This is a genomic window from Methylobacterium sp. Leaf399 (assembly GCF_001424525.1).
Lineage (GTDB): Bacteria > Pseudomonadota > Alphaproteobacteria > Rhizobiales > Beijerinckiaceae > Methylobacterium.
This window is the reverse complement of the sequence record NZ_LMQK01000034.1, coordinates 112858-168501: the sequence shown is the minus strand read 5'-3', so window position 1 is coordinate 168501 and position 55644 is coordinate 112858. Positions and strand designations below refer to the sequence as shown.

At 69.6% G+C, this 55644-nt stretch carries 51 protein-coding genes and 1 tRNA gene (1 of these 52 only partly in view); 14 read left to right on the top strand and 38 right to left on the bottom strand.

Annotated elements, in window-relative coordinates:
• Nucleotides 1-119: 119 nt before the first annotated feature.
• The 18 genes from ASG40_RS19235 to ASG40_RS19150 all read right to left on the bottom strand — a co-directional run bounded on the left by ASG40_RS19235 (nucleotide 120) and on the right by ASG40_RS19150 (nucleotide 18739).
• Nucleotides 120-542, bottom strand: a complete 423-nt coding sequence (locus tag ASG40_RS19235; RefSeq protein WP_055889398.1) for an acyl-CoA thioesterase — start codon at nucleotides 540-542, stop codon at nucleotides 120-122.
• A gap of 268 nt (nucleotides 543-810) precedes the next feature.
• On the bottom strand, nucleotides 811-1107 hold the full coding sequence (locus tag ASG40_RS19230) for a hypothetical protein (protein ID WP_055889395.1): 297 nt from the start codon (nucleotides 1105-1107) through the stop codon (nucleotides 811-813).
• Between the two features lie 165 nt (nucleotides 1108-1272).
• A complete protein-coding gene (locus ASG40_RS19225; protein ID WP_055889391.1) occupies nucleotides 1273-1458 on the bottom strand; it encodes a YegP family protein in 186 nt (61 codons plus the stop codon).
• A 189-nt stretch (nucleotides 1459-1647) separates the two neighbouring features.
• Complete coding sequence (locus ASG40_RS19220; RefSeq protein WP_055889388.1) at nucleotides 1648-3159, bottom strand: DEAD/DEAH box helicase; 1512 nt, start codon at nucleotides 3157-3159, stop codon at nucleotides 1648-1650.
• Nucleotides 3160-3858: 699 nt separating this feature from the next.
• Entirely contained in the window at nucleotides 3859-5661 is a 1803-nt protein-coding gene (locus ASG40_RS19215) for a hybrid sensor histidine kinase/response regulator (protein WP_055889386.1), read from the bottom strand.
• 629 nt (nucleotides 5662-6290) lie between these two features.
• Entirely contained in the window at nucleotides 6291-7496 is a 1206-nt protein-coding gene (locus ASG40_RS19210; RefSeq protein ID WP_244480660.1) for a lytic murein transglycosylase, read from the bottom strand.
• Between the two features lie 105 nt (nucleotides 7497-7601).
• Entirely contained in the window at nucleotides 7602-7799 is a 198-nt protein-coding gene (locus ASG40_RS19205; protein WP_055889380.1) for a hypothetical protein, read from the bottom strand.
• 63 nt (nucleotides 7800-7862) lie between these two features.
• A complete protein-coding gene (locus tag ASG40_RS19200; RefSeq protein WP_055889377.1) occupies nucleotides 7863-8849 on the bottom strand; it encodes an aliphatic sulfonate ABC transporter substrate-binding protein in 987 nt (328 codons plus the stop codon).
• Nucleotides 8850-8890: 41 nt separating this feature from the next.
• Nucleotides 8891-10156: a hypothetical protein gene (locus ASG40_RS19195; RefSeq protein ID WP_055889373.1), complete on the bottom strand. Its 1266-nt coding sequence runs from the start codon at nucleotides 10154-10156 to the stop codon at nucleotides 8891-8893.
• A gap of 640 nt (nucleotides 10157-10796) precedes the next feature.
• Nucleotides 10797-10873 (bottom strand) — tRNA-Met (locus ASG40_RS19190).
• A 169-nt stretch (nucleotides 10874-11042) separates the two neighbouring features.
• Nucleotides 11043-12284: a tryptophan synthase subunit beta gene (gene trpB, locus ASG40_RS19185; RefSeq protein ID WP_055889371.1), complete on the bottom strand. Its 1242-nt coding sequence runs from the start codon at nucleotides 12282-12284 to the stop codon at nucleotides 11043-11045.
• Between the two features lie 189 nt (nucleotides 12285-12473).
• Entirely contained in the window at nucleotides 12474-13124 is a 651-nt protein-coding gene (locus ASG40_RS19180) for a phosphoribosylanthranilate isomerase (RefSeq protein WP_055889369.1), read from the bottom strand.
• A 7-nt stretch (nucleotides 13125-13131) separates the two neighbouring features.
• Nucleotides 13132-13494, bottom strand: a complete 363-nt coding sequence (locus tag ASG40_RS19175) for a lipopolysaccharide assembly protein LapA domain-containing protein (RefSeq protein WP_055889366.1) — start codon at nucleotides 13492-13494, stop codon at nucleotides 13132-13134.
• 28 nt (nucleotides 13495-13522) lie between these two features.
• The gene (ihfB, locus tag ASG40_RS19170) at nucleotides 13523-13837 is read right to left on the bottom strand and encodes an integration host factor subunit beta (RefSeq protein ID WP_055889363.1); all 315 of its coding nucleotides are present in this window, start codon (nucleotides 13835-13837) and stop codon (nucleotides 13523-13525) included.
• 67 nt (nucleotides 13838-13904) lie between these two features.
• The gene (gene sppA, locus ASG40_RS19165; RefSeq protein WP_055889361.1) at nucleotides 13905-14867 is read right to left on the bottom strand and encodes a signal peptide peptidase SppA; all 963 of its coding nucleotides are present in this window, start codon (nucleotides 14865-14867) and stop codon (nucleotides 13905-13907) included.
• Between the two features lie 375 nt (nucleotides 14868-15242).
• Nucleotides 15243-16964, bottom strand: a complete 1722-nt coding sequence (rpsA, locus tag ASG40_RS19160) for a 30S ribosomal protein S1 (RefSeq protein ID WP_055889359.1) — start codon at nucleotides 16962-16964, stop codon at nucleotides 15243-15245.
• A 295-nt stretch (nucleotides 16965-17259) separates the two neighbouring features.
• Complete coding sequence (locus ASG40_RS19155; protein ID WP_082524157.1) at nucleotides 17260-17823, bottom strand: hypothetical protein; 564 nt, start codon at nucleotides 17821-17823, stop codon at nucleotides 17260-17262.
• 205 nt (nucleotides 17824-18028) lie between these two features.
• A complete protein-coding gene (locus ASG40_RS19150) occupies nucleotides 18029-18739 on the bottom strand; it encodes a DUF1013 domain-containing protein (protein ID WP_055889356.1) in 711 nt (236 codons plus the stop codon).
• A gap of 321 nt (nucleotides 18740-19060) precedes the next feature.
• On the opposite strand from ASG40_RS19150, the gene ASG40_RS19145 reads away from it, so the two are divergent.
• Entirely contained in the window at nucleotides 19061-19633 is a 573-nt protein-coding gene (locus ASG40_RS19145; RefSeq protein WP_055889506.1) for a fasciclin domain-containing protein, read from the top strand.
• A gap of 129 nt (nucleotides 19634-19762) precedes the next feature.
• On the opposite strand, the gene hflX is transcribed toward ASG40_RS19145, so the two are convergent.
• The 4 genes from hflX to ASG40_RS19125 form a co-directional block, all read right to left on the bottom strand.
• Nucleotides 19763-21121, bottom strand: coding sequence for a GTPase HflX (gene hflX / locus ASG40_RS19140; protein WP_055889504.1), 1359 nt, complete (start codon nucleotides 21119-21121; stop codon nucleotides 19763-19765).
• A 381-nt stretch (nucleotides 21122-21502) separates the two neighbouring features.
• Nucleotides 21503-21757, bottom strand: coding sequence for an RNA chaperone Hfq (gene hfq / locus ASG40_RS19135; protein ID WP_055889353.1), 255 nt, complete (start codon nucleotides 21755-21757; stop codon nucleotides 21503-21505).
• A gap of 162 nt (nucleotides 21758-21919) precedes the next feature.
• A complete protein-coding gene (gene ntrX / locus ASG40_RS19130; protein ID WP_055889351.1) occupies nucleotides 21920-23290 on the bottom strand; it encodes a nitrogen assimilation response regulator NtrX in 1371 nt (456 codons plus the stop codon).
• Nucleotides 23287-25668 carry a sensor histidine kinase NtrY-like gene (locus ASG40_RS19125; protein ID WP_055889501.1) on the bottom strand — a complete coding sequence of 794 codons (2382 nt, stop codon included), beginning with the start codon at nucleotides 25666-25668 and terminating at the stop codon, nucleotides 23287-23289. The genes ntrX and ASG40_RS19125 overlap by 4 nt, the downstream gene beginning before the upstream one ends.
• A 473-nt stretch (nucleotides 25669-26141) precedes the next feature.
• On the opposite strand from ASG40_RS19125, the gene ASG40_RS19120 reads away from it, so the two are divergent.
• Both ASG40_RS19120 and ASG40_RS19115 read left to right on the top strand, forming a co-directional pair.
• The gene (locus ASG40_RS19120) at nucleotides 26142-27740 is read left to right on the top strand and encodes a gamma-glutamyltransferase family protein (RefSeq protein WP_055889348.1); all 1599 of its coding nucleotides are present in this window, start codon (nucleotides 26142-26144) and stop codon (nucleotides 27738-27740) included.
• Nucleotides 27741-27764: 24 nt separating this feature from the next.
• Nucleotides 27765-28634 (top strand): class I SAM-dependent methyltransferase, encoded by an 870-nt coding sequence (locus tag ASG40_RS19115; protein WP_055889339.1) that lies wholly within the window; start codon nucleotides 27765-27767, stop codon nucleotides 28632-28634.
• Between the two features lie 145 nt (nucleotides 28635-28779).
• On the opposite strand, the gene ASG40_RS19110 is transcribed toward ASG40_RS19115, so the two are convergent.
• The 5 genes from ASG40_RS19110 to dusB form a co-directional block, all read right to left on the bottom strand.
• On the bottom strand, nucleotides 28780-29271 hold the full coding sequence (locus tag ASG40_RS19110; RefSeq protein ID WP_055889336.1) for a GNAT family N-acetyltransferase: 492 nt from the start codon (nucleotides 29269-29271) through the stop codon (nucleotides 28780-28782).
• A complete protein-coding gene (locus ASG40_RS20880) occupies nucleotides 29268-29549 on the bottom strand; it encodes a type II toxin-antitoxin system TacA family antitoxin (protein ID WP_082524156.1) in 282 nt (93 codons plus the stop codon). The genes ASG40_RS19110 and ASG40_RS20880 overlap by 4 nt, the downstream gene beginning before the upstream one ends.
• A gap of 89 nt (nucleotides 29550-29638) precedes the next feature.
• Nucleotides 29639-31102 (bottom strand): nitrogen regulation protein NR(I), encoded by a 1464-nt coding sequence (ntrC, locus tag ASG40_RS19100; RefSeq protein ID WP_055889331.1) that lies wholly within the window; start codon nucleotides 31100-31102, stop codon nucleotides 29639-29641.
• 9 nt (nucleotides 31103-31111) lie between these two features.
• Nucleotides 31112-32347, bottom strand: a complete 1236-nt coding sequence (locus tag ASG40_RS19095; protein WP_443136635.1) for a two-component system sensor histidine kinase NtrB — start codon at nucleotides 32345-32347, stop codon at nucleotides 31112-31114.
• Between the two features lie 5 nt (nucleotides 32348-32352).
• Nucleotides 32353-33414 (bottom strand): tRNA dihydrouridine synthase DusB, encoded by a 1062-nt coding sequence (dusB, locus tag ASG40_RS19090; RefSeq protein ID WP_055889328.1) that lies wholly within the window; start codon nucleotides 33412-33414, stop codon nucleotides 32353-32355.
• 198 nt (nucleotides 33415-33612) lie between these two features.
• Between dusB and ASG40_RS19085 the strand changes: the two genes are divergently transcribed.
• The 5 genes from ASG40_RS19085 to ASG40_RS19065 all read left to right on the top strand — a co-directional run bounded on the left by ASG40_RS19085 (nucleotide 33613) and on the right by ASG40_RS19065 (nucleotide 38752).
• Nucleotides 33613-34866, top strand: coding sequence for a bifunctional 2-C-methyl-D-erythritol 4-phosphate cytidylyltransferase/2-C-methyl-D-erythritol 2,4-cyclodiphosphate synthase (locus ASG40_RS19085; RefSeq protein WP_055889325.1), 1254 nt, complete (start codon nucleotides 33613-33615; stop codon nucleotides 34864-34866).
• Nucleotides 34863-35369 (top strand): CinA family protein, encoded by a 507-nt coding sequence (locus ASG40_RS19080; RefSeq protein WP_055889322.1) that lies wholly within the window; start codon nucleotides 34863-34865, stop codon nucleotides 35367-35369. Before ASG40_RS19085 ends, ASG40_RS19080 begins: the two co-directional genes overlap by 4 nt.
• A 114-nt stretch (nucleotides 35370-35483) precedes the next feature.
• A complete protein-coding gene (locus ASG40_RS19075) occupies nucleotides 35484-37676 on the top strand; it encodes a TadE/TadG family type IV pilus assembly protein (protein WP_162243330.1) in 2193 nt (730 codons plus the stop codon).
• Nucleotides 37673-38206 carry a TadE/TadG family type IV pilus assembly protein gene (locus tag ASG40_RS21555; protein ID WP_055889317.1) on the top strand — a complete coding sequence of 178 codons (534 nt, stop codon included), beginning with the start codon at nucleotides 37673-37675 and terminating at the stop codon, nucleotides 38204-38206. Before ASG40_RS19075 ends, ASG40_RS21555 begins: the two co-directional genes overlap by 4 nt.
• Before the next feature lie 3 nt (nucleotides 38207-38209).
• Complete coding sequence (locus ASG40_RS19065) at nucleotides 38210-38752, top strand: TadE/TadG family type IV pilus assembly protein (protein WP_055889314.1); 543 nt, start codon at nucleotides 38210-38212, stop codon at nucleotides 38750-38752.
• Nucleotides 38753-38767: 15 nt separating this feature from the next.
• Here the strand turns inward: ASG40_RS19065 and ASG40_RS19060 are convergent, their stop codons facing one another.
• Complete coding sequence (locus ASG40_RS19060) at nucleotides 38768-39229, bottom strand: type II toxin-antitoxin system RatA family toxin (protein WP_055889312.1); 462 nt, start codon at nucleotides 39227-39229, stop codon at nucleotides 38768-38770.
• A gap of 6 nt (nucleotides 39230-39235) precedes the next feature.
• The gene (gene lipA / locus ASG40_RS19055) at nucleotides 39236-40204 is read right to left on the bottom strand and encodes a lipoyl synthase (RefSeq protein ID WP_055889492.1); all 969 of its coding nucleotides are present in this window, start codon (nucleotides 40202-40204) and stop codon (nucleotides 39236-39238) included.
• 491 nt (nucleotides 40205-40695) lie between these two features.
• On the opposite strand from lipA, the gene ASG40_RS19050 reads away from it, so the two are divergent.
• The 4 genes from ASG40_RS19050 (at nucleotide 40696) to ASG40_RS19045 (ending at nucleotide 44711) form a co-directional block, all read left to right on the top strand.
• A complete protein-coding gene (locus ASG40_RS19050) occupies nucleotides 40696-41886 on the top strand; it encodes an SDR family oxidoreductase (RefSeq protein WP_055889309.1) in 1191 nt (396 codons plus the stop codon).
• Nucleotides 41887-42533: 647 nt separating this feature from the next.
• Nucleotides 42534-43343 carry an ORC-CDC6 family AAA ATPase gene (locus ASG40_RS21430; protein WP_156387816.1) on the top strand — a complete coding sequence of 270 codons (810 nt, stop codon included), beginning with the start codon at nucleotides 42534-42536 and terminating at the stop codon, nucleotides 43341-43343.
• Nucleotides 43344-43358: 15 nt separating this feature from the next.
• Nucleotides 43359-44138: a hypothetical protein gene (locus tag ASG40_RS21425; protein ID WP_156387814.1), complete on the top strand. Its 780-nt coding sequence runs from the start codon at nucleotides 43359-43361 to the stop codon at nucleotides 44136-44138.
• 297 nt (nucleotides 44139-44435) lie between these two features.
• Nucleotides 44436-44711 carry a hypothetical protein gene (locus ASG40_RS19045; protein WP_055889307.1) on the top strand — a complete coding sequence of 92 codons (276 nt, stop codon included), beginning with the start codon at nucleotides 44436-44438 and terminating at the stop codon, nucleotides 44709-44711.
• A gap of 56 nt (nucleotides 44712-44767) precedes the next feature.
• Here ASG40_RS19045 and lpdA read toward each other — a convergent pair whose 3' ends face one another.
• From lpdA to ASG40_RS19010, 7 genes are all read right to left on the bottom strand, one after another.
• Nucleotides 44768-46207 carry a dihydrolipoyl dehydrogenase gene (gene lpdA, locus ASG40_RS19040; RefSeq protein WP_055889306.1) on the bottom strand — a complete coding sequence of 480 codons (1440 nt, stop codon included), beginning with the start codon at nucleotides 46205-46207 and terminating at the stop codon, nucleotides 44768-44770.
• A gap of 146 nt (nucleotides 46208-46353) precedes the next feature.
• Complete coding sequence (locus ASG40_RS19035) at nucleotides 46354-47766, bottom strand: pyruvate dehydrogenase complex dihydrolipoamide acetyltransferase (protein WP_055889304.1); 1413 nt, start codon at nucleotides 47764-47766, stop codon at nucleotides 46354-46356.
• A gap of 4 nt (nucleotides 47767-47770) precedes the next feature.
• Nucleotides 47771-48376, bottom strand: coding sequence for a Uma2 family endonuclease (locus ASG40_RS19030; protein WP_055889302.1), 606 nt, complete (start codon nucleotides 48374-48376; stop codon nucleotides 47771-47773).
• Between the two features lie 12 nt (nucleotides 48377-48388).
• Nucleotides 48389-48664 carry a DUF5076 domain-containing protein gene (locus ASG40_RS19025; protein ID WP_055889300.1) on the bottom strand — a complete coding sequence of 92 codons (276 nt, stop codon included), beginning with the start codon at nucleotides 48662-48664 and terminating at the stop codon, nucleotides 48389-48391.
• Nucleotides 48665-48674: 10 nt separating this feature from the next.
• Nucleotides 48675-50123 (bottom strand): pyruvate dehydrogenase complex E1 component subunit beta, encoded by a 1449-nt coding sequence (locus ASG40_RS19020; RefSeq protein ID WP_055889297.1) that lies wholly within the window; start codon nucleotides 50121-50123, stop codon nucleotides 48675-48677.
• 55 nt (nucleotides 50124-50178) lie between these two features.
• Nucleotides 50179-51246: a pyruvate dehydrogenase (acetyl-transferring) E1 component subunit alpha gene (gene pdhA, locus ASG40_RS19015; RefSeq protein ID WP_055889294.1), complete on the bottom strand. Its 1068-nt coding sequence runs from the start codon at nucleotides 51244-51246 to the stop codon at nucleotides 50179-50181.
• Nucleotides 51247-51465: 219 nt separating this feature from the next.
• Entirely contained in the window at nucleotides 51466-51777 is a 312-nt protein-coding gene (locus tag ASG40_RS19010) for an FtsB family cell division protein (RefSeq protein WP_055889490.1), read from the bottom strand.
• Between the two features lie 103 nt (nucleotides 51778-51880).
• On the opposite strand from ASG40_RS19010, the gene ASG40_RS19005 reads away from it, so the two are divergent.
• Together ASG40_RS19005 and mntR are read left to right on the top strand one after the other, a co-directional pair.
• On the top strand, nucleotides 51881-52828 hold the full coding sequence (locus ASG40_RS19005) for a LysR family transcriptional regulator (protein ID WP_055889488.1): 948 nt from the start codon (nucleotides 51881-51883) through the stop codon (nucleotides 52826-52828).
• Nucleotides 52829-52890: 62 nt separating this feature from the next.
• Nucleotides 52891-53343 carry a manganese-binding transcriptional regulator MntR gene (gene mntR, locus ASG40_RS19000; RefSeq protein WP_055889292.1) on the top strand — a complete coding sequence of 151 codons (453 nt, stop codon included), beginning with the start codon at nucleotides 52891-52893 and terminating at the stop codon, nucleotides 53341-53343.
• A 9-nt stretch (nucleotides 53344-53352) separates the two neighbouring features.
• On the opposite strand, the gene ASG40_RS18995 is transcribed toward mntR, so the two are convergent.
• Together ASG40_RS18995 and ASG40_RS18990 are read right to left on the bottom strand one after the other, a co-directional pair.
• On the bottom strand, nucleotides 53353-54639 hold the full coding sequence (locus ASG40_RS18995; RefSeq protein ID WP_055889289.1) for a type III PLP-dependent enzyme: 1287 nt from the start codon (nucleotides 54637-54639) through the stop codon (nucleotides 53353-53355).
• Nucleotides 54632-55644 carry the 3' portion of an AMP-binding protein gene (locus tag ASG40_RS18990; RefSeq protein WP_055889287.1) on the bottom strand. It continues 496 nt past the right edge of the window, so 1013 of the gene's 1509 nt are visible here — the last part of the coding sequence; its start codon lies beyond the right edge, outside the window; the stop codon is at nucleotides 54632-54634. Before ASG40_RS18990 ends, ASG40_RS18995 begins: the two co-directional genes overlap by 8 nt.

Here is a 55644-nt window from a genome sequence, read left to right as displayed (position 1 = left end):
GCTTGCGAGGAAGTCCGGCGCCAGGGCTTCGCCTTGGTGGCCTAGCCCTCGCGCGCCGCCGCCGCGGCACCGGCCCGATGGCCTCGGGCCGACGCTTGCGATGCCGCGCAAGGGCCGCTTCAGCCCGCCGGTCCTGCGGGCGGGAGCGGGCGGGGCCGGCCCTCGTCGTCCACGGCCACGAAGGTGAAGGTCGCCTCCGTCACCTTCTCGCGGGTCTGTGTGCGGAAGCGGCGAGCCCAGGCCTCGACCTCGATCTTCATGGAGGTGCGGCCCACGCTCGGAATGCGTGTGTAGACACACAGGACGTCGCCGACCCTCACCGGACGGATGAAGGTCATGGCGTCCACCGCCACGGTCACCACCCGGCCCTGGGCGCGGTCGACCCCGGCGATGCCGCCGGCCTGGTCCATCTGCGACATCACCCACCCGCCGAAGATGTCGCCGTTAGCGTTAGTGTCGGCCGGCATGGCGCTGGTGCGGACCGTGAGGTCGCCGCGCGGCTCGACCGCCTGATCCGTGGACGAGCCCTTGTCGCGCTCCATCGATCCCTCCCGTGCCCGCCGGCGAGCCCGGCTTGTCCCGTTCGGCGATGGGGTGCCGACCGTACCGGGCCGCCCCGGCCGCCGTGGCCGGGATCATGGGCCGCAACCGGCGGGAAGGCCAGTGCGGCGACGGCCCGGGGCGACGGCTCGCGCGAGCGCGCAGAACGACGAAGGCCCGGCAGCGGATGTCGCTGCCGGGCCTTCGTTCAGGCATGTCGCCGGCGGGGTCCCTTCCCGGAAGGAAGGTCCCCGCCCGGTGACGGGAGCGTCAGTAGAAGCGGCGCGGGCCGTAGAAGCGCGGGCCGCCGTAGAAGCGACGCGGGCCATAGAAGCGACGCGGCCCGTAGAACCGGCGCGGGCCGTAGAAGCGGGGGCCGCCGTAGAAGCGGCGCGGCCCGTAGAACCGGCGGCGATAGCCGTAGTACTGCGCCTGCTCGACGACGGCCGGAGCGGCCTGCGCCTGAAGGGCGAGCGCGGGACCGATCGGGGCCGCCGAGGCGCCCTGGGGCGCCGTCGCAGCGAATCCAAGAGCCAGCAGGGCTGCCAGCAGCATCTTCCTCAGCACGTTCAGAACTCCTCGGATAAGGGCCACCGGCCCGGTGAACGATCGGGCGGCCGACCGTCACCCTGGCCTTGCCGCCCGCTCGAAGTCTTCAAACGCACGATGCGCCCAAAGCGTTTCAGGCTCGACCGCCCCTTCGGTTCGGGAGGCCCCGGCCTGTCAGAGACATCAGGCGATCTTAAGCGTCATGTCGACGACCGGTGCGTCTCCGACACGGCGAACCAGGCCGATACCGTGCTCGCAATCCTCGCGGCGGAGGTAGCCCTCGGCGCAATCGGCGATCACGTTTCCGTTCTGCGCCCGGAGCCGCCAGCGCCATTCGCCGCCGGCATCCCGATAGAGTTCGAACCGCATCCCGATGCCTCGCCTGCGACAAACCGACCGGACATGAGATGGGGTATCGCGCGGCGGCGGCAATGCCGGTGGCACCGATGGCCCACGAAAAAACCGCCTCGGACGAACCGAAGCGGCTTTTTCGTTCCTGGCGTGTCGCGTCGGGAGGTCGACGCGACACGCGATGGCGGTGCGGTCCGCGGTGTCGGATCAGGAACGCGGGGCGCGGTCGAGCCAGCCGATCGCGCGGCCGCCTTCGCCGCTCGTGGTCCGCTGCGGGCGGCCGGCACCCTGGGGGCGACCGTCGCCGCGCGGCTCGCCGCGGGGAGCCTGGGTGCGGGCCTCGGCCTGGCGCTCGCCGCCGCGGTTGTCCGGGCCGCGATTGCCGTCGGGGCGACCGGACCGGGCCGGGGCGCCGCGGTTCTCGGTTCCACGCGCTTCGGGACGGCCGCCGTTGCCGGACCGGCCGTTGCCCGGACGGCCGCCGCCGGGGCGCTGGCCCTGGCGCTGGCCGGGACGCTGGCCCTGCGGCAGCGGGCGACGCTCCTCGGCCTGGGCCGCGTCCATCGCCTCCTGGCGGCTCGGGGGCGCGAAGCCCTCGGGGAAGCCGGCGACGGGGATCTTCTGGCGGGTGGTGCGCTCGATGTCGCGCAGGTACGCCTTTTCCTCGTCGTTGCAGAACGAGATCGCGAGGCCGTCGGCCCCGGCCCGCGCCGTGCGGCCGATGCGGTGGACGTAGCTCTCCGGCACGTTGGGCAGGTCGTAGTTGATGACGTGGCTGACCGCGTCGACGTCGATGCCGCGGGCCGCGATGTCGGTGGCCACCAAGACCCGGCAGGAGCCGTCCTTGAAGGCGGCGAGCGCCCGCTCGCGCTGGGGCTGCGACTTGTTGCCGTGGATGGCGGACGCCGCGATGCTGACCTTCTCGAGGCCACGCACGACGCGGTCGGCGCCGTGCTTGGTCCGTGTGAAGACGAGCACCCGCTCGATCTTGGGATCGCGCAGGATGTGGTTGAGCAGCGCCTGCTTGGCACCGGTGTGGGCGAAGATGACCTCCTGGGTCACCCGCTCGGCGGTGGTCGCCACGGGCGTGACGGCGACCTGGACGGGGTCGCGAAGATACTGGTCGGCGAGGCCGGCGATGTTCTTGGGCATGGTGGCCGAGAAGAACAGGCTCTGGCGCTCACGCGGCAGCATCTTCACGATGCGCTTCAGGGCGTGGATGAAGCCGAGGTCGAGCATCTGGTCGGCCTCGTCGAGGACGAGGATCTCGACGGCCTCGAGGGTGAGCGAGCGGCGCTCGATCAGGTCCATCAGGCGGCCGGGGGTGGCGACCAGGATGTCGACGCCGTTGGCGAGCGCCTTCTCCTGGCGGGAGATGGTGACGCCGCCGAACACCACGGTGTTGGTGAACGACAGGTGTCGGCCGTAGTCCGAGAAGCTCTCGGCGATCTGGTTGGCGAGCTCGCGGGTGGGCGAGAGCACCAGGACGCGGCAGCCGCGGCGGATCGGCCGGCGCGGCGTCAGGGCGAGGCGATGCAGGATCGGCAGCGCGAAGGCCGCGGTCTTGCCGGTGCCGGTCTGGGCGATGCCGCAGAGGTCGCGGCCCTGCATGGCGGGCGCGATGGCCTGGGCCTGGATCGGTGTCGGCGTGGTGTAGCCGGCTTCCTCCAGCGCACGCAGCACGGGCTGGGCGAGGCCGAAATCAGTGAATTGGGTCAAGGGTGGTCTTTCAAGGCAGCGGGACCGGCCGCACGCCATCGATCGCGATGGTCGTCGTACGCAGGCTGGTCCGTTGGGCTGGAGGCTGCCCGCGTGATGGGGCAGTCCGGGTGCATGCACGTTGAAGAGAGGGGCTCAGGTCGCTGGGGCCGCGCTGATGCGCAATCGGCGATCCGTCACGCAGCCCTCTCAAGCGGAACCATGACGGCCGCTGACGCTGCAGGGCGACATTTGCGCCTTCGCACTTGCGAAGTCAATCCCCGGACCGAACCTGCCCCGGATCGGACCCGTGCGGGCGATCCGTCGCGGAAATCCGAGGCCCGAAACGATGACGGCCACGGAGCCGGTGTCCTGTGCGCGTACATCCGGCGTCACAGGTCACCGGCTCCGTGGCCGTGTCCGACGGTGCGACTGGGTCGCGATCGGCATGGGTCGACGATGACCCGAGATGGTTAACGCCCCGTCAACGCCGGGGCGATTCCCTCCGGGTCGGTCGCGGGATCAATAGGTCCGGCGCTGCCCGCGGCCGCCGAAGCGACGGCTGACGAACTGGATCAGCCGGGGCAGGAGGAAGGCGACGAGAAGCTTACGGATCATCGAAGGTCTCCGAGAAAGGCGGCGTAACTGCCGGTATGGAGACGTAAAGGCGCGATGCCGCGATGCGTTCCATGCCGTCGGCATCCGCGTGCAGCGGATCGGTCAGGCGGCCATCCGGCTGGATTCCGGCGCGGACACCGGAAAGACGAGCTGGACGGTCGTGCCCTCGCCCGGGCGGCTCTCGATCGACGCGCTCCCGCCGGCCTGCTGGGCGAACCGCAGGACCTGGTTGAGGCCGAGCCCGGTGCCCTTGCCCACGGGCTTGGTCGTGAAGAACGGGTCGAAGGCGCGGGCGATCACCTCGTCGCTCATGCCGGGCCCCGTGTCGCTCACCGCGATGGTCACCTGGACCGTCTGCGTGGCCGTGGCGACGGCGCGTGTGGCGATGGTGAGCGAGCCCCCCGCGGGCATCGCGTCGCGGGCGTTGACGGCGAGGTTGAGGAGCGCATTCTCGAGCTGGTTGGCGTCGAGGGTCAGGTTCGGAACGTCCGGCGACAGCTCCAGCTCCATCCTGATCTGTCCGCCCAGCGTGCTGCGCAAGAGCTTGGCGAAGCGCAGGATCAGGTCGTTGACGTCGGTCGGCGCGACCGACAGCGGTTCGTTGCGGGCGAAGGACAGCAGCAGGTGCGTGGTCTCGGCCGCCCGTTCGGCGCCCCCGAGGGCGTCCTTCACCCGTGCGAGCAGGGCCGGCTCGTGTGCGAGATGACGTTCGAGCCAGTCGAGGTTGGCGATCACCACGTTCAGGAGGTTGTTGAAGTCGTGGGCGATGCCGCCCGCGAGCTGGCCCACCGCCTCCATCTTCTGGGATTGGCGCAGCTGCGCTTCCGCCGCCTCGCGTGCGCGCACCGCGTCCTCGCGCGCCAGCACCGCCTGTGCCCGCGCGATGTTGGCGCGCGCCTGGCGCGCCAGGGTCCAGAGGATGCCTAGGATGGCGGCGATGCACAGGACGGTGGCGCCGGCGCCCAGGATCGCCTGGTTGCGCCAGTCGTGCAGGATGTCGTCGCGGGCACGACTGACGTTCACCACCATCGGGTAGCCGGTGACGGCGCGGGTGGCGACGAACCGATGGACGCCGTCCATCGCATCCGAGACCTCGTAGTAGCCGCCCTGGCTGGCCACGAGGTCCGGGGTGAACGCCTTGATCCTGAACTGCCGCCCGACCCCGGCGATGGCCGGCTCGCGGGTCAGCAGGGTGCCGTCCTGGCGCCACAGGCTGATCGCCGACCGGCCGCCGAGCTTGAGCGAGCGGTAGAAGCTGTCGAAGTACCGGAGGTCGATCGCCCCGAGCACCAGGCCGACGAACCGTCCGTCCGGCCCCACGAGCCGGCGCGCCAGATAGATCGTCCAGGTGCCGGTGCCCCTGTTCTGCACCGGCTCGGTGACGTAGGAACCGGTCACCTCGGTATCGCGCAGGTGCGCGAAGTAGTCCCGGTCCGACAGGTCGATGGCCGGAATCGGAAGGAAGCGGGAGAAGGTGACGAGCCGGCCGTCGGCTCCCACCACCGACACGGCATCGAGCTGCGGGATGCCGGCGATCTTCGCCTTCAAGCCCTCGTGGAAGCCGCGGTCGCCCGCGAGGCTGGCGAGCCCCTCCCCCGTGGGCGGGCCGTCCTTCGAGAGGGAGGCGACGATGGTGTCGACGACGAGGTCGACGCTCTGCATCGCCCGTGCGGTCTCCTCCGCGAGCACCGTGTTGAGGGTCATCAACTCGCGCTTGGCGTCGAGCAGCTGCTTGGTGCGCAATTCCAGGATGACGAAGGCCGCCATGGCCACGAGGCCGACGCTCAGGACCAGCCCGACCAGGGCCAGCCTGCGCGAGAGCATGCCGATCGTCTGCCGGAGCTTGACGATCGAGCGGGCCTCCCCCTCCGGTAGCCGGGCTCCCGCCTCGGTGTCGGGTCTCATGCCGCCGGCCTACCCTCGCGCCCGGCCGGCGGTCGAACGGCGGGCCCGTCGACGGCGGCCACCGCTGGTCTCAGATCCGCCATTCCGTACCCGTCCGCCTAATTTATGAGGAGCGCCGCCACGCTGACATCCAAGACCGTCACGGGTGATGACACCGAGGATCGGACAATCGGACGATCCGCCTAGTCTGGTCGATGGAGCCCGTGGCGTAAATGGAGGCCGAACGTCGTATCCTCCACGTCCGGCGGCCCCGCCGCACGAGGAGGACGTCGTGGTGTGTCGGGACGGCCCTCGATCCAGGAGCGCGAACGGCACCGACATATCCGAGTCTGTCATCGGCTTCGATGCGGAAGTCGCAGGATTTATTCTGGATAAAATCTGCCGAACGGCATATCGACAATGAAAAATCAGGTTCTAATTTCTGGCGCAAGCTTCGATATTGAATAACGAGACACAAGTTCCCGATTCATTGTGGCGACCGCCGTTCCGTCAGGGGCGTTGCTCGGGCCACTCATAGATAGAATGCGCGTCGCGACAAGTCGATTGGCGGGGGATGGTTTACAACCGAGAGGCGCGGGACGCCCGCCGGATCGCCGGGCCGGGAGGGTGGCCGTTCGAGGCCGGTTCGGCTAACGCTCCGGTCCGAGCCGGTCGAGGAGGACGCCGTCGGCATAGCCGTCCGGCGTGAGCCCGACCGAGGCCTGGTAGGCGCGGATGGCGGCCCGGGTCCGGGGGCCGATCTTACCGTCGATGCCGCCGGCCGCATGGCCGCGTTCCGTCAGCCGGGTCTGCAGCGTCCGGATCTCCTCAGGCGTCGGGATGCGGTCGCCCCGCGGCCAGTCCCGGGCGAAGGCCGGTCCTCCCCGCAGGCGGTCGGACAGGTGGCCGACCGTGAGGGCGTAGGCGAGCGCGGTGTTGTAGCGCAGGATCACGGAAAAGTTCGGCAGCAGCAGGAAGGCGGGCCCGCGGGCGCCCGCGGGCAGGATCAGCGTCGCCCGCGTCGTCGCGTCGGGTGGCACGAAGCCCGGCACGGGGCGCACGCTCAAGGCCGCCCATTCGGCGAGGCTGCGCGGCGTGGTCTCGTCGGCCAGGGCGTAGTCGAAGCCCTCCGGCAGGGTGGCCTCGGTGCCCCAGCCCTCGCCCGGCCGCCATCCCATCGCCGAGAGATAGGCGGCGGTGGAGGCGAGCGCGTCGGGCACGTTCCAGAGGTCGCGCCGGCCGTCGCCGTCGCCGTCCACCGCATGGGCCTGGTAGACCGTCGGCATGAACTGGGTGTGGCCCATGGCGCCGGCCCAGGAGCCGGTGAACCGCTCCGGCGCCACCTCGCCGCGGGCCAGGAGCTGCAAGGCCGCGATCGTTTCGCCGCGCCAGTAACCGGCCCGGCCGGTGTCCCCACAGGCCAATGTCGCCAGCGAGCGGACCACCGGCCGCACCACGGCCGCGTTGTCGAGGACGGCGCCATAGCTGGATTCGACGCCCCAGAACGCCGCCAGGGTGAAGCGGTCGACGCCGAACCGCCGTTCGATCTCCTCGAAGACGGTCGCCCACTCCTGAAGCTTGCGCTTCCCCTCGTCGATGCGCGACGGCGAGGCGCCGCCGTCGAGATAGGTCCAGATCGGGGTGACGAACTCCGACTGGTTGCGGGTGGCGGCCAGCACCTCCGGGTCCGGCGTCAGGGCCAGCAGGCGCTCGGCGATCACCGCCTGCGGCACCTCGCGGGCCGCCGCCCCGGCGCCGATCCCGGCGATGCATTCCGCGAACGGGGGCGCTGGCGCCGCCTCCTGGCCCGCCGCCGCTCCTGCCTGGAGGCCGAGCACGACCGAGGCCGCCGCCATACCACGCGGGATCGGGGACCGGCGATTTGCCGTGCGATCGCGCATCCTGATTCTCCCGGCAGGCCATGCTGCGCCCGTGCCGGCGGGGTACCACCGCCCGCCGCCCTATGAAACCGTCCCGGCCCGCCCGGCGAGGAGGACGGGGTCCACCGAGACCTCGATGATGCGCGGCTTTGGGTCGTCGAGGTTCTTTTCCGGCCACTCGGTGGTGACGAGGGGACCGTCGGCCGCGGTCGGCGCGGCGGGGATCGCGGCTCCGGTGAAGGCGATCGCAACGTCCGGCCGGCAGGTTCGCAGTCTCATGACAGGTCCCTCGCTCATGACGGGTCTCTCGGCGAAGATGCGGGGACGACGGGTCGAGAGGGGTCAGCGTCCCGGCTTGCGCACCGCATCCGCGATCGAGACGGGCTTGGGCAGGAGGCCGAGCGCGTGGAAGGCGTCGGCGACCCGCTGCTGGTCGGCGACGGTCGCCGCATCGAGGGGCGTCACGCCGTAGGTCTGGCGTTTGAGCGCGACCGAGAGGACCGCGGCCGGGATGCCGATGGAGGGCGCGAGTTCGGCCGCGACCGCATCGGTGTTGTCCTTGGCCCAGGCGTCGATCTCGCCGATCGCCGCCACCACCGCGTCGATGGCGGCTCCGTTCGCCTCGGCGAAGCTGCGCCGCGACAGGTAGAACTGGCGGTTGGGTACGAGGTCGCTGCCGTTCACGAGGGTGCGCGCGCCGGTGGAGCGTTCGCCGGAGGCGAGGAAGGGGTCCCAGATCGCCCAGGCATCCACCGCCCCGCGCGCGAAGGCGGCCGCCGCGTCCGCGGGCGAGAGGTGGACCGGGGTGATCGCCTCGTAGGGGACGCCGGCCCGCTCCAGGGCCCGCACCAGCAGGTACTGGACGTTCGAGCCCTTGTTGAACGCGACCTTCTTGCCGCGCAGGTCCGCCACGGAGCGGATCGGGCTGTCCTTGGCCACCAGGATCGCCTCGCCCGAGGGGGCCGGCGGCTCGTGGGCGACGTAGAGGAACTCGCCCGGGTTGGCGGCCTGCGCGAAGACCGGCGGGGCCTCGCCGGCCGACCCGACGTCGACCGCGGCGGCGTTGAGCGCCTCCAGCAGCGGCGGCCCGGACGGGAACTCGGCCCAGACGACCCTGTAGCCGAGCGGCTTCAGTTTCTGTTCGAGGAGGCCCTTGCCCTTGAGCAGGACCAGGGTGCCGTACTTCTGGTAGCCGACGCGGATCGTCCGCTCGTCGGCACGCGCGATCAGCGTGCCGGACACGACGATGGCCAGCACCAGGAGGGCGGTCCACAGCCGCCGGGCGATGTCCGGGCGGAGGGTGGCGAGAGGCAGGGCGGATCGGGACATCGGGACGGGTGTTCCTTCGGTGAACGTGAGACGGGTGGGGATCATTTCGCGGCGACCAGGGTCGCCGGCTCGGCGAGAAGCAGGGCGCGCAGGGCCGAGGCCGCCTGATGGAGGGGCCGGGCCAGGGCTCGGCGCAGGGCCTGGGTCCCGGCCCGGCAAGCCCCGGTCGAGGGCCGGGCGGGAGGCCGCATTCGGTCTTCGGACGCGGCGACCGCGGTCCGGCCCCCGCCCTGCCCGCGCGCCCGCGCGATCAGGGCGGCCACGCCCGCTCCCGATGGCCGGAGGGTGCCGAGCGTGTCCGCGATCACGACGGCGTCGCCGCCCGCGATCGCCTCGCACGCGCTCCCGTCCGTGGTCTGCCGCAGGGCGGCGAGGGCGGCCTGCCCGAACGCCAGCACCGTCGCCTCGTCGGCCCCGCGCAGCACCGCGCGCAGATGGGCGGCCGCCTGCCGGTGCAGCCCGTCGAGGGCGTCCGCCTCGGTGCGCCCCGTGGCGTAGCCGTCGCGGTACCAGGCGGCGATCCGGTCGACGGCGGCGGGGTCGGCCCCGGCGAGGACCGGCAGGTTGCGCAGGACCTGGGCGCGGGCCGCCTGCGGGCTGTCGTCGTCGTCGAGGGTCGAATCGGGGAAGCGGTCGGTCCCGACCACGTCGGTGACCACGCCGGCCCGGACGAGCCGCTCCGGCTCGGGCGTCCACATGTCGTCGGAGGCCACCGCCAGCGCCTCGGCGACGAAGTCCGCCGCGATGCCGGCGTCGCGGTAGGCGGCGCGCTCGGGCGCGGGGTCCAGCACCGGGCTCCGCCCGGACGGCCCGGTCTCGTAGGGGGCGTGGAATCCGAGCCGTCCACCCGTCCCGAGGTAGCGCCGAGTGCCGCGGACGAAGACGAGGGTGCAGGCCGAGGCGCAATCGTCCGGGACGTAGGTGGCCAGGCCGTGCGCCGCGACGAGGCTCCCGAGGCTCATGCCCTCCGAGACGAGGCCGCCGCCGCTGGTGAGGTGGATGCGCCGCACGCCCGGGTTTTCCGCGAGCAGGGCGGCGACCCGCGCCGACACCCCCTCCATGAGATCGCCGGCCAGACGCAGGTCGCGGCCGCCCGGGCCGAGGGTCACCCGCGCCGCCGGTTCCGCGTCGTCGGTCTCGACCTCGTCCGGAAGGTCGGTGGCGAGCGAGGCCGGGACGAGGCGCGGCGTCGAACCGCCGTCCGATCCATCGGACGCGACCGCGGCAAGGCAGGCGGCGCCGAGCAGGGTCGCGCCGCACAGGATCGCCCAGGGCCTGCGAGGAGGTCGGGACAGGGTGATGGGCATGAAAAGTCCTCCCGTCCGCGGGGATGCGAGAAGCATGGAACCGTCGGCCGGCCGATCCGGGCCGCCGAGCGGGACCGCGACGGCGTCAGCCTCGAGACGGCGCGCCCGGCATCGGCCGGAGGTCGCTGCCGGACCTCAGGCGGTCATCGACGGGGGAGCGATCGCACGTCGGCGATGACCGACCGCATGCCGTCCACAGCGGCTCTCACCGGCTCCGCCTCGACAGGACGCACGGGACGGCACCGTCGTCTGTTCCAGAAAGTACATCCGGGCGATCATCGGCAATGCAGGCTCTCCCGTCGCAAGCCTATGCTTTCGATGGAGTGATTCTAGCCGTTCGGACCGGGGATGTGCTTCCAAAGATGGGCCGTCGTGCAGTCGTTTCGATGCGCGAAACGCCCGATGCGCGAAACGTCGGTCTTCCTGCGCGAACGGGTCGTCAGGGCCCGGTCATCACGCCGAGACCGGCACGTCGGCCAGGCCGACGAAGATGCGATCGGGCACGCGGCGGCCGATGCGGATCGCCGAAAACGCAGGGCCGCGACGCCGACGCCATCCGGCGGGACGACGTCCTCCAGGCGCGACAACGAAAAACCCCGGCTGCGGGGCCAGGGTTGGAAAGCGCGATCATCGACAAATTTGGTAGCGAGAGAGGGACTCGAACCCCCGACACAAGGATTATGATTCCTCTGCTCTAACCAGCTGAGCTACCCCGCCCCAACGTCCGGGGCCTTCGCGTGAACGACGGTCCCGACCGGAGCCGGCGGTATAGGGAAAACCGCCGCGTGGTGTCAACGGTGCGTTTGGGGTGCGTTTGGCGTCGGCTTTGCGCATCGTGGTCGCCGGCTTTCTTCCAAAGCCGGCGACCACCTCCCGGTCCGACGTTCTAGAGGGTGGTGCCCATGATCTCGGCCACCTGCGGCACGTCCTTGTCGCCGCGGCCGCAGAGGTTGACCACCATGAGGTGGTCGACCGGCTTCGTGGGGGCGAGCTGCATCACCTTGGCCAGGGCATGGGCCGGTTCGAGCGCCGGGATGATGCCTTCCAGGAGCGAGCACAGCTTGAACGCCTCCAGCGCCTCCTGGTCGGTGGCCGAGATGTAGGTGACGCGGCCGGTCTCGTGCAGCCAGGAATGCTCGGGCCCGATGCCGGGATAATCGAGGCCCGCCGAGATCGAATGGGCGTCCGAGATCTGGCCGTCGGCGTCCTGCAGCAGGTAGGTGCGGTTGCCGTGGAGCACGCCGGGCCGGCCTCCCGTGAGCGAGGCGGCATGCAGCCCCGAGGAGACGCCGTGACCGGCGGCCTCGACGCCGAAGATCTCGACGTCGCGGTCGTCGAGGAAGGGATGGAACAGGCCCATGGCGTTGGAGCCGCCGCCGATGCAGGCGACCAGCGAGTCGGGCAACCGCCCTTCCCGCGCCAGCATCTGCTCCTTCGTCTCTTTGCCGATGATCGACTGGAAGTCGCGCACCATCGCCGGATACGGGTGCGGCCCGGCCACGGTACCGATGCAATAGAACGTGTCGGCGACGTTGGTGACCCAGTCGCGCAGGGCCTCGTTCATGGCGTCCTTCAGGGTGCGGGTGCCCGATTGCACCGGCACCACCTCGGCGCCCAGCATCTTCATGCGGAACACGTTGGGCGCCTGGCGCGCCACGTCGACGGCGCCCATGTAGATCACGCACTTCAGGCCGAAGCGGGCGCACAGCGTGGCGGTGGCGACCCCGTGTTGGCCGGCCCCGGTCTCGGCGATGATCCGCGGCTTGCCCATGCGGCGGGCGAGCAGGATCTGCCCGAGCACGTTGTTCACCTTGTGCGAGCCGGTGTGGTTCAGCTCGTCGCGCTTGAAGTAGACCTTGGCGCCGTGGCCCGGCTCCGACTGCGCGCGCAGGTGCTCGGTGAAGCGCTCGGCGTAGTAGAGCGGGCTCGGCCGGCCGACGTAGTGGGTCAGGTAGCCGTCCATCTCCTCCTGGAACGCCGGGTCGGCCTTGGCCTTCGTGTAGGCGGCCTCGAGGTCGAGGATCAGCGGCATCAGCGTCTCGGCCACGAAACGTCCGCCGAAGATGCCGAAGCGGCCGCGCTCGTCGGGGCCGGTGCGGAACGAGTTCGGGGTCGGGGCGATGGTCACGGTAGCGGTTCCTTGCAAGCGGGCGTCCTCCGTGTCGGCGGGCAGCGTGAGGTCGTGCCTCCGGCCGGCGACGGGGATCGCGGTTCGTGAACGAAACGATGCGGTTCCGGGCTCTCACATGAGTCTAGCACGGTTTGCCGACAATGCGGCGCGAGCGCCATCCGGGCGGAAAACGCGAGGCTTCCGGTTTCACCCGCCGCCGGCGCGCGCCGCGGCCATGAAGGCCCGGATCCGGTCCGGATCCTTGACCCCCGGCGCGCGCTCCACGCCCGAGGAGACGTCGAGAGCGCCGAGGCCGGTCCGGCGCAGGGCTTGCGCCACGGTCTGCGGCGTCAGCCCACCCGACAGCATCGTTCCGGCGGGCAATTCGGCGCCCGCAAGGACATCCCAGTCGAAGGCATGGCCGTTGCCGCCCGGCAGGTCGGCGTCCGTCGGCGGCTTGGCATCGAGGAGGAGGATGTCGGCCACGCCCGCATACGGCGCCAGTGCCGCCAGGTCTTCCCGCCTGGCGATGCCGATCGCCTTGATCACCGGCCGCCCGATCGCCTTGCGGATGGCGGCGACGCGTTCGGGGGACTCGCTGCCGTGGAGCTGCACCAGGTCCGGCTCGACCGCGGCGAGGCCTTGCGCCAGCAGCGCATCGTCGGGATCGACCAGGAGGAGGACGCGCCCGGCACGGCCCCTCGCTTGCGCCGACAGGCGGGCTCCGGTCTCCCAGTCGACGTGGCGCGGGCTCTTTGGGAAATGCACGAAGCCGACGAGGTCGGCCCCGGCATCGAGGGCGGCCTCCAGGGTGTCGGCCGTGCTCAGCCCGCAGATCTTGACGCGCGTCTCGGGCATCGTGGTGTCAGCGCGGCGCCGGCAGGGCGACCTGGTTCGTGCCGCCGCGCGAATAGAGGTCGTCGCCGCTCGGCACCTGCGTCTTGAGCCGGGCGGTCTCGGTCTCGAGGCGGTGGATCTCGCGGCGGCGATCGCGGCTGCGGCGGCGGACGCCGGACTGGCCGAGCCAGGTGCCGATCCCGCCGAGCACCACGCCCAGCGCCACCGCCCCGAACAGGATCAGGTAGAACGGCAGCGTCACGCTGAAGACGGGCATGTCGGGCGAGAACGGATCGAAGGACAGGCGCACCGCCTCGCGATTGGCCACCGCCAGCGCGACGACGACGATCGCCACAGGCAGCAGCACAAGTCCCTTGAGGAAGCGGATCATCGAAGTCCTCCGGTTGTCGTGAATCTCGTCACGGGGCCGCCTCGGCCCGATCGTCGCCGATCCCCGCGTCGTTCAAGCGCTGGCGCATTTCCTTGCCGGTCTTGAAGACGGGGATGGCCTTCTCGGAAACGGCAACGGCCGCTCCCGTGCGCGGGTTGCGTCCCCGCCTCGCATCGCGGCGTTTCACCGAGAAGGCGCCGAAGCCCCGCAGCTCGACCCGGTCGCCCCGCGCCAGGGCGTCGGCGATCGTGTCGAGGATGGCGTTGACCAGGGTCTCGACGTCGCGCTGGTAGAGATGCGGGTTCTGCTCGGCGATCCTGAGCACGAGCTCCGACTTGATCATGCGGCCGTCTTCTCGCAGGTCTGTCGCCGGCGAGGCCGGCGGTGGAGGGTGGAGAACCGTAGGTCGATCAGGGCCGCCACAGGGCCAGCAGGCCGCCCTGGGCGAGGTCGGTGGTCTCGGTGCCGACGGCGCGCAGTTGCATCGCGGCTCCCGGGAGGCCGAGGAGATCGGCGCCGGTGCCCAGCGCCGACCAGAGCTGGAAGTCGCTCTTGCCCTTGGGCTTCCAATCGGTCACCGGCAGTCCCTTGGCGACGCCGCGGCTGTTCTCGAGCCAGGCCACGGCATCGCGCTCGCCGCCCAGCGCGTCCACGAGCTTGAGGGGCACGCTCTGGCGCCCGCTGAAGACGCGACCGTCGGCGACCACGGCGAGTTCCTTGTCGCTCATCTTGCGACGGTCGGAGACGAGGCCCTTGAACCAGCCGTAGGTATCGCCGACCACCGCGGCCAGGGCCGCGCGCGCCTCGGGCGAGGTCGGGGTGAAGCCCGACGGCTCGGCCTTGAGCGGGGCCGACTTGATGGATTCGACCTTGACGCCGACCTTGTCGAGAAGCCCGGACAGGTCCGGGTACTGGAACAGGACGCCGATCGAGCCGACCAGCGCGGTCTCGCGCGCCACGATGTGGTCGGCGGCGATCGCGGCGATGTAGGCGCCCGAGGCGGCGGTGCCGTCGACGAAGGCCACCATCGGCTTCTTCTCGGCGAGCGCACGCAGGTTGCGGTGGAGTTCCTCCGACCCGGTCGTGGTGCCGCCGGGCGAGGAGATCGAGACCACCACGCCCTGGACGGCGCTCGACTCGCGCACCCGCGCGATCAGCTTGGTGGTCTCCTCGCTCCCGGCGATGAAGCCGCCCACGCTGATGCGGGCGATCTGCGGCTTGATGGCACCGAAGCCCGCGACCTCGCCGCCGCGCAGGCGAAGGCCCACGGCGCCCACCGCCACCACGAGGGAGCCGATGCCGACCACGCGCCACACCGACAGCTTTCGGCGCAGGCGGCGGCGATCGATCAGAAGTTCGGCGTCGGCTGCCATGCGTTCGGTCACTCCCGCGGGTCCGGCTCGGATTGGGGCGAGCCTGTTCTTGCCCCCTTCTCCCACAACCCCGGACCGTTTGCACCATCCTTCGGCGTCGCGTTCGGGTCCGTGACGGTCGCCAAGTCGTTGGCGGGCATGGACTTGGCGGGGATGGGCTTGGCGGGCATGGACTTGGCGAGCATGGGCTTGGCGCCCGGGAGGTCGACTCGGGGGCGGTGTTCTAGCCCCGCCCGCGCCGGAGCGGCAAGAGGCTGTACGTGCGCGCATCGAAGAGGCTGCGCGCATGGCATGGAAAAACCCGCGCGGGAGGCGATCCCGCGCGGGTTGCGTGGTCGTCCGGCCCACCGCCCCGAAGGGCGGCGGGGGATGAGACTATTCCTCGTCCTTGTCGTCGCTGGTGCGGGCCTTCTTGAAGGCCGCGCCCAGGATCTCGCCGAGCGAGGCACCCGAATCGGCGGAGCCGAACTGGGCCATCGCCTCCTTCTCCTCGGCCATTTCGAGGGCCTTGATGGAGAGCTGGACCCGGCGGACCTTGCGGTCGAACTGGATCACGCGGGCATCGAACTTCTCGCCGGCGGCGAAACGCTCGGGACGCTGGTCGCCGCGGTCGCGGGCGAGTTCGGCACGGCGGATGAAGGTCGAGAGGTCGGTGTCGATGATCTTCACCTCGACGCCCGAATCCTTCACCTCGACCACCTCGCAGGTCACGACCTGACCCTTCTTGAGCTCGCCGGCCTCGGCGAAGGGGTCGCCGCCGAGCTGCTTGACGCCCAGCGAGATGCGCTCCTTCTCGACGTCGACGTCGAGGACCTGGGCGCGCAGCATGTCGCCCTTCTTGAACTCCTCGATGACCTGCTCGCCGGGACGGTTCCAGTCGAGATCCGACAGGTGGACCATGCCGTCGACATCGCCTTCGAGGCCGATGAACAGGCCGAACTCGGTCTTGTTCTTGACCTCGCCCTCGACCTCGGAGCCGACGGGATGCTTCTCGGAGAAGGCCTCCCACGGGTTCTGCAGGGTCTGCTTGAGGCCGAGCGAGATGCGGCGCTTGACCGGATCGACCTCGAGGATCTGCACTTCCACTTCCTGGGAGGTGGATACGATCTTGCCGGGGTGGACGTTCTTCTTGGTCCAGCTCATCTCGGAGACGTGGATCAGGCCCTCGATCCCCGGCTCCAGCTCCACGAAGGCGCCGTAGTCGGTGATGTTGGTGACGCGGCCCTTGATCTTGGCCTCGACCGGGTAGCGCTGGGCGATGCCCTCCCACGGATCGGCGAGCAGTTGCTTGATGCCGAGCGAGATGCGGTGGGTCTCGTGGTTGATCTTGATGATCTTGACCTTGACCGTCTGGCCGATGGTCACGACCTCGGACGGGTGGTTGACGCGGCGCCAGGCCATGTCGGTGACGTGGAGCAGGCCGTCGATGCCGCCCAGATCCACGAAGGCGCCGTATTCGGTGATGTTCTTGACGACGCCGTCGATGACCTGGCCCTCTTCGAGGTTGGCCACGAGCTCGGAGCGCTGCTCGGCGCGGCTCTCCTCGAGGACGGTGCGGCGCGAGACCACGATGTTGCCGCGGCGGCGATCCATCTTGAGGATCTGGAACGGCTGGGGCGTGCCGAGCAGGGGCGTGACGTCGCGCACGGGGCGGATGTCGACCTGGGAGCGCGGCAGGAACGCCACGGCGCCGTCGAGGTCGACGGTGTAGCCGCCCTTGACCTGGTTGAAGATCGCGCCGGTGACGCGCTCGTTGGCCTCGAAGGCCTTCTCGAGCTTGACCCAGCTCTCCTCGCGGCGCGCCTTGTCGCGCGAGATGACGGCCTCGCCGAGCGCATTCTCGATGCGGTCGACATAGACCTCGACCTCGTCGCCGACCGCGAGGTCGTCGCGGCCGGGGCCGTTGAATTCCTTGAGGGCGACACGGCCTTCCGTCTTGGCGCCGATGTCGATGACGGCGACGTCCTTCTCGATCGCGACGACGCGACCCTTGACGACGGAACCTTCGGTGATCTCGTGCTCGAGGAAGCTCTCCTCGAGGAGAGCCGCGAAGTCGTCGCGGCTCGGGCTACGCTGCAGGGCGTTACCAGCGGTCATTCTGTCTCCTGACAGGCCTCCTGAAGAGGCCGGCATCGGCGGCTCGTGTGACGGGAGACCCCCTCCGACGCCGCCCGGGATCCGTTCGGGATCGACGGGCTCACCTCCCCGAGGGAGGGCCGACGCAGTCTCAACGCTGGTCGAGGGCCATCCCCGCAATGGCGCGGCGGCGGGCAGGAACTGCCCAGGAGACGTCGCATCCATCGTGAGGAACGGCGACGACATACGCGATCGCGCGCTCAGGGGCAACCGCGCCGCGCCGTTTGGGCGCCGGTCTCAGGTCAAGGAAGCTTGGTCAGGTCAGGGAAGCCTTGTGCGGCCCACCGCCGCGCAGCCACACCGCCGAGGCCACCGCGAGGGGTTCCAGGGGCAGCGTCACCGTGCCGTGGCGCCGGCCCCACAGGGTCAGACCCTTGAAGCCGACTTCGCGGATCTCCAGCCAGGCCCCGAACGGGAAGGTGGCGTCTGTCCCCTCCCCCGGCCCGTAGCATTCCTCGAAGGCGATCGGGTCGACCATGATCTCGCGGTATCGGCCGAGATGTTCGGTCATCGAGACCTTGGAGCGGAACAGCATCCGATCGCGGTGATAGGAGGAGAAGCAGGGCTCGTATTCGGTCAGCGTCACCCACAGCTTGCCGCCGATGCGCAGATACGGCGGGTTGGGGCCGGCCTCGCTGAAGTTCGACGCGCTCCAGCCGGCGTCCGCCATGAGCGATTCCGCGAGCGTCACAGGCTCCTGCACAGCACCCTGAACGATATTGCAAGGGCGCAGGCCGCCCGGCCCGACTGCGGATCGCTCGCTCCGCGATGCCCGGTCGTAGACCGGGCCGGCGTCGGTGTCGGTTCCCAGGGAGGCCATGGGACGCTCCAGATGCGATGCCCTCGCCCATCGCGGCGGAACACTATCCGGCATTTTATCGCACTTGGCGAGCCGTTTCGGCAGCCCCGGCCGGGCCGGGCCCGGCCGAGACAGTCCTCGTTCGTGCTCCTGGCCGACGTCGCGATATCCCGCCCGCGGCCAAGAGGTCTCAAGAGGTCTTCGGCGCCAGGCCCGCAGGCGGTGATCAGTCCTCGTCGTCCTCGTCGGTCTGGCGCATGCCCTTGAGCTTGGCGAAGACCGAATCGACGTTGAGTTTTTCGTCGCGGGCGTTGCGGTGGTGCTCGGCGTGCTCGTCGGTCTCTTGCGCCGTTGAGAGCTCGGTGGGCAGGAGGCTCGCTCCGACGTCGGCCGGCACGGTGGCGGGCCGGTCCTTGGCGGCACGCTGCACCTCGAAATCGAGGTCGATCTGCGTGCAGAGGCCCAGCGTCACCGGGTCCATCGGCTGCAGGGCGCTCGAGTTCCAGTGGGTGCGCTCGCGGATCTGCTGGATCGTCGACTTGGTGGTGCCCACCAGCCGGATGATCTGCGCGTCCTTGAGCTCGGGGTGGCTGCGCAGCAGCCAGAGGATGGCGTTGGGCCGGTCCTGCCGACGCGACAGCGGCGTGTAGCGCGGGCCCTTGGTGGTGCGCTTGACCTCGGGCAGCTTCACCTTCGAGACCGCGACCTTGAGCTTGTAGTCGGGCACCCGCTGCGCCCTCTCGATCTCGTCGCGGGTGAGCTGGCCGGTGGTGATCGGGTCGAGCCCCTTGATGCCGGCCGCGACCTCGCCGTCGGCGATGCCCTTCACCTCCAGCGGGTGCAGCTTGCAGAAGTCGGCGATCTGCTCGAAGGCGAGCGACGTGTTCTCGACCAGCCAGACGGCGGTCGCCTTGGGCATCAGCGGACCCTGGGACATCGGGCAACTCCAAACACGGCGGGCGAGGACGAGCCGGTCCGGGAATCGGTCCGCGGGGGTCCGGATCCATTGATCCGAAGCGTCCCGTCTCACGCCATCAAAAAGGGGATGCCTCGCTTATAGGCGCGAGATCGGAGCGCCGCAATCATCCTCATGCGGACTCGCATCTCGATACGGACCTCGGCGCCCGAAAACCCCGGCTCCCGGTGCGGCTACGATCGCCCTCGGACGAAAGCCCTGAAACTTTTCCCCGGAGAGCCCCGTAAGACCGATCACCGCCCCGATCGCAGGGGCTCGTACCGAGGAAAACGCTCCATGATGATGTCCAACGCCCGCCGCTCGTTCGCCTCCACCGCCGCCGCCGTGGCCCTGGCCGTCTCGGTCGGCGCGGCCCTGCCGGCCGTGGCCTTCGCCAAGAACCCGATGGTCGGCGGCGCACCGATGTTCGCATCCAAGACCATCGTCGAGAACGCCGTCAACTCCAAGGACCACACGACCCTGGTGGCCGCCGTCAAGGCCGCCGGCCTCGTCGACACCCTGTCGGGCCCGGGTCCGTTCACGGTGTTCGCGCCCACCAACGCCGCCTTCGCCAAGCTGCCGGCCGGCACCGTCGAGACCCTGGTGAAGCCCGAGAACAAGGGCACCCTCACCAAGATCCTGACCTATCACGTGGTCTCGGGCACCTACACCGCCAAGGACCTGATGAAGCTCGTCAAGGACGGCGGCGGCGAGGCCCAGCTCAAGACCGTCGAGGGCACCCCCCTCGTGATCCAGGCCAAGGGCAAGTCGGTGTTCGTCACCGACACCAAGGGCAGCACCGCCAAGGTCACGGTGGCCAACGTGATGCAGTCCAACGGCGTCATCCACGTCGTGAACGGCGTCCTGCAGCCGTAAGGCCTTGCGCTCCGCCCTTCCCCCTCCCCCTTAACGGGGAGAGGGAAGGGTGCGGGGTCGAGCGTCGCGGTGCCGTCTTCGCCACCCTCGCCTCCGATTCGTCTCCCCGCACGGAGGGTCGGAGCGCCCTCACCCCGCCCGGCTCAGGCGCCGCGCCCCGTCGAACCGGTTGAGGAAACGCGGCTCCTTCTCGGGGGCGATGCGGATGGCGAGGTGGATCGTGCCGCCCTCCTCCTCGCGCCGGTCGAGCACTTCCGCGTTCTCGTAGAGCCAATGCAGGGCGCCGCCGTCCTCGGGTGAGAGGACCACCGCGAAGGTCGAGCGCGACTTGGCGATCCGCGCCTCGATCCGGCTCGTGAGCGCCGCCATCCCCTCGCCGGTCACCGCGGAGACGAGGACGGGGGCGCCGCTGTCGCGGTCGCTCCGCCCGGTCCCCGTGAGGTTGAGGAGGCGGTTGCGCTCGTCCTCGTCCAGCAGGTCGGCCTTGTTCCAGACCTCGATGATCCGGTCGGCCGAGGTCTCGATGCCGAGTTCGCGCAGGACCCCGCCGACGTCCTCGGCCTGGGCCTCGCTGTCGCCGTGCGAGATGTCGCGCACGTGCAGCAGGATGTCGGCCTCGATCACGTCCTCCAGCGTCGCGCGGAAGGCCGCGATGAGGGAGGTCGGCAGGTCCGAGATGAAGCCGACGGTGTCGGACAGGATCACGGTCTCGCCGTGCGGCAGCCTGGTGGCGCGCGCCGTCGGGTCGAGGGTGGCGAACAGCATGTCCTGCGCCATCACCTCGGCCTTGGTCAGGGTGTTGAACAGGGTCGACTTGCCCGCGTTCGTGTAGCCGACGAGGGCCACGATCGGGTACGGCACCCTCGCGCGGCCCTGTCGGTGCAGGCCGCGGGTGCGGGTGACGCCGTCGAGGTCGCGCTCGATCCGGGTCATGCGCTCCTGGATCATGCGCCGGTCGGCCTCGATCTGGGTCTCGCCGGGGCCGCCGAGGAAGCCGAAGCCGCCGCGCTGGCGCTCCAGGTGGGTCCAGGACCGCACGAGCCGGCTTTTCTGGTAGGCGAGGTGGGCGTGCTCCACCTGCAGCCGCCCTTCGCGCGTCGAGGCGCGGCGCCCGAAGATCTCGAGGATGAGGCCGGTGCGGTCGATGACCTTGGCGCCGAGTTCCTTCTCGAGGTTGCGCTGCTGCACCGGCGAGAGGGCGCAATCCATCACCACGAGGCCGATCTCGCGCGCCTTGATGACGCCGGCCAGTTCCTCGACCCGGCCCTTGCCGAGGTAGGTCGAGGGCCGGATGCGCGGCAGCGACAGGCAGATCGCCTCGACCACGTCGAGCTCGATGGCGGCCGCCAGCCCCACGGCCTCGTCGAGGCGGGCATCTGTGGCCCGCGAGGCCTCGCTGCGGCTGCCGCCGGAGGCGGTCCGCGCGAGATAGGGACCGATGACCAGGGTATGGGTCGCGGCCGCGATCTCACCCTCGGGAGCCGCCATCGCCTGAAGCCGGGCTTCGCCGGGGGTGATCGTGTGGTTCGTCAACTGCTGTCCGGCCTCGTCCTGATGCGTTCCAGGACAATGGGCCTTTGCCGGCTGCAGACAAGGGCGTGCTCCCATCGAACGATGGAGGCCGATGAGCTTTTGCGGAGGATCGAACCGGTCGGACGTCATGTCCCGGACGCCCGGAGCGTCAGCGGGCGACGACCCGGGAACCGGTGTCGTGAAGGGCCGCCTCGGCGGCTCGATCTCGGCGGCTCGATGCGAGCGGCGCAGACGGTATCGACGCCGCGCGGCTCGTCGTGCCGGACCCCGGGTCGGGTTCCGTTTCGCGTCACCCGCCCGGGGAAGGGCCCCGCGGGGATCGATCGGCGTTCGACCTCACGCCTTCTCGGGCGCGGCCTCGTCGGGTTCGAACAGCTGCACCGGGTGGCCCGGCATGATCGTCGAGATCGCGTGCTTGTAGACGAGTTGCGAATGGCCGTCGCGGCGCAGAAGCACGCAAAAGTTGTCGAACCACGTCACCACGCCCTGGAGCTTGACGCCGTTCACGAGGAAGATGGTGAGCGGGATCTTGTTCTTGCGAACGTGATTGAGGAACGTGTCCTGGAGGTTCTGAGAGCGTTCGGCCGCCATTTTTTTCTTGTCCTTGTTTAATCATGCCGCCCGCCTCACCGGGCGGGTTCTCTTCAGTCGGGGTCGCAGCCACGACTTCGTGACCGGGCGAGTCAACCTCGCCATTACACGTAGATTGCCGGCCCGATGCAAGTGCGCGACCGCTCGCGACCGCGCCATTCTTCAGGAGCCGATGCCGAGCGACTTCAGTTTCCGGTGCAGGGCCGAGCGCTCCATGCCGATGAACTCGGCGGTACGGGAAATGTTGCCGGAGAACCGGGCGATCTGGGCGATGAGGTACTCCCGCTCGAAGATCTCGCGCGCCTCGCGCAGGGCCAGGCTCATCAGCTTCTCGCCGCCCGACCCGTTGGGGGTGGTGGGCACCAGGGCACCGATCTCGGTGGGCAGCATCTCGGAGGTCACCTCCTGCTCCGGATCGGTGTGGGTGAGGATCATCAGGCGTTCGACGTTGTTGCGCAGCTGGCGGATGTTGCCGGGCCAGTCGTGCGACTGCAGCACCGCCATGGCGTCCTCGGCGATGCGCCGGCGCGGCAGGCCGGTGGCGCCCGAGATCTGCTCCATGAAGAACCCGATCAGCTCGGGCACGTCCTCGCGCCGCTCGGAGAGCGACGGCACCCGGATCGGCACCACCGAGAGCCGGTGGAAGAGATCCTCGCGAAAACGGCCCCCCGCGATCTCCTCCGCGAGGTCCCGCGAGGAGGAGGAGATGATGCGCACGTCCACATGCACCCGCGTGGTGCCGCCGACCCGCTGGAAGTTCTGGTCCACCAGGACCCGCAGGATGCGGTTCTGGGTCTCGCGCGGCATGTCCGCGACCTCGTCGATGTAGAGGGAGCCGCCGTGGGCCTCCTCCAGGGCACCGACGCGCCGGACCCGGCCCTCCCCCGCCTCGACGCCGAACAGCTCGGCCTCCATGGTCTCGGGCGTGATGGTGGCCGCGTTGATGACCACGAACGGGCCGTTGGCGCGGGTCGAGGAGGCGTGCAGGGTCCGCGCGGACAGCTCCTTGCCCGAGCCGGGCGCGCCCAGGATCATGACCCGCGCATTGGTGGGGGCGACCCGCTCCACCGTCTGGCGCAGCTGGTTGACGGCCACCGAGCCGCCCACGAGCTTGCTCGCCTGGCCCGAGCGGGTCTTGAGGTCGCGGACCTCCCGGCGCAGGCGCGAGGTCTCGAGGGCCCGCTCGGCCACCAGGATCAGGCGGTCGGCCTTGAACGGTTTCTCGATGAAGTCGTAGGCGCCCGCCTTGATCGCCGCCACCGCGGTCTCGATGTTGCCGTGGCCCGAGATCATCACCACCGGCAGGTCGGGGTGGCCGGCCTTGATCTGGTCGAGCACCTGCAGCCCGTCGAGGCGCGAGCCCTGCAGCCAGATGTCGAGGAAGACGAGGTGGGGCCGGCGCGACTCGATGGCGGCCAGGGCCTCGTCGGAGCCTCCGGCGGTGCGGGTGCGGTGGCCCTCGTCGTCGAGGATGCCGGCCACGAGGTCGCGGATGTCGGCCTCGTCGTCGACGATCAGGATATCGGCGCTCATGATAGGATCTCCGCGATCTCGGGGCCCGTCCGTGCGGCGCCCTTCTCGTCTGGCGCGGCGGCACGGGGCCCCCGCATGTCGTCACCGGTTCCGGCCGGGGTCCGCCCGCCGGCGGCCTCGACGTCGCGGGGGATGCGCATGCGCACCTGCCCGCCCCGTCCGGCCGGGTTGTCGTTCAGTTCGATGCCGCCGCCATGGTCTTCCAGAACCTTGCTGACGATGGCGAGGCCGAGCCCGGTGCCGCCCTCGCGGGTCGTCATATAGGGCTCGAGCAGGCGCTGGCGCCCCTCCACCGGAAAACCCTTGCCGGTGTCGGTGACCTCGATCACCGCGAAGGCGTCCTCCACGAGAAGCCTCACGTCGACCCGGCCCTGGCCGCGCTCGGCCTCCGGCACCGCCATCACCGCCTCGACGGCGTTCTTGAGGATGTTGGTGATGGCCTGCGACAGGAGGCGGATGTCGAAGGCGGCGGTGAGCGGCTCGCCGCCGTCGCCCTCGCCCGAGAAGCCGAACTCCAGGTCGGGGTGGGCCACCCGCATCATGAAGAGGTTCTGGCGGGCGATCTCGCCGAGGTCGTTGCGGCCGATGGCGGGCTTGGGCATCCGCGCGAAGGACGAGAACTCGTCGACCATGCGCTTGATCTCGTCGACCTGGCGCACGATCGTCGCCGTGCACTGGTCGAACACGTCGCGGTCCTCGACGATGACCTTGCCGTATTTGCGCCGGATGCGCTCGGCCGAGAGCTGGATCGGGGTGAGCGGGTTCTTGATCTCGTGGGCGATGCGCCGCGCCACGTCGGCCCAGGCGGAGGTGCGCTGGGCCGCCACCAGGTCCGTGATGTCGTCGAGCGTCACCACGAAGCCGCGCTGGCCCCCTTGCGCCTGCTCGCTGGTGACGCGCACCGTCACCGTGCGCTCGCGGCCGTCCCGCACGAGCTGGATCTGCTGCTGCAGCGCGCGCTGGCGGCCTTCGCTGCCCTCGGGGAAGAGGGCCTGCAACTCGGGCACCACCTGGGTCAGGGGCCGCCCGACGATCTCCTCGGCGCCGATCCCCAGCGTGCGCTCCACCGCCGGGTTGGCGATGGTGACGAGGCCGGCGGCGTCGACGCCGATGACGCCCGGCGAGACGCCCGAGAGCACGGCCTCCGTGAAGCGGCGCCGGCGGTCGATGAGGTCGCTGGCCGCCGTCAGCCCGTCGTGCTGGCGGCGCAGCTCCTGCGTCATCTTGTTGAAGCTCTCGCCGAGATGCGCGAGGTCGCCGTCGGTCTTGCGGGCCGGCACCTGCGCGTAGAAATTGCCCGACGCGACCTGGTCGGCGGCGTTGATGAGGCGCCGGATCGGCGCGACGAAGCGGTTGGCGAAGTTGAGCCCGAACCACACCGCCGAGAGCAGCGCGATCAGCGCGATCAGCACGAACACCGAGGCGAAGGTGATCTGGATCGAGCGCTTGAGCGAATCGTAGGTGAGATATTCCGCCGCCGCCGCCCGCGACACGCCGGGGAATTCCACCGCGAGCTGGCTGACCTCGCGCTGGACCAGCAGCACCGCCCCGTCGTAGGCGGTCATGCGCAGGAGGGCGGCGAAGACCCGGCCCTCGGAGGGCACGAGGCAGATCGGATCGCTCGATTTGGCCGCCTCCTCGAAGGCGGCGGCCGAGGGCAGGCGGCGCTCCTTGATGATGTCGATCTTGGCGCGGGCCACCACCTCGGTGGGGCCGCGCATGATCTCGGCCACCGGCAGGCCGAGGGCGGTCGCCCGCGTGGTCAGGAAGGTCTGGAACCAGTCGCGGTTCACGTCGAAGTTCGGCCGGGCCCGGGTGAGGTCGTCGGCCAGGATGCGGATCTCGCGGGCCAGCGACTGGCACTGGTTCTCCTGGTAGGCGTCGGCCACCTCCACGGACTTCAGCACCACGTCGCGGACGCGGTCGGTGAAGCCGAGCGACAGGCCGCGGTCGATGGTCACCGCCGCCACCACCGCCAGCAGCACGGTGGGCAGGATCGCGATGAGGCTGAACAGGCCGACGATGCGGGTGTGCAGCCGCGCCACCGCCGCATTGGCCTTGCGGGCGTGCAGGAAGACCCGCGCCTCCCAGGCGATGATCACCACGAGCCCGAGCACCAGCGCGACGTTGATGCCGAGCAGGGTGACGCCCACGGTTGGCGTCGGCGTCACCCGGATGACGCCCGCCAGGATCAGGAAGGTCGCGATGGCCGAGACGAGCGCGGTGGCGACCACCAGGGCGCCGATCCAGCCCGGACCCCGCGGCGGCGGCCTGACGACCACGTCAGGGGCGGCTCCGTCCGTCGAGGCGCCGGCCTCGGAGGCCTCCGAGACCGCCTCGGGAGGCCGCTTTTTGCTGAACCGTCGAAGCCACGCCATGGGCTGATGCATCGCCACAACAGTGTGGCGAAATTAATACGAATCGGGTGTGGCGCATCTCGGTCCGGGAGCCGATGCGCGGCGCGAGAGACGCAGCGTTCGAAGCCGGATCGGCACTGCCAGAGCGACCGATCGCAGGGCGGTCCGGCGCCCGCACTCTGGGAGGATGGCGATGCCAGCCAGAATCTCGTCCTCGGGAACGGACGCCGTCATCGCCGAAAGGACGTCGGTGTCGAGGAGCGGCCTCACGCGAGGCGCGGTGGCTCGCGGGTCGTCTCCCGCGGTGCGATCACGATGCCCTCGCCGTCGAGGGCTGCGAAGCGATGGTGGACACGGGTGTAGAGGCGGCGGTCAACGCGCGGCATGTCGGTTTTCCGCGACCGGCTTTTGCAAGGCAGAGCATGGGTCGCTAGCGTGCGCTCCACGTCGACGCCCTCGATCTCGCACCTTCGCTGCACCCTACGAGCCCCCCCATGCCAGAAACGCCCGTCTTCGCCTCGGCCGCCGTGGCCGCACCCCATCACCTGGCCGCCAAGGCGGGCCAGAGCGTGCTGGCGCAGGGCGGCAACGCCATCGAGGCGATGGCGGCGATGGCGGCGACCATCGCGGTGGTCTATCCGCACATGAACGGCATCGGCGGCGACGGGTTCTGGCTGGTGCGCGAGCCCGGCGGCCGCGTGCGCGGGATCGAGGCCTGCGGCCCCGCCGGGAGTCTGGCCACCATCGCCCGCTACCGCGAGAAGGAATACGAGGCGATTCCCGCCCGGGGCCCCGACGCCGCGGTCACGGTCGCCGGTGCCGTCGGCGGCTGGCGCCTCGCCCTCGATCTCGCCCGGGCATTGGGCGGGCGGATGCCGCTGCCGACCCTGCTCGCCGACGCGATCCGCCATGCCCGCGACGGTGTTCCGGTGTCGCCGTCGGAGGCGCGCTACGTGCCCAAGGAACTCGACGCCCTCCACGACCAGCCGGGGTTCGCCGACGCCTTCCTCGATGCCGGCAAGCCCTACGCCGCCGGCGCGGTCCGGCGCCTGCCAGCACTCGCCGCCACCCTCGACCAGCTCGCCCATGCCGGCCTCGACGACTTCTACCGGGGCGACATCGCCCGCGAGATCGCCGCCGACCTCGAACGCCTCGACGCCCCGGTGACCCGGGCCGACCTCAAGGCCTATGCCCCGCGCGAGCGGGCGCCGCTGTCGCTCAGGCGCCGCGACGCGGTGCTCTACAACTTCCCGCCCCCAACCCAGGGGCTGGCGGCGCTCATCATCCTCGGCCTGTTCGACCGGCTCAAGATCGCCCGGCCGGAGACCACGGCGCATTACCACGGGCTGATCGAGGCCACGAAGCGGGCCTTTGCCGTGCGCGACCGCTTCGTCACCGATTACGACCGCCTCGACGGCGATCCGTCCCGCTTCCTCGAGCCCGGCTTCCTCGACGCGCAAGCGGCGCAGATCGACATGCGCCGGGCCGCGAGCCTGCCCCTGCGCAACCCCGGCGAGGGCGACACCGTCTGGATGGGCGCCATCGACGGCAGCGGCCTGGCCGTCTCCTACATCCAGTCGATCTATTGGGAGTACGGCTCGGGGGTGGTGCTGCCGAAGACCGGCATCCACTGGCAGAACCGCGGCACCTCGTTCTCCCTCGACCCCAAGGCCGTGAACCCGCTGGAGCCGGGCCGGCGCCCGTTCCACACCCTGATCCCGGCACTGGCCGCCTTCGACGACGGCCGGGTGATGTCCTACGGCAGCATGGGCGGGGACGGCCAGCCGCAGTTCCAGGCCCAGATCTTCTCCCGCTACGCCGATTATCGGATGGGCGTCGCCGATGCGGTCGATGCGCCCCGCCTGCTCTACGGCCGGACCTGGGGCGCGGAATCGCTCAGCGTGAAGGTCGAGGACCGGTTCGACCCGGCCTGCATCGCGGCACTGCGCGCCATGGGCCACGAGATCGAGGAACTCGGCGGCGCCTACATCGATTCGCTGGGCCACGCCGGCATGCTGGTGCGCCACCCCGGCAACGGCCGCATCGAGGCCACCCACGATCCGCGCTCCGACGGCGGCGCCGAAGGTTTATGAGATTCGGCTCTGAGGAGAGCGACCATGGCCGAGACCATCACCCAGGCCGAATACTGGAACGGCGACGCCGGCCGGCGCTGGGCCCGCAACCAGCGCGCCATCGACACGGTGTTCGCCCCCCTGACGCAGGCCCTGTTCGCGGGTGCGGTCCTGCGGCCGGACTCTGCCGTCCTCGACGTCGGCTGCGGGGCGGGCGATTGCGCCATCCGTGCCGCGCGCGACCTCGGCGCCCGCGGCCGGGTCGTGGCCGCCGACGTCTCGGCGCCGCTCCTCGCCGTGGCGCGCGAGCGCGCCGCCCTGGACGCGCCGGGCGGCGCGCCGATCGCCTTCGTCGAGGCCGACGCCCAGCGCCACGATTTCGGCGGCGCGGTGTTCGAGCGGGTGATCTCGCGGTTCGGGGTGATGTTCTTCGAGGATTCCGTGGCGGCCTTCGCCAACCTGCGCCGGTCCCTGGTGCCGGGCGGGCGCCTGACGTTCCTGTGCTGGCGCCCGCTCGCGCAGAACGCCTGGATCGCGGTGCCGCTGGCCGTCGTCCAGCCCCTAGTGCCGGCGCCAGAACCCTCGCCGCCCGGCGGACCGGGGCCGTTCCGCTTCGCCGACCCGGACGTCATCGGCGACATCCTCGCCGCGGCGGGCTTCCTCGACATCGGGATCGAGGCGATCGACCGGCCCCTCGTCCTCGGCCTGTCGGGAGAGGCCGCCGCGGGTGCCGCCGCCGAGGCCGCGGCGCGCTTCGTGCTCGAACTCGGGCCGGTCTCGCGCCTGCTGCGCGACCGCGACGACGATCTGCGTGCCCGCGCCCATGCGGCGGTGGCGGCCGACTTTTCCGCCCGCGCCGAAGCGGGGGCCGTGACCCTCGGGGCCGCGTGCTGGCTGGTGTCGGGGAGGCGGTGATACGGTTTCCGCTTGGATCAAGCGTGAACCGTATCACCGAGCCCGCGCGGCGCCTGAGCGAAGCCCATTTCCGCATCACGAAGTGATCAACCGAAAATGGTATGAGACCGGCATTTCGGACCTCAGCTCCAATCGGACTGTGCGCTCAGAGGCTACTCCGCAGGTCGGCCAACGCAATCATCAAGGTCATGGGATCGAGCGGCGACGCATCGAAACCAATCGCTTGGTAGAAGGCCTTCGCATCCTCGGAGATGGCACGGACGAGAATGCCGCGGATGCCGATGGTGTCGGCGGCATGGATCACCCGCCTCGCGCCATCGACGAACAAGGCACGGCCGAGCCCAATGCCCTGATGGCGGCGATCCACGGCGAGACGTCCCAGGACGACGATGGGAACAGGCTCCGGCATGTTGCGGCGGAACCGCCCTGGCGCGGCGGTCGTGGCCACGCCGCCGGACGCGAGAGCGTAGTAGCCGATTACCGTGCCTTCTCGGCATGCCACGAAGGTCCGCGAGGCATCGGCGACCTGGTTCTTGTAGGCGCGCCGCCTGAGCCAGTCGTCGAGTGCCGGGACGCCGGAATCGAACTGTCCGACATCATGATCCTTCGACAGCGGCTCGGGCACGCCGATCGTCATCTGTCATCCCAGGGAGGGGGAATTCGCATCGTCCGCCGCAGCCGATCGTTCGGTTGCGGCGGCGCATCGAGGCGGGCGAGGAATTTCTCCAAGACTTCCGGCTCGACGACGAGGAGAGTGCGGTCGAGCAAGGCGTCCTGAGCCGCTCGCCGCGCCGCATCGAGGATGAAGTCCGTGCGGTTCTTGCCGCCGGCCTGAGCCGCACGATCGATAAGGTCACGATCTTCCGGTCTGATACGGATGTTCAGCGTGTCGCGCTTCGGGACGGGGATGGACATGAGGCCTCCATGTCCGCGCACGCTAACGAATCGTAACGACGATGTCATTACGATGTGGTGTGAGGGCCGCTATCACTGTCACCGTGCGCTCACCGCGCCGTGCGGAACACCTGCAGGTCCAGATCCCGGACCTTCTTGCGCAACGTGTTGCGGTTCACTCCCAGCAGTTCGGCCGCGCGGATCTGGTTGCCGCGGGTGGCGGCCAGGGCCGCGCCGATCAGCGGGCCTTCGATCTCGCGCAGGATCCGGTGGTAGAGGCCGGGCGGGGGCAGCGTGTCGCGGTAGCCGCTGAAGTAGTCGGCGAGATGCCGCTCCACCGCCCCCGACAGGGTCTCGCTCTCGCCCGACGCCTGGCGGCGGCCGTTGCCGCCCTGGGGCGCGCTCTGGGCCAGCGGCAGGGTGTCGAGCTCGGCCTCGATCACCGGGCCGGTGATGGTCTCCTGCGGGTAGAGGGCGGCCAGGCGCCGGACGAGGTTCTCGAGCTCGCGCACGTTGCCGGGCCAGCGGTAGCGCTTGAGCTTCTCCATCGCCTCGCCGTCGAGCTGCTTGCGGCTGAGGCCCTCCTTCTCGACGAGGACGAAGAAGTGGCGGATGAGGTCGGGCACGTCCTCCGAGCGCTCGCGCAGGGCCGGCAGGCGCAGCGGCACCACGTTGAGGCGGAAGAACAGGTCCTCGCGAAAGATCCCCTGCTGGATCGAGATGCGCAGGTCCTTGTTGGTGGCCGCGATGATGCGCACGTTGGTCTTGATCGGCACCCGGCCGCCCACCGTGGTGTATTCGCCCTGCTGCAGCACGCGCAGCAGCCGGGTCTGGGCCTCCATCGGCATGTCGCCGATCTCGTCGAGGAACAGCGTGCCGCCCTCCGCCTGCTCGAAGCGGCCGGCCGAGCGGGCGAGCGCCCCGGTGAACGAGCCCTTCTCGTGGCCGAACAGCTCGGATTCGATCAGGTCGCGCGGGATCGCCGCCATGTTGACGGGCACGAACGGGCCGGTGCGGCGGCGGCCGTAGTCGTGCAGGGCGCGCGCGACCAGTTCCTTGCCGGTGCCGGATTCGCCGGTGATCATCACGGTGAGGTCGGTGGGCATCAGCCGGGCCAGGGCCCGGTAGATCTCCTGCATCGCCGGCGAGCGCCCCACCAGGGGGATGTCCTCGTGGGCCGGGTCGGCGCCGGGCGCGGGCGTCCCGCGCGGCCGCGAGAGCGCGCGCCCGACGATGGCGATCAGCTCCTTCAGGTCGAAGGGCTTGGGCAGGTACTCGTAGGCGCCGCGCTCCGAGGCCCGGATCGCGGTCATGAAGGTGTTCTGCGCGCTCATGACGATGATCGGCAGCTCGGGCCGCACCCGCTTGATGCGCGGCAGGAGGTCGAACACGTTCTCGTCGGGCATCATCACGTCGGTGATGACGAGGTCGCCCTCCCCTTGCGCCACCCAGCGCCAGAGGGTGGCGCAATTGCCGGTGGAGCGCACCTCGTACCCGGCCCGCGACAGGGCCTGGTTGAGCACCGTGCGGATGGCGGCGTCATCGTCCGCGACGATGATGTGGCGGTTCTGCATGACGCGACTCTACGGGTTCCAGGATTCCACGCTCGATTCACGCCCGTCCCGGGCGCTCGACATGGGCAGGAGAAGGCGAAAGGTGGTCCGACGGGGCACGGGATCGCACTCGACGATGCCGCCGTGGTCGCCGACGATCTTGGCGACCAGTGCAAGTCCGAGGCCGTTCCCCTGCGCCTTCGTGGTGACGAAGGGATCGAACATGTCGGACAGGAGGTCGGGGCTGACCCCCGGCCCGTTGTCGCGCACCGCGACCTCGATGGGCAGGCTGACGCGCTCGCGCGAGCCCGGCACCTGCAGGCGCAGGCCGGTGCGGAAGGCGGTGGAGAGGGTGATCTCGCCGTCCACCGTATCGGCCCCGATCGCCTCGGCGGCGTTCTTCACGAGGTTGAGGATGATCTGGATCAGCTGGTCGCGGTTGCCGAGCACCGGCGGCAGCGAGGGGTCGTAGGTCTCCACGAAGCGGATGTGGCGGGCGAACCCGCTCTGCGCCGAGCGCTTCACCTGGTCGAGGACACCGTGGACGTTGACCGGGCCGCGCTCCACCGGGCGCTCGTCGCCGAACAGCTCCATGCGCTCGACGATGCGCACGATCCGGTCGGATTCGTCGCAGATCAGGCGGGTCAGCAGCCGGTCGTCCTCGCTGCCCGACTGCTCGAGGAGCTGGGCGGCGCCGCGGATGCCGGCGAGCGGGTTCTTGATCTCGTGGGCCAGCATGGCGCCCAGCGCGATCATCGAGCGGGCGGCCCCGCGATGGGTGAGCTGGCGGTTCATCTTGTCGGCGATGGTGCGCTCCTGGAGCATCAGCACCACCGCCTCGCCGTCGTCGCCGAGCGGCGTCGCGAACACGTCGACGCTGCGCTCCTGCCCCGAGCGCGGCTGCACCAGCTCGACGCCGTACTCGCTCACGCTGGCCCGCCGCCGGCGCACGTCGGTGACCAGGGCGATGATCGGCGAGGCGAAGGGGATGATGTCGGCCAGGCGCTGGCGCTGCATCAGCCGGGCGGAATGGTCGAAGAACGATTCGGCGGCGTGGTTGACGTGGAGGATGCGGTCTTCGGCGCCGATGGTGATCACCGGCAGCGGCAGGGCGTTGATCACCGCCTCGCTGGTGGGGATCACCGCGGCGGGCAGGCCGGCGGGCAGCGCGTAGCCGCCCTTGCGCGGCGGCCTTGCCGCGCCCTCTGCCTTGGCCGTCGCCCCGGCTTCGTCGCCGGGCTGTCCCGGACCCTTCGTTGTGCCCATGGTCGTCACGCCGCCTTCCCGATCGCGGGACGATCGCCGGAGCCGCGTCCCTCCCGGGCCGGGCCGATTCCGAAGGCGGCCAGGAGCAGGTCGCGGACCCGCGCCGGATCGGTGCCGGTGAGGAGCGCGATGCGCTCCGGCCCGTCGAGGCCGCCGGCCGCCTCGGCGTAGGCGGCCAGGTGCTTGCGGGCATGGCGCACGCCCATCCGCAGGCCGTAGAGCGCCAGCAGCCCGTCGTAATGATCGAGGGCGACCCGCGCCCGCGCCGCGGCGTCGAGCACCGGGGCGGGCCGCCCGGCGAGGTCGGCTGCGACGGCACCGACGAGCCAGGGCCGGCCCAGCGCCGCCCGCCCGATCATCACCCCGGCCGCTCCCGATTCCGCCAGGCAGGTCCGCGCGGTCCCCGCATCGGTGACGTCGCCGTTGGCGACGACGGGGATGCGCACCGCCTCCACCACCGCCCGGATGGCGCGCCAGTCGGCCCGGCCCTTGTAGAACTGCTGGCGGGTGCGGCCGTGCACCGTGACGGCGTCGAGGCCGATATCCTCCGCCCGCCGCGCCAATTCGGGGGCGTTGAGGCTGGCATGGTCCCAGCCCAGCCGCATCTTGACGGTGACGGGGATCGCAACGGCACCGCGCACGGCGGCGAGGATGCGGGCGGCCCCGTCGAGGTCGCGCATCAGCGCCGAGCCCGCCTCGCCCCCGGTCACGGTCTTGGCGGGGCAGCCCATGTTGATGTCGATGACGTGGGCACCGGCCGCTTCCGCCAACCGCGCCGCCTCGGCCATCGGACCGGGCGCGCAGCCGGCGAGCTGGACCACGTGCGGGTCGATGCCGCCGCCCTCGGCGCGCAGGCGCGCTTCCTCGCTGCCCTTCGCGAACTCGGCCGCCGCCACCATCTCCGACACGACCGCGCTCGCCCCGAGGCAGCGCACGGCCCGGCGGAAATGCAGGTCCGTGACGCCCGAGAGGGGAGCCAGCAGGACGGGCGGCGCGGATGCCGTGGCATCCGCCGTTCCGGAGCTTCCGCCCGAGCGCAGAACGCTCAAATAATCATCAGCTCTCATTCTGCACAACAAATAGCCATATCGGAGCCGGACGCAAGGACTGACGCAGATTTGATTTCACACCCTCCCCCGCTTACACGACAGGCCCTTCGGTGACGCGGTCCTCATCCGTGGGGCGTTGCGCGCGGGCCGCACGACGTCATGCGCGATTCCGACGCAGCGAGAATCGGCGAGGGGACTTCGAGAGGGAACTTCGAGATGGCGGGCTCGGCATTTCAGGCGGCGGCCGTGGTGGTCGCGGCCGGGCGCGGCATCCGCATCGGCGGCGACACCCCCAAGCAGTACCGCCGGGTCGGCGGGCGCGCCGTCCTCACCCGCACCCTGGCGGCTCTGGCGGCCCACGACGGCATCGCGCGCATCCAGCCGGTGATCGCCCCCGACGCCGCGGCCTTCTACGAGGACTGCCTGGCGGACCTGCCCGCGCAAGCCCGTGACAAGCTCGCGGCGCCGGTGGCGGGGGGCGCCACCCGCCAGCTCTCGGTGCGGGCCGGGCTCGACGCCCTGGAGCGGGCCGGCGCCCCCGACCTGGTGCTCGTCCACGACGCCGCCCGGCCCTTCGTCGACACCGCCCTCCTCGACCGGGCGCTCGCGGCCGGCCGCGACCACGGCGCCGCGGTCCCCGGCATCCCCGTCACCGACACCGTCAAGCGGGTCGAGGCGGCCGAAGGCGGGATCGCCCGCGTCGCCGAGACCCCGGCACGCGAGGCCCTGCGCGCCGTCCAGACGCCCCAGGCCTTCGCCTTCCGCCTCCTGGCCGACGCCCACGCCCGCGCCGCCGCCGCCGGCCTCGACGGCTTCACCGACGACGGGGCGCTCGCCGAATGGGCCGGGCTGCCGGTCGTGGTGTTCGAGGGCGACACGGCCAACCGCAAGATCACCCAGGCCGCCGACCTGATCGAGGCCGACCGCCGCTTCTCCGAGTCAGAGGGTTCGACCATGACCGCCACCGTCACGCGCCTGGGCACCGGCTTCGACGTCCACGCCTTCACCGAGGGCGACCACGTCTGGCTCGGCGGCATCAGGATCCCGGCCGACCGCGGCGTGCTCGCCCATTCGGACGGCGACGTCGCCCTGCACGCCCTCACCGACGCCCTGCTCGGAGCCATCGCCGACGGCGACATCGGCACGCATTTCCCGCCCAGCGACGAGCAATGGCGCGGCGCCTCCTCCGACCGCTTCCTCGCCCATGCCTGCGCCCTGGTGCGCGCGCGCGGCGGCCGGATCGACCACCTCGACATCACGGTGCTGGCCGAGGCCCCGCGCATCGGCGCCCATCGCGAGGCGATCCGGGCGCGCATCGCCGAGATCTGCGACGTCCCCTTGAGCGCGGTCTCGATCAAGGCCACCACCACCGAGAAGCTCGGCTTCGTGGGTCGCGCCGAGGGACTGGCCGCCCAGGCCGCCGCCACGATCCGGCTGCCCGAAATCGACCCCGCCGGGTTCGGCGCGTGATCGACGATCCCCTCCTGCGGGCCCGGGCCGGGGCGCTGGTGGCGGCCTATGCCGCGGCGGGCCGGCGCATCGCCTGTGCCGAATCCTGCACCGGCGGCCTCGTCGCCGGCCTGCTGACGGCGATCGCGGGCTCCTCCGCCGTGGTGGAGCGCGGCTTCGTCACCTATTCCAATGCCGCCAAGACGCAGATGCTCGGGGTGCCCACCGACCTGATCGCGGCCGAGGGCGCGGTGAGCGAGGCGGTGGCCGGAGCGATGGCGCAGGGCGCCCTCGACCGGTCCGAGGCCGACGTCGCCGTGGCGATCACCGGCATCGCCGGGCCGGGCGGGGGCAGTGCGCACAAGCCCGTGGGGCTCGTGCACTTCGGGCTCGCCGCCGCGGGGGCGCCGCCGCGCCGTCTCGAGCGGCGTTACGGCGACCTCGGCCGCGACGCGGTCCGGCGACGGGCGGTGGAGGATGCCTTGGCGCTCCTCGAGTCGAACATTGCGGTCGGCCAGGCGTGACCGGTCCGGCCCGAGATGAAATTCCCGTGAGTCAGGTATCGGCTTAACGATCCTTTCGCAGGCAATGCTTACGGCTACGCTCGACATGATCAGATGTCGGGGGCGACCACGGTGATGACGATCGTACCCGCACGGGTTCTCGGTTTCGCCCGGCGTTTCGGCTCCGATACGGGCGGCGGCATCGCGATCATCTTCGCGCTGGGCGCCGTCGTCCTGATCGTGGCCTCCGGCGGCGGCATCGACCTGATGCGCTCCTACCAGGCCAAGCAGAAGCTGTCCGAGATCGCCACCCTGACCTGCCAGTACGCGAGCCGCCCGAGCGTGCTCCAACTCCTCAACGGCACCGGCGGTCCGGGCGCCACCTCCTACCAGGCGACGGTGGACGGCTACATCGACCGGGCCGTGACCACGCAGAAGATGGGCTGGACGCTCACCAACACCGACCGCTTCGTCCAGTCCGGAACCGGCCCGGCCGACGTGAAGCTCGCGGTGGCGGTGCCCACCGCCTTCGCCAGGATCATCGGGATCACGCAACTGCCGGTGACGGCCGCGGCCCATTGCTACGACGGCCCGAACGCCCCCGATCCCAGCGGCTTCGTGGTCAAGGAGGGCTTCGAGGCCACCGGCGGCGCCAACGCCGTCCAGAAGGGCGGCTGGGCTTATTACACCATCGACGGCCGCTCCATCGCCAGGCCGTCCGCGAACCCGGGCTCGACCCCGGTGTACACCGGCACCGGCAGCGCGGTCTGGTACGGCACCGGCTATTGCCTGGAGACCGACGAGGTCGGGACCATCAGCAGCACGGTCCCGGAGGGACGCCAGTCGGCCGAACTCGATTGCGAGAACGGCTCGGGCCGGGCGGGCAACTCGGCCATTTCCACCAAGGTCGACCTGAGGGCGGGAAACCAGGAGCTGCGCTACTTCTACCGCAGCCGCGTGACCTACCGTAACTACGACCCGGCCTACCTGTGCGGCTCGACGGCGGGCGACCTGTCCTGGGCCAACGACACCGCCTCGTCGGGCGGGCCGGTGCCGAACGCGTCGCGCACCAACCAGATCAACGTCTACCTCGATGCCGCCACGGCGGGCGCGAACGCCCCCCTGCATCGCACCCTCGACGGACGCCAGGAACTGGCCGGCGCCAACCTGATCGACAGCTGCGTCTATGCGCCGGCCTGGATCGAGCGCAGCGTGCGCATCTTCGTGTCGACCCCCGGGTCGTACTGGCTGACCTTCGCCGCCGATGGGCAGGACGACAGCTACGGCGGCCAGATCGACAGCATCCGCCTGTGCAACGGCACCTGCCCGGATGCGCTGCAGGACAACTTCCCCGCCGCCTGGGCAGGGGGCGGCAAGGTGCTGTTCGCGGATTCATTCGAGTCGCCGACCTATGCCGAGGACGTGCCGCGCCACGGCATCGCCAAGGGCGGCAACCTCGCCCTCAGCCGCGGCAGCACCGGCGGCTCCCCCCTCGGCTGGCCTGCCCAGGACCCGTCCGGCTGGACCACCGCGCCGGTCAACCAGGTCAACTACGGCACCCTCCACAACGGCCAGTCGGGCGCATCGCAGGGGTCGCAATACGTCCTCCTCGACGGCTGGAGCGCATCCGGCTCGGCCGACAAGAACCGCAAGGTGATGCGGCCCTTCCTGCTCGATCCGGGCTATTACCGGGTCAGCTACGGCTACATCTCCATCGTCGACCTGAGCGGTGCGGGCGTCACCGGCACGAGTTGCCAGGCCAACCCTGCGTCCGGCGCGGTCTATCCCGCCGACGGCGCCGGCCTCACCGGCACGATCCGCCACCACACCACCCTCGCCACCGGGCGCTGGACCAACCTCGTCGGGGTGTTCATGTCCAACGGCCAGCTGATCAGCACGCCGGTTCCCGGTGCGTCGCAGGGCGCGGCCACGAGCTTCCGGAACCCCGACGGCAGCTTGAGCGCCACGCCGGCGGTCCCGCCCGACAGGGTCGACTGGCAGAGGTACGACGCGGGCGCCGTCAATCCGGTGATCGACACCTGCGGCTATGCCGACAGCTTCCGCTGGGTGCCGCGCACGGCGAGCGTGAAGATCACCAAGCCCGGGATCTACTGGCTGACCTTCTCGGCCAACGGCGGCACCGCCGACGGCAACGGCGGGGGCATCGACGACGTGAAGGTCACCGCGCTGGGCGGCCCCTACCTGGCGAACCCGCCCGGCAACACGACGACGATCCCGGTCCCCGATCCGCAGCCCGGCACGCGGATCTATTTCACCGGCTTCTCCATCGTCGCCGATCCCTTCGCACCGACGGCGCCGCTGCAGTGACGAGCCCCCCCGCCCTTCCCCCGCCGGCCGCCTGCCGGGGTCTTCCGGCGCCCCGCCGCACCGCGGCGCGGCGCTTCACCATCGATGACGGCGGCGCGTCGGCGGTGGAATTCGCCCTCGTGTGCGCCCCGTTCTTCGTCCTGCTTCTCTACATCCTGCAGGTCGGGATCTACTACATGACCCAGACCGCCCTCGACGCCGGGGTGATCCGCACCGCCGACGAGCTTCGCAGCAGCTTCAACACCGCCGTGCCGCTGATGCCCGATGCCGCCGCCCTCAAGACCAAGGTCGAGGCCAACGCAGGCGGGCTCGTCTCCGCGGCCGGCGCCAACGTCCTGGCCGTGGAGATGCGTCCCATGACCAGCCTGTCGGCGGCCGCCGTTCCAATATCCGGCGGCGTCGCCGACTACGGCACCGCCACCAGCGTGCTCGCCCTGCGGGCGCAGACGTCCGTCGTGGTGTTCGCGCCGGGCTTCTCCAGCCTGAACAAGGTCACCTCGACCTCCCTCCTGCGACGTCAGGCACGATAGGCGATGCGCGATCGATCCGACCCGGGCCCGGCGACCCGTTTTCCCGCCTCGCGCCGGGGCAGCGCCGCGATCGAATTCGCGGCGGTCGTGCCGATCATGATCCTGCTCGCGGCGGGGATCGTGGAATGCGGGGCGGTCTTCCAGGTCTATAACCAGACCAACCGCCTGGCGACGCAATATGCCATCGTCTGGTCCGACTGCCGGGACGACACGACGTCCTGCCAGACCGAGCTGAACACCTACACGCCGGACGCCGCCAAGGGGAACGTCGCGCCCCAGCTCAGCCCGAGCAGGATCACCCTGCAGATGTTCCAGGTGAGGATGTCGGGAACGACGCCGCAGGTGGTCTACGCCTATCCCGCCGGTGCGACCCCCACCGCGGCCCAGATCGACGCGGTGCAGAAGACGGTGCCCGACAGGCAGACCGGCGTCATCGTCACCGCCACCTACCGGCATTCGCTGATGTTCTTCTCGGCGCTGGCGGCGCCCTTCCTCGACGCGGCGGCCCTGGCCCCGTCCTACACCGTGACCCAGCTCAAGACCTGAGCCGACAAGCCGCCCTCACGGGCGCGGCAGGCCGTAGACCCGGTCGGCCCGGCTCTCGAAGGCGTCGGTGAACTTGCGGAAGGCCCGGTCGAACATCGAGCCCATCAGGAGGCCGAGCGTCCGGCTCTTGAATTCGTAGGTGATGAAGAAGTTCACATCGCAGCCGCCGCTCGCCGCCTCGGTGAAGCCCCAGCGGTTCTCCAGATGCCGGAACGGCCCGTCGATGTATTCGGCGACGATCCTGTGGTCGACCGGATCGAGGGTGACGCGGGTGGTGAAGCGTTCCCGGATCGCCTTGTAGCCCACCGCCATCTCCGCGACGCAGACCTCGGTCCCGTCCGGCCCCGGTTGCCGGCGCAGGACGCGCAGGGATTCGCACAGCGGCAGGAACTCCGGATAGCGTTCGATGTCGGCGACGAGATCGTACATCTGTTGGCGCGAGTGACGCACCGTGCGGGTGATCCGGAAGGATGGCATCGAGACTCAGGTGCTGGCGGTGGCGAGACGAGCGAGCCTGGCCGCTTTCAATCGGGAAAAATCCTCGCCGGCATGGTGCGAGGAGCGGGTGAGCGGGGTCGCCGAGACCAGGAGGAAGCCCTTGGCATAGGCCGTGGTCTCGTAGCCCTTGAACTCGTCTGGGGGGACGAAGCGGACGACCTCATGGTGCTTCTTGGTCGGCTGCAGGTACTGGCCGATGGTGAGGAAGTCGACGTCGGCCGAGCGCAGGTCGTCCATCAGCTGCACCACCTCGTGGCGCTCCTCGCCCAGCCCCACCATGATGCCGGACTTGGTGAAGACGGTCGGGTCGAGCTCCTTCACCCGCTGCAGCAGCCGCACCGAGTGGAAGTAGCGCGCCCCGGGGCGCACGGTGAGGTAGTTGCCCGGTACCGTCTCGAGGTTGTGGTTGAACACGTCCGGCCGGGCGGCCACCACCGTCTCCAGCGCGCCATCCTTGCGCAGGAAGTCCGGCGTCAGGATCTCGATGGTGGTGGCGGGGCTGTGCGCCCGGATCGCTTCGATCGTGCGGGCGAAATGCGCGGCGCCGCCGTCGGCCAGATCGTCCCGGTCCACCGACGTGATCACGACATGGGCGAGGCCGAGCTTGGCCACGGCCTTCGCCACCTTTTCCGGCTCGTCCCCGTCGAGGGCCTCGGGCAGGCCCGTGCGGACGTTGCAGAAGGCGCAGGCCCGCGTGCAGGTGTCGCCCATGATCATGAAGGTGGCGTGCCGCTTCTCCCAGCACTCGCCGATGTTGGGGCAGCCGGCCTCCTCGCAGACGGTCACGAGGCCGTTCTCGCGCACGATCCTGGCGGTCTCGGCCCAGGCGGCCGAGCCGGGGGCCTTCACGCGGATCCAGTCGGGCTTGCGCTGCACCGGGGTGTCGGGCCGGCGCGCCTTCTCGGGGTGGCGCGGGCGCCGGTCGTTGCTCAAGGTGTCGAGGACGAGGGCCATGCCGCACCGCTGCGGGCGCCAGGAACCGGCGCCCATAGTCCTGACCTAAGCGTTCGGGCGCGCGGCCGCAAACCCGACGCGACCCGGCGCCGCGTCGAACGCGCCGATCTGTCAGGCGCGAGCGCCGTCGCCGCGAGCCGCCCAGCCCCGGATCGCGCTCGCTCATGCGGCCGGCCCTGGCGGAATTCACCCTGAGATTGCAGCGTCCGATAGCCGGCTTTGCACCCGGCCTGGGTCGGCCAGCGTAATCGTCGGTGTCCTCGGCCCGCCGGCAAGGCAAAGCGCAGGACGAGAGCCTTTCGACGCGCAGACCTCACGTTAACGATAACCCAAGATCCACCCTGTGTGCCCTGCGCGCGACGCGGCCTGTTTTTTACGGGCATAACAATTGCGCGGATGTTGATGGCGATTTGTTTACGCTATTCGTGGGTGCCGGGCTGATGGCATCGTTTTTCTGGCGAGCGGGAGTGTCGACGGTGAACCGAGTTCTATTGACGGGTGCAACCGGACTGATCGGCGGCGCCGTGCTTCACCGGGCGCTATCGAGCGGGCACCCCGCCGAATGGGTCTGCCTGGTGCGGGCACCCGATGCCGAGGCCGGGCGCCAGCGCATCGCCGCCCGGCTCGGGCGCTTCACCAACCCGCTCACCGCCCAGCGCCTCGCCCAGAGGGTGGAGGTCGTGACCGGCGACTTCACGCAGGCCGACCGCATCGCCGATCCGCGGCTCGATTCGGTGACGCAGGTTCTGCACCTGGCCGCCGACACCTCGTGGTGGGCGGAAGGGAAGGTCCACAAGACCAACCACGACGGCACCCTGGCGCTGGCGCGGCGCGCCTCGCACATGGCCGGGCTGACCCGCTTCCTCCATGTCAGCACCGCGATGATCTGCGGCGGCGAGCCGCCCCACCTCGTCGACGAGACGCTCTATCCCCGGCCCGACACCCACCACCTCGTGCATTACAGCGCGTCGAAATCGGCCGCCGAGATGTCCCTGGCCGCGCAGTTCCCCGACCTGCCGCTGGTGGTGGCGCGGCCCTCGATCGTGGTCGGCCATGCCGCGCTCGGCGCCCGGCCGGGCTCGAGCATCCTCTGGGTGGTGCGCGCCTGCGACAGGCTGCGCCTGCTCTCCTGCGACCCGGAGGGCGCCATCGACATCGTGCCGGCCGACTGGGTGGCCGACACGCTCATCGCCATGCTCGACCGGCCGGAACTCGCCCACACGGTCTACCACCTCTCGGGCGGCCGCGACCATTGCACTCGCTGGGACGCGCTGGCCCGCGCCTTCGAGGCGGCCGACCCCGAGGGGGGGACGCGTAACTACGAGCGTTTCGAGGCGACCGACCGCGCGACGCTGCAGGGACGGTTCGCCGAGACCTTCGGCCTCGACGAGGCGATCAAGGTGGCGATGATGCGCGCGCTCCAGGCCTACTACCGGTTCTGCGCCCTCAACGTGACCTTCTCCAACGACCGCCTGCTCGCCGAGGGCTTCGCCCCGCCCCCGTCCCTGCCGCAGTACCTCGCCCGCTGCCTCGAGACCTCCGGCGAGATCGTCGACCAGTTCCACGAGGACTTCGGCAACTACGCCCCCGGCCAGGCCCCGCAGCGCGCCCCGAGCCGGCGCGTGGCGGCGGCTGCTGCCCGCACCGGCGCCGAAGCCAGACCGGCCCGCCGCGCCGGCTGACCGCCGGCGTCGCCGCGCTGGCGCGGTGGCGGGACGGCAATCCCAACTGGCTGGCTCTTACGCCCATCACCGGCGCCCTCCGGACGACGGTGAACGCGCTGGTGGGATCGGCGGCACACTCCAGACCCAAGACGTCAATCCCATTAAGGTGGGCGGCGTCTACCTCCGGCTTGCCTGGCGCGATTGGAGCCAAATCCCTGACGCGCGGGTGCCGGCCTCGGGTCGACTTCGTCGCCGCGGCGACCGTCCTGAATCAGGCGGTGGGCATCGGCTTTGGCACGTACGCTTAGGCATTGCCCGAGACATGATGCAAGGGCTTGTTTGTGGCCTACGCAGCGTTCGGGAATACTGCCCTGAGGGCGGCTACAGGGTCATCTCCATGCGGTTCCAGGATAGTAACTAGCTGGGCCGCCACCGGCTTCCTTAACGCCTACGAGAAGGCACTAGAGCGACCGAGGGGCTGGATGAGACAGACACGCTACGGGCGAGTAATAGTGAGGGGAAGGCGGTTAGGCGGGTGAACGAGGCGGCGGGGCCAGGGATGAAATGTAAAAATCTGGACAGCAATTATCTTTGCAATTCTAACTGGCATACTCTAAAGTGCAATACTTAACCACATCGGTATCTAATAGCGTGGAATTTAAGCCATGGCATCTCCAGAAATAAATCGTTGCTTTATGCGTTTTGAAGATAGGGCAGAAAGAATCACGGCAAAGCAAGTGGCTGAAACATTTGTTTCTGTTGGCCCGCTGATTGATTTGTTGACGTCAAGAAATAATCAAATACTTTATGGCCGTCGAGGTACCGGAAAAACCCACGCATTGCGTTTTTTCCAGAATCTAAAAAATACCGAAGGCGATATAGCAATATATATTGATGCTCAGAATATAGGGTCTAATGGATCAATATATAATGATCCAGATTTGCCGACGAGCGAACGAGCAGTTAGATTACTTGTTGATATATGTTCCGCAATTCATCATGAATTGCTTGATGTATTTACAGATCCTAATCGGGGTTGGGAATTAGCTGAAGCCGCTCCTCTGCTGGATGCTTTCGTCAGCAGTTTCGTTGAGGTGCGCATTCACGGTGCTACTGAGTCGGAACACTCGACAAAAGTTGGATTTGCTGTAAAAAATAATAGCTCGGTTGGTATTAATATGAGCGCGCTCGCAAATGCAACCGCTGGACTAGGCTCGGAAAATTCTGAAAGTCACGAAGGTTCGTCCCGAGTAAAACTAGTCGGAAACGAAAAAACATGGATTGATTTTAATTTCTTTTCAAAATCAATAAAGCAACTGACGGGTTTTATTGGTAGTACGAGACTTTGGATATTGATCGATGAATGGACGACGGTGCCAGCCGAAATACAGCCCTATCTTGCTGATTTAATTCGAAGATCTATGTTTAGTGTGCCAAACATATCTGTAAAGATTGCCGCAATTGAACACCGATAAAATTTTAAGTTTGACTTGCCGAATGAGGGATATGTTGGTTTTGAACTAGGTGCAGATATCAGTACTGCGATAAATCTTGATGACTATCTTGTTATTGACAATGATGAAAACCGGGCAAAGCAGTTCTTTCGAACTTTTATATCAAATCATGCCTTAGCTGTTGCCAATGAAATAAAAGTAAACATCGGAGATTCAAATAATATCATAAGTAATGCCTTTACTCAGGAAAATGTTTTTACGGAATTTGTTAGGGCTACAGAGGGTGTTCCACGCGATGCGATGCACATTCTGTCTCTGGCTGCACAAAAAGCAAATATAAGCCAATTATCGATGCCAATTATCAGAGCTGCGGCCTACTCATTTTTTCAGTCTGAAAAATATACATCTATCCAAGCAAATAAAGAAAATAGAATATTACTGGATTGGATCAGAGATGAAGTAATAAGCGACAGAAGAACGCGCGCTTTTCTGCTCCCAATTTTTGAAGAAGATATCATAATTGATCGACTGTTCGACAGACGCGCGCTGCATATCTTAAATAGAAGTAGATCTGCCGCGCACCGTCCCGGCGAAAGATTTATAGTTTACAAGCTGGACTATGGTCTTTATGTCGATTTGATAAATACAGATAAGTTTCCGGACGGTTTATTGATCGAAACTCAGATTGGAAATGATATCGATTTTGATGTTCCTCTTGATGACGCTCGATCATATAGAAGGGCAATACTAGATTTGGAAAAGTTTTATGCTAAAAATCCAGATATAAATAGAAACAGTTCGTCGAGTAAATTCTAAAAAATTGGCTAAATTGTGTTTTGTATTTAAAGAACATTAAGTTATTAGCTTTTAAATCTTAATATTGTTTGTAGATGGACTGCAAAACTGGAGTTCACAAATATCAATCGACTCTCCTTTTTGTCTGGCTGATCTTGACTTGGGGTCGCCCAGCCACCCCCGCCTCCCTGCTCCTCCCCGCCAGGGGGGAGGAGAGGCGCGAACGTCCGTCGGTCCGTCTCCCGTCCCACAGGAACGTCGCCTCTCGACCTGATGTTGACGTCGGCGTGCGAACGCCAACGATCAGGGAGAAACACCATGTCGATCAAGACGCTTCTCGTCGCCGGCACCGTCCTGCTGGGTTCCGTCGCCCTCGCCACCGCCGGCGGTTCGGGGACCAGCAAGTCGGGTACGGCCGACAAGACGGGCGCCAGCGACGCCGGCTCGGGGTCGTCGCCGGGGGCGGCGGGCAGCGGCCCGTCCACGGGCGACAAGAGCCGGTCGGGCACCACCAACAGCACCGGCGCCAACGACGCCGGCTCGGGTTCCTCGCCGGGCGCCGCGGGCAAGGGCGCGCCGGCCCCGACCCGCTGAACTTTGGCGCGTCCCCTCCCCCTGGCGGGGAGGGGACGCGCCTGACGTGACGGGCGCTACGAGTGGATCACCCGCCCATACGCATCCAGCACGCTCTCGTGCATCATCTCCGAGAGCGTCGGGTGCGGGAAGACCGTGTGCATCAGGTCTTCCTCGGTGGTCTCCAGATTCATGGCTACCACGTAGCCCTGGATCAGCTCGGTGACCTCGGCTCCCACCATGTGGGCGCCGAGGAGCTGGCCGGTGTTGGCGTCGAAGATCGTCTTCACGAGGCCGTCCGGCTCGCCCAGCGCGATGGCCTTGCCGTTGCCCGCGAAGGGGAAGCGGCCGACCTTGACGGAGAACCCCAGCTCCTTGGCCTTGGCCTCGGTCAGGCCCACCGAGGCGATCTGCGGCTGGCAATAGGTGCAGCCGGGGATTTTCGCCTTGTCCATGGCGTGGGTGTGAAGGCCCTTGATGGTCTCGACGCAGAGCACGCCCTCGTGCTCGGCCTTGTGGGCCAGCATCGGCGGGCCGGCGACATCGCCGATGGCGTAGACGCCGGGCACGTTGGTGCGCCCCAGCCCGTCGGTGACGACGATGCCGCGCTCGATCGTCACCCCGAGCCTGTCGAGGCCGATGCCCTCGATGTTACCGACCACGCCCACCGCCGAGATCAGCTTCTCGGCCGACAGCTCCTGGGTCTTGCCGTCTCCGGTCTCGATGGTCGCCGTGACGGAACCCTCCGCCTTCTGCACCTTCGTCACCTTGGCGCCGGTGAGGATCTTGATGCCCTGCTTCTCGAAGCGCTTGCGGGCGAGGCCGGCGATCTCGGCGTCCTCCACCGGCAGGATCTGCGGCAGCAGTTCGATCACCGTCACCTCGGCGCCCATGGTGCGGTAGAACGAGGCGAACTCGATGCCGATGGCGCCCGAGCCCATCACCAACAGGCTCTTGGGCATCGTCTCGGGCACCATCGCCTCGTAGTAGGTCCAGATCTGCTTTTTGTCGGGCTCGATGCCGGGGATCGCCCGCGGGCGCGCACCCGTGGCCACGATGATGTGCCTGGCCGCATACAAGCCCGCCGCGAGCGCGCCCTTGGGGGCGGGCGCCCGGGTGGTCTCCTTCACGGTGACGGTGCCGGGTTGGTCGCCCTTGGGGGCGGCCTCGATCGTGCCCTCGCCCCAGATCACGTCGACCTTGTTCTTCTTGAGCAGCATGCCGACGCCGCCGTTGAGCCGGGCCGAGACCCCGCGCGAGCGCTTGACGATCGCGGCGGTGTCGTAGCCGACCTTCTCGGCCGACAGCCCGTAGTCCCCGGCGTGCTGCATGTAGTGGTAGATCTCGGCGGTGCGCAGCAGGGCCTTCGTGGGGATGCAGCCCCAGTTGAGGCAGATGCCCCCTAAGTGCTCGCGGTCGATCACGGCGGTCTTGAACCCGAGCTGCGCCGCCCGGATGGCCGCCACATAACCGCCGGGGCCGGCGCCGATGACGAGGATGTCGTAGGTGTCGGGCATGTCGGGGCTCCGTCGGCTTTCCTCCCCCTTGCGGAGAGGACGTGGAGGTGGGGGCGGCTGGGCGACCCGCTGCGGAAGATGGTGGAACCTCCCCCACCCTCGATCCCTCCCCACGAGGGAGGAGGGAAGCGCGTTGTGGTTCCGGCTTACACCAGCATCCCCATCGGGTTCTCGATCAGGCTCTTGAACGCCGAGATCAGCTCGGCGCCGAGCGCCCCGTCGAGCACGCGGTGGTCGCAGGAAAGGGTGGCGGTCATCGCCTGGACCACCGCCGGGGCACCGTCCTTGACGACGACGCGCTTCTCGCCGGCGCCCACGGCCAGGATCGAGGATTGCGGCGGGTTGATCACCGCGGTGAAGTGCTTGATCCCGAACATGCCGAGGTTCGAGACCGAGGTGACGCCGCCCTGGTACTCCTCGGGCTTGAGCTTCTTGGCCCGTGCACGGGCGGCGAAATCCTTCATCTCGTTGGAGATGGTGGAGAGCGTCTTCTGGTCGGCCCTGCGGATGACCGGCGTGAACAGCCCGCCGTCGATGGCCACCGCCACGCCGACCTCGGCGTTGTTGAAGCGCAGGATGCGGTCCTCGGCCCAGACCGCGTTGGCGGTGGGCACCCGCATCAGCGCGAGGCCCATCGCCTTGATGACGAAGTCATTGACCGAGAGCTTGAAGGCCGGCTTGCCGTCCTTGGCGACGGCGGCGCTCTTGTTGAGCTGCTCGCGCAGGGACATCAGCGCGTCGATCTCGCAATCCACCGTCAGGTAGAAGTGCGGCGCCACCTGCATCGCCTCGGTGAGGCGCTTGGCGATGGTCTTGCGCATGCCGTCCAGCGGCACCTCCTCGTAGGCGCCCTTCTGGTAGAAGCCGCGGACCTGATCGAGGCTGAGCCCCGCCGGTGCCCCGGCGGCGGCCTTCGGGAGCGGCGCAGGGGCGGCCGCCGGCGCGGGTGCGGCCGGAGCCGACTTGGGTGCGTCCGCCTTCGGAGCGCCGGCCTTGGCCGAACCGTCAGCCGCCGCCGCCCGCACGTCGCGCTCGATCACCCGTCCGCGCGGGCCGGAGCCGGACACGGCGGAAAGGTCGATCCCCTCGATCTTGGCGATGCGGCGGGCCAGCGGCGAGGCGACGACGCGGCCGCCCTGTGCCGCACCCTCGGGGGACTTGGCCTCGGGCGGATGGGTCGGCTCGGCGCCCTCCGGTGCCGCATCGACCCGGGCATAGGCCATCTGGCCGCCGCCGGGCATCGTGTTCTCGCTGGGCGGAGCCGCCTCGGCCTTGGCCGCGCCGCTGCCCGGCGCCTGGATGCCGGCCGGGTCCTCGCCCTCCCCGGCGATGATGGCGATGAGGTCGTTCACCGGCACGTCGGCGGTGCCCTCCGGCACCAGGATCCTCGCCAGGATGCCCTCGTCGATGGCCTCCACCTCCATCGTCGCCTTGTCGGTCTCGATCTCGGCCAGCACGTCGCCGGATTTCACGGCGTCGCCCTCCTTCTTCAGCCACTTGGCGAGATTGCCCTTCTCCATCGTCGGCGACAGGGCGGGCATCAGGACGTTGATGGGCATGGCGTCAGACCTCGGGCGGGAGAGGCGCCGCAGGCGGGGCGGCCGGATCGTCGAAGGGGAACAGGTCGTCGAGTGGGAACGGTGCGGCGTCGAAGGGGGACAGGGCCACCACGTCGCCGCGTGCGACGGTACCGAGCAGCAGCCACTGGCGGCCGGTGAGCGCGAAGCCTTCGAGCACGCCCTCGCCCGGATCGAGCAGCCAGAGATGGCTCACTCCCGCCTCGGCGTAGATGCGGCGCTTGGGACCGCGGTCGAGGCGCGCCGTGGACGGCGACAGGATTTCGCAGACCCAGTCGGGCGGAGTCTCGACGAAGGCGGTGGCCGGCTCGGCTATCATGCGTTCGCGGCGCCAGCCCGCGAGATCGGGCACCACCACATGCGAACCGAGGTGGAGCTCGGGCTCGATCATGAAGATCCAGCCGCCGGGGCCGCCGCGACCGTGCCGGTAGGGGGGGCCCAAGACGGACCCAAGGTCGGATGCTGCCATGGCGTGCCGAGGCCTCGGGCGCGGATGCGTCTCCAGCACCCCAAAGACGATCTCGGCCACGAGATGGTCCGGCACGGCCTCGAGATCGGCGTAGGTGGCGAGGCGGGTTGCGGCATCGGCCATGGGCATGCGCCGCTAGTTGAAGCCGCCGGGGTCGAGGCTCTCGGCCTCCCACCCGGCGCGGATGCGTTCGAACGCCTCGTCCTCCGCCATCCCGGTCTCGAGGCCGTAGGCGCGCGCGGCCTGACGGGCGAGGTCGCTGAGAAGCCGCCCCCAGGTCGCGGGGTCGTCGAAGGAGCGGCGCAGGGCCACGCTGATCGCGCCGTCCACGACGGCGGCGCGCAGGACCTCGATTCCGCCCTGTTCGAGGGCGTCCGGCGGCACGGCCAGTTCGACGAAGGACTCGCTCACGGTCTGCGCCTCAGCGATAGCAGACCGCCTTGGCCGCCTCGACCACCTCGGCGACGTTGGGGAGCGCCAGCTTCTCGAGGTTGGCCGCATACGGCATCGGCACGTCCTTGCCGGTCACGCGCAGGACAGGCGCGTCGAGGTAGTCGAAGGCGTCCACCATCAGGCGGGCGACGATCTCGGCGCCGATGCCCGACTGCGGGAATCCCTCCTCCACGGTGACGCAGCGGCCGGTCTTCTTCACCGATTCCACCACCGTGGCGGTGTCCATCGGGCGCAGGGTGCGCAGGTCGATCACCTCCGCCTCGATGCCCTGTTCGGCCAGCGCCTGGGCGGCCTTGAGGGCGTAGGTCATGCCGATGGAGAAGGAGACGATGGTCACGTCCTTGCCGGTGCGGTGGACCTTGGCCTTGCCGATCGGCACCACGAAGTCGTCGAGCTTCGGCACGGGGAAGGTCTGGCCGTAGAGGATCTCGTTCTCGAGGAAGATCACCGGGTTGGGATCGCGGATAGCGGCCTTGAGGAGGCCCTTGGCGTCGGCGGCGGTGTAGGGGGCCACCACCTTCAGGCCGGGCACGTTGGAGTACCACGCCGAGTAGTCGTGGCTGTGCTGGGCGCCGACGCGGGCGGCCGCACCGTTGGGGCCGCGGAACACGATCGGGCAGCCGAGCTGGCCGCCGGACATGTAGAGCGTCTTGGCCGCCGAGTTGATGATGTGGTCGATCGCCTGCATGGCGAAGTTGAAGGTCATGAACTCGACGATGGGCTTGAGGCCGGTATAGGCTGCGCCCACCGCGATGCCGGCGAAGCCGTGCTCGGTGATCGGCGTGTCGACCACCCGGCGCGCGCCGAACTCCTGCAGCAGCCCCTGCGTGATCTTGTAGGCGCCCTGGTACTCGGCGACCTCCTCGCCGATCACGAAGACGTCGTCGTCCTTGCGCATCTCCTCGGCCATGGCGTCGCGCAAGGCCTCGCGCACGCTCGTCGTCACCATCTCGGTGCCGGCGGGATAATCCTCCATCACCTCGGCCCGGGCCTTGGTGGTGATCACGGCCGGGGCGGCGGGGGCGTTGGGCGTGTCGTCGGCGGTCTTGGCGGTGGCGGCGCTCTGCGCGGCCTGCCCCTCCGCCTGCATGTCGGGGGTCGGCGCGGGCGGCTCGGCCGCGGCGCCGTTCGCCTTCGGCTTGCCGCCGCCGCTGGCCGCCGCCGCCACGTCCTCGCCCTCGGCGGCGATGATGGCGATCGGCGTGTTGACCTTCACGCCCTCGGCGCCCTCCTCGACCAGGATCTTGGCGAGGATGCCCTCGTCGATGGCCTCGACCTCCATCGTCGCCTTGTCGGTCTCGATCTCGGCGAGGACGTCGCCGGACTTGACCGCGTCGCCCTCCTTCTTGAGCCATTTGGCGAGCTTGCCCTCCTCCATGGTGGGCGAGAGGGCGGGCATCAGGATGTCGGTCGCCATAGGGTACTCTGTCGATCGAGGATGAAGCGGGCGGCCCCGTCGTCTCGTGGGTGCGTCAGGCGCGCGCCTCGAGCAGGATGTCCGTCCAGAGTTCCGAGGGGTCCGGCTCGGGGTCGTGGGTCGCGAACTCGGCCGATTCGTTGACGACCTCGCGCACCTTGGCGTCGGTGGCCTTGAGCTCGGCCTCCGGCACGCCGTGCGCCTCGATCAGGCGCTTGCGCACCATCTCGATGGGGTCGTGCTCGTCGCGCATCTTCGAGACCTCGTCCTTCGACCGGTACTTGGCCGGGTCGGACATCGAGTGGCCGCGATAGCGGTAGGTCTGCATCTCCAGGATGTAGGGGCCTTCGCCCGAGCGGGCGTGGGCGATGGCGCGGGCCGCCGCCTCGCGGACCGTGCGCACGTCCATCCCGTCGACCTGCTCGCCGGGGATGCCGAAGGAGATGCCGCGCTTGGAAAAATCGGTCTGGGCCGAGGCGCGGGCCACCGAGGTGCCCATGGCGTAGCGGTTGTTCTCGATCACGTAGACGACCGGCAGCTTCCAGAGCTGGGCCATGTTGAAGCTCTCGTAGACCTGGCCCTGGTTGGCGGCGCCGTCGCCCATGTAGGTCATGCTGACCTGGCCGTTCTTGCGGTAGGCGTCGGCGAAGCCCAGCCCGGTCCCCAGCGAGACCTGGGCGCCGACGATGCCATGGCCGCCGAAGAACTGCTTTTCACGGGAGAACATGTGCATCGAGCCGCCCTTGCCGCGGCTGTAGCCGCCGCGGCGTCCGGTCAGTTCGGCCATGACGCCCTTGGGGTCCATGCCGCAGGCCAGCATGTGGCCGTGGTCGCGGTAGCCGGTGATGACCTGGTCGCCCTCGACCGAGGCCATCTGCATGCCGATGACGACCGCTTCCTGGCCGATGTAGAGGTGGCAGAACCCGCCGATCAGCCCCATCCCGTAGAGCTGGCCCGCCTTCTCCTCGAAGCGGCGGATCAGCAGCATCTCGTGATAGGCGTGGAGGTCTTCGTCCTTGGTGAACTGCGGCGTGTTCGGGGCCGGGGCGTGGCCGGGGTCGCTCTCGCGCATCGCCTTGGCGGCTTCGGCTGTGGCGTGACCCGCTTCGTTCGCGGCATCCATCGGCGACCTCCCGTGAACTGCTCTCGTGGCGAGGAGTCTTAGGGCAGGGTCCGGGGGAAAGCGAGGGCCGGCACGGCGCGGAGTGAAGCAACCGCCGGTTCTGTCACTCGTCCAAGTTTCATGCCGGGTTTCACGCCGGTTTCGCGGCGGGCGCGTGCTCGGCCCGTCGCGCCGCCGGAACGGATCGCGGCAACCGCGGTGCGCCGGCGCGCCCCGTTTTCAGGGATCGATGATCACCACGTCGTTGGCGTGGACGCGGCCGAGCATCACCCGGGCACGCTCCTCCAGGAGGTCGCGGTCGATCTGGTCCGACCGCAGCAGCGCGACCCGGTGCTCCCAGATCGCCCGGTCGGCCCGTGCGGCCGCGAGTTCCTGGTTGAGGCCGTAGGCCTGGATCTTGAGGGCGCGCTTGGCGACGAGGCCGCGGTTGCCGCTCTCGGCCTGCTGCACGAAATAGGTCACGACGAGCGCAGACACGGCGAAGAGGCCGAGGGGCATCAGGACGGAACGGACGCGGCGACGGACAACCATGGTGCGCAGCATCGGGCGACAAGGTTAAGGAAGTGCTGATCGCACCCGGTTCGTTTCACGCGGATCCGGCAGGACGCGCGGCGATTAGGAAACCGGCCCGATGATGCGTTTCGACCTCGTCGATCTCAGCCTGTTCCGCCACGTGGTCGAGGCCGGCTCGATCACCCACGGCGCGGCGCGGGCCAACCTGGCGCTGGCGGCGGCCTCCGCCCGGGTGCGGGGGATGGAGGAGACCCTGGGGGCCGCCCTCCTCATCCGCAGCCGCCAGGGCGTCGCCCTCACCCCGGCGGGCCGGACCCTGCTCGCCCACGCCCGCGTCCTGCTTGACCGTGTCGAGCGGATGCAGGGGGAGCTGGCCGCCTACGCCGGCGGCACGGTGGGGCAGATCAGGCTCCTGTCGAACACCAACGCGCTCACCGAATTCCTGCCCGAAGTGCTCAGCGCCTACCTCGGCCGCCACCCCGGCGTCAGCGTCGACATCGAGGAGCGGACCTCGGACGAGATCGTCGGCCTCGTGGCCGAGGGCGCGGCGGATCTGGGCATCGTGGCCGGCACCGTCGATACCGGCACCCTCCAGACCTATCCGTTCCGGCAGGACCGCTTCGTGGTGGTGGTGGCCCCCGGCCACGCCCTGGCCGCGGCCGAGGCGGTGAGCTTCGCCGACGTGCTCGCCCACGACCTCGTCGGGCTCGACCGGGCGAGCGCCCTCACCCGGTTCCTGGCCGACAAGGCCGGGCGCATCGACGGCCGCTCCCTGCGGCTGCGGGTGCAGCTGCGCAGCTTCGATGCGGTCTGCCGCCTCGTCGAATGCGGGGTCGGGGTCGGCATCGTGCCGGAGACCACGGCCCGGCGTGCCATGCGCGGCATGGCCATCGGCATCGTGCCGCTCACCGACCCATGGGCCCTGCGCGACCTCACCCTGTGCCTGCGCGCCCTCGACGCCCTGCCCGCCTTCGCGCGGGATTTCGTGGCGCACCTGCGCCACCCCCAGACCCTCGAATCCCGTGCGAACCCGTCCGGGGGGCTCCCATCCGGGGCCGGGCTTGGCTAAACAGGGGCCGGACGGCACCGCGCGACGCGGCGCCGCAGCGACCGCGAGAGTCAGCCGGCATCATGCGCGAACCCTCCCGATCCGAGGCCGAGGTGCCTCTCATCGATCCGGACGTGCATGTGGAGAGCTTCCGCCAGGCGCGCGAGGCCCGGCGCCTGGAACTGGTCGAGGATTACGTCGAGCTCATCTCCGACCTGATCGGCGACGGCGGCGAGGCGCGGCAGGTCGACATCGCCGCGCGCCTGGGCGTCGCCCAGCCCACCGTCGCCAAGATGCTCAAGCGCCTGGCCGAGGACGGCTTCGTGCAGCAGCGGCCCTACCGCGGCGTCTTCCTCACCGCCGCCGGCCAGGCCCTGGCCGCCCAGAGCCGGGAGCGGCACCGCATCGTCGAACTGTTCCTGTGTGCGCTCGGCGTCAGCCCGGAGACGGCGCGTCGCGACGCGGAAGGCATCGAGCACCACGTCAGCGCCGAGACGCTGGAAGCCTTCCGGCGCTATTCCGAGCGGGGCGCCTGAGCGACCGGTTTATGGCGAGCCGATCCGCGCCGCGCGGCCTGCGTCCACCAGCACTTCCGCCGGGAGCGGGTGGCTCAGGAAACCGGTGGGGCTGGCGGTGAGGCCGTAGGCGCCCGACTGCAGCACCGCGACGAGGTCGCCCTCGGCGAGATCCGGCAGCGCCGTCGCCCGCGCCAGCATGTCGAGGGGCGTGCACAGGGGGCCGACCACGGCGCAGGGGCTGCGCGGGCTGTCGGGGGCCTCGCGCACCGCGCTCACCGGATAGTCGCGCTTGATCACCTGGCCGAGGTTGCCCGAGGCCGCCAGGTGGTGATGGAGGCCGCCGTCGGTGATGAGGAAGCGGGTGCCGCGCGAGACCTTCACCGCCCGCACCCGTGCGACGTAGATCCCGGCCGGACCGGCGAGGTAGCGGCCGGGTTCCAGGACGACGCGGGCGCCCGCCAGCCCCGGATGCGCGGCGAGGCTCCGTGCGAGGGCCGGCACGCCCGCGCGGATCGCGTCGAGGTCGAGGTCGGAATCGGAGGCGAAATACGGGATGCCGAGGCCGCCGCCGAGGTCGATCGTGGCCAGTGGCCGGCCGATCCGGTCGGCCACCCGCGCGGCCAGGGCGAGCCCATGGCCCCATTGCGCCAGCAGCGTCGCGGCCATGAGCCCCTGCGTCCCGGCGAACAGGTGGATGCCGGAGAGCGCCAGGCCGGGCTCGGCCTCGACGGCATCGACCACCGCGTCGAGGTCCTCCTCGTCGAAGCCGAACGGCGAGGGTTTTCCGCCCATGCGCATGGCCCCGCCCTGCGCCTCGGGGCCGGGGTTGATCCGGATCGCCACCCGCGCGGTGCGGCCGTGGCGTCTGGCGGCCGCGGCGACGCGGGCCATCTCCTCGGCGTTCTCGAGATGGATCTCGCCGATGCCGGCGGCCACCACCCGGTCGATCTCCGTCTCGCCCTTGCCCGGCCCGGCGAACAGGATGCGGTCCGCCGCCAGCCCTGCCCCCAGGGCCGCCTCGAACTCGGCGCCCGAGGCGATCTCGGCGCCCGCCCCCTCCTGCGCGAACACCCGGATCACCGCCGGGGCGGGGTTGGCCTTGACCGAGTAGTCCACCTGCGCGAACCCGGCCACCGCCCCTGCCAGGGCGCGATAGGCGGAGCGCATCACCGCCGCGTCGTAGAGGAACAGCGGCGTGCCGTAGGTGTCGGCGAGGGCTGCGACGGACAGGCCGCCGATCGTGAGGCCGCCCTCCCCGTCCCGGGGAAAGTGGCGCGCGATCAGGCGGTCGGCGAGGTCGGCCGGCTCAGGCATGGTCGCTTGGGGCATGATCGGTCCGTTCCGCGACGAGGCGGGTGTAGTCGACCTTGCCGTTGGGGGTGACGGGCAGCGCCTCCACCGCCTCGATGGCGCGGGGCACCATGTGGGGGGCCAGACGCGTCCGCACCCGCGTCATCGCGGCCTGCGTCGAGGGGCCGTCCTGCGCCGCCACCGCCACCGCATGCACGCGCTGGCCGAGGTCGGGATCGGGCAGGCCGATCACCGCCACGGAGCGGAAGGCGCCCGTCTCCATCAGGGCCGCCTCGACCTCGTTGGGGCTGATGCGGAACCCCGCACTCTTGATGAGGGCGTCGGCCCGGCCGAGGAAGGTGAAGTAACCGTCGGCGTCCACCACCGCGAGGTCGCCCGAGCGGCACACCGGAGGCGCGGCGGGATCGTCCGGATCGGGCACGATCACCCGCGCGGTGTCCTCGGGCCGGTTCCAGTAGCCCAGCGACACGGTGGGGCCGCGGTGCATCAGGATGCCCGGCTCGCCCGGCCCGGTGCGGCGCCCCCGGGCATCGACGCAGAAGACCTCCGTCTCGGGGATGGCCCGGCCGATGGAGCCGGGGCGCCGGGCGACCTCGCCCGGCGGCAGCCAGGTCGAGCGGAAGGCTTCCGTCAGCCCGTACATCAGGACGATGTCGGTGTCCGGCAGGGCCCGGGCCAGGCGGGCCACGGTCTCGGGCGGCACCGCGCCGCCGGAATTGGTGAGGTAGCGCAGGTGCGGCAGCGCCGTGGCGGCGAGGCTGGGGGCGGCCCGGGTCAGGAGCGTCCACAGGGTCGGCACCCCCGCGAGCCCGGTGATGCGGTGTTCGGCCAGCGCCGCCACCAGGGCATCCCCGAACCGAACCCGGTGCAGCACGAGGCAGGCCCCCTGCTCCACGCTCGTCAGCAACTGGTTGAGGCCGTAGTCGAACGACAGCGGCAGCACCGAGAGCAGGCGGTCGTCGGGCCCGATCCCGAGGTAGCCCCGCACGATCCGGGTGCCGGCCAGGA

What these genes read in the sequence shown, in the direction of transcription:
- ASG40_RS19235 (WP_055889398.1), bottom strand. Translation starts at nt 542, where the DNA reads ATGGAGCGCGACAAGGGCTCGTCCACGGATCAGGCGGTCGAGCCGCGC.
- ASG40_RS19195 (WP_055889373.1), bottom strand. Translation starts at nt 10,156, where the DNA reads ATGCCCATCACCCTGTCCCGACCTCCTCGCAGGCCCTGGGCGATCCTG.
- pdhA (WP_055889294.1), bottom strand. Translation starts at nt 51,246, where the DNA reads ATGGATGCCGCGAACGAAGCGGGTCACGCCACAGCCGAAGCCGCCAAG.
- ASG40_RS19200 (WP_055889377.1), bottom strand. Translation starts at nt 8,849, where the DNA reads ATGTCCCGATCCGCCCTGCCTCTCGCCACCCTCCGCCCGGACATCGCC.
- ASG40_RS19120 (WP_055889348.1), top strand. Translation starts at nt 26,142, where the DNA reads ATGCCAGAAACGCCCGTCTTCGCCTCGGCCGCCGTGGCCGCACCCCAT.
- ASG40_RS19085 (WP_055889325.1), top strand. Translation starts at nt 33,613, where the DNA reads ATGGCGGGCTCGGCATTTCAGGCGGCGGCCGTGGTGGTCGCGGCCGGG.
- ASG40_RS19125 (WP_055889501.1), bottom strand. Translation starts at nt 25,668, where the DNA reads ATGGCGTGGCTTCGACGGTTCAGCAAAAAGCGGCCTCCCGAGGCGGTC.
- ASG40_RS19145 (WP_055889506.1), top strand. Translation starts at nt 19,061, where the DNA reads ATGTCCAACGCCCGCCGCTCGTTCGCCTCCACCGCCGCCGCCGTGGCC.
- ASG40_RS21430 (WP_156387816.1), top strand. Translation starts at nt 42,534, where the DNA reads ATGGCATCTCCAGAAATAAATCGTTGCTTTATGCGTTTTGAAGATAGG.
- ASG40_RS19020 (WP_055889297.1), bottom strand. Translation starts at nt 50,123, where the DNA reads ATGGCGACCGACATCCTGATGCCCGCCCTCTCGCCCACCATGGAGGAG.
- ASG40_RS18995 (WP_055889289.1), bottom strand. Translation starts at nt 54,639, where the DNA reads ATGCCTGAGCCGGCCGACCTCGCCGACCGCCTGATCGCGCGCCACTTT.
- ASG40_RS19010 (WP_055889490.1), bottom strand. Translation starts at nt 51,777, where the DNA reads ATGGTTGTCCGTCGCCGCGTCCGTTCCGTCCTGATGCCCCTCGGCCTC.
- ASG40_RS19150 (WP_055889356.1), bottom strand. Translation starts at nt 18,739, where the DNA reads ATGTCCCAGGGTCCGCTGATGCCCAAGGCGACCGCCGTCTGGCTGGTC.
- ntrX (WP_055889351.1), bottom strand. Translation starts at nt 23,290, where the DNA reads ATGAGCGCCGATATCCTGATCGTCGACGACGAGGCCGACATCCGCGAC.
- rpsA (WP_055889359.1), bottom strand. Translation starts at nt 16,964, where the DNA reads ATGACCGCTGGTAACGCCCTGCAGCGTAGCCCGAGCCGCGACGACTTC.
- lpdA (WP_055889306.1), bottom strand. Translation starts at nt 46,207, where the DNA reads ATGCCCGACACCTACGACATCCTCGTCATCGGCGCCGGCCCCGGCGGT.
- ASG40_RS19115 (WP_055889339.1), top strand. Translation starts at nt 27,765, where the DNA reads ATGGCCGAGACCATCACCCAGGCCGAATACTGGAACGGCGACGCCGGC.
- lipA (WP_055889492.1), bottom strand. Translation starts at nt 40,204, where the DNA reads ATGGCCCTCGTCCTCGACACCTTGAGCAACGACCGGCGCCCGCGCCAC.
- hflX (WP_055889504.1), bottom strand. Translation starts at nt 21,121, where the DNA reads ATGGCGGCTCCCGAGGGTGAGATCGCGGCCGCGACCCATACCCTGGTC.
- ASG40_RS19215 (WP_055889386.1), bottom strand. Translation starts at nt 5,661, where the DNA reads ATGAGACCCGACACCGAGGCGGGAGCCCGGCTACCGGAGGGGGAGGCC.
- mntR (WP_055889292.1), top strand. Translation starts at nt 52,891, where the DNA reads ATGCGCGAACCCTCCCGATCCGAGGCCGAGGTGCCTCTCATCGATCCG.
- ASG40_RS20880 (WP_082524156.1), bottom strand. Translation starts at nt 29,549, where the DNA reads ATGTCCATCCCCGTCCCGAAGCGCGACACGCTGAACATCCGTATCAGA.
- ASG40_RS19210 (WP_244480660.1), bottom strand. Translation starts at nt 7,496, where the DNA reads ATGGCGGCGGCCTCGGTCGTGCTCGGCCTCCAGGCAGGAGCGGCGGCG.
- ASG40_RS19005 (WP_055889488.1), top strand. Translation starts at nt 51,881, where the DNA reads ATGCGTTTCGACCTCGTCGATCTCAGCCTGTTCCGCCACGTGGTCGAG.
- ASG40_RS19065 (WP_055889314.1), top strand. Translation starts at nt 38,210, where the DNA reads ATGCGCGATCGATCCGACCCGGGCCCGGCGACCCGTTTTCCCGCCTCG.
- ASG40_RS19175 (WP_055889366.1), bottom strand. Translation starts at nt 13,494, where the DNA reads ATGATCCGCTTCCTCAAGGGACTTGTGCTGCTGCCTGTGGCGATCGTC.
- ntrC (WP_055889331.1), bottom strand. Translation starts at nt 31,102, where the DNA reads ATGCAGAACCGCCACATCATCGTCGCGGACGATGACGCCGCCATCCGC.
- dusB (WP_055889328.1), bottom strand. Translation starts at nt 33,414, where the DNA reads ATGAGAGCTGATGATTATTTGAGCGTTCTGCGCTCGGGCGGAAGCTCC.
- ihfB (WP_055889363.1), bottom strand. Translation starts at nt 13,837, where the DNA reads ATGATCAAGTCGGAGCTCGTGCTCAGGATCGCCGAGCAGAACCCGCAT.
- ASG40_RS19035 (WP_055889304.1), bottom strand. Translation starts at nt 47,766, where the DNA reads ATGCCCATCAACGTCCTGATGCCCGCCCTGTCGCCGACGATGGAGAAG.
- ASG40_RS19095 (WP_443136635.1), bottom strand. Translation starts at nt 32,347, where the DNA reads ATGGGCACAACGAAGGGTCCGGGACAGCCCGGCGACGAAGCCGGGGCG.
- ASG40_RS19155 (WP_082524157.1), bottom strand. Translation starts at nt 17,823, where the DNA reads ATGGCCTCCCTGGGAACCGACACCGACGCCGGCCCGGTCTACGACCGG.
- ASG40_RS19110 (WP_055889336.1), bottom strand. Translation starts at nt 29,271, where the DNA reads ATGACGATCGGCGTGCCCGAGCCGCTGTCGAAGGATCATGATGTCGGA.
- ASG40_RS19225 (WP_055889391.1), bottom strand. Translation starts at nt 1,458, where the DNA reads ATGCGGTTCGAACTCTATCGGGATGCCGGCGGCGAATGGCGCTGGCGG.
- sppA (WP_055889361.1), bottom strand. Translation starts at nt 14,867, where the DNA reads ATGGCAGCCGACGCCGAACTTCTGATCGATCGCCGCCGCCTGCGCCGA.
- ASG40_RS19060 (WP_055889312.1), bottom strand. Translation starts at nt 39,229, where the DNA reads ATGCCATCCTTCCGGATCACCCGCACGGTGCGTCACTCGCGCCAACAG.
- ASG40_RS19075 (WP_162243330.1), top strand. Translation starts at nt 35,484, where the DNA reads ATGACGATCGTACCCGCACGGGTTCTCGGTTTCGCCCGGCGTTTCGGC.
- ASG40_RS19045 (WP_055889307.1), top strand. Translation starts at nt 44,436, where the DNA reads ATGTCGATCAAGACGCTTCTCGTCGCCGGCACCGTCCTGCTGGGTTCC.
- ASG40_RS19030 (WP_055889302.1), bottom strand. Translation starts at nt 48,376, where the DNA reads ATGGCCGATGCCGCAACCCGCCTCGCCACCTACGCCGATCTCGAGGCC.
- hfq (WP_055889353.1), bottom strand. Translation starts at nt 21,757, where the DNA reads ATGGCGGCCGAACGCTCTCAGAACCTCCAGGACACGTTCCTCAATCAC.
- ASG40_RS19180 (WP_055889369.1), bottom strand. Translation starts at nt 13,124, where the DNA reads ATGCCCGAGACGCGCGTCAAGATCTGCGGGCTGAGCACGGCCGACACC.
- ASG40_RS19205 (WP_055889380.1), bottom strand. Translation starts at nt 7,799, where the DNA reads ATGAGACTGCGAACCTGCCGGCCGGACGTTGCGATCGCCTTCACCGGA.